General features: G+C 58.4%; 49 protein-coding genes and 1 tRNA gene (2 of these 50 running past the window's edge). 21 read left to right on the top strand and 29 right to left on the bottom strand.

Features of this window, described 5'->3' with window-relative positions:
- Together AZE99_RS15430 and AZE99_RS15435 are read left to right on the top strand one after the other, a co-directional pair.
- Positions 1-1,099 carry the 3' portion of a peptide chain release factor 3 gene (locus AZE99_RS15430; RefSeq protein WP_067202988.1) on the top strand. 464 nt of this gene lie to the left of the window's left edge, so the window shows 1,099 of its 1,563 coding nt (coding positions 465-1,563); its start codon lies beyond the left edge, outside the window; the stop codon is at positions 1,097-1,099.
- A 17-nt stretch (positions 1,100-1,116) separates the two neighbouring features.
- A complete protein-coding gene (locus AZE99_RS15435) occupies positions 1,117-2,418 on the top strand; it encodes an MFS transporter (RefSeq protein ID WP_067202990.1) in 1,302 nt (433 codons plus the stop codon).
- A 141-nt stretch (positions 2,419-2,559) separates the two neighbouring features.
- On the opposite strand, the gene AZE99_RS16025 is transcribed toward AZE99_RS15435, so the two are convergent.
- From AZE99_RS16025 to metX, 4 genes are all read right to left on the bottom strand, one after another.
- Entirely contained in the window at positions 2,560-2,826 is a 267-nt protein-coding gene (locus AZE99_RS16025; RefSeq protein ID WP_082788415.1) for a Txe/YoeB family addiction module toxin, read from the bottom strand.
- A complete protein-coding gene (locus AZE99_RS15445) occupies positions 2,823-3,077 on the bottom strand; it encodes a type II toxin-antitoxin system Phd/YefM family antitoxin (RefSeq protein WP_067202993.1) in 255 nt (84 codons plus the stop codon). The genes AZE99_RS16025 and AZE99_RS15445 overlap by 4 nt, the downstream gene beginning before the upstream one ends.
- Before the next feature lie 134 nt (positions 3,078-3,211).
- Positions 3,212-3,802, bottom strand: a complete 591-nt coding sequence (metW, locus tag AZE99_RS15450) for a methionine biosynthesis protein MetW (RefSeq protein ID WP_067202994.1) — start codon at positions 3,800-3,802, stop codon at positions 3,212-3,214.
- A 130-nt stretch (positions 3,803-3,932) separates the two neighbouring features.
- Entirely contained in the window at positions 3,933-5,057 is a 1,125-nt protein-coding gene (gene metX, locus AZE99_RS15455) for a homoserine O-acetyltransferase MetX (RefSeq protein WP_067202996.1), read from the bottom strand.
- A 115-nt stretch (positions 5,058-5,172) separates the two neighbouring features.
- Here metX and hisC point away from each other — a divergent pair, with 115 nt between their 5' ends.
- The gene (hisC, locus tag AZE99_RS15460) at positions 5,173-6,273 is read left to right on the top strand and encodes a histidinol-phosphate transaminase (RefSeq protein WP_067202998.1); all 1,101 of its coding nucleotides are present in this window, start codon (positions 5,173-5,175) and stop codon (positions 6,271-6,273) included.
- Positions 6,273-7,181, top strand: a complete 909-nt coding sequence (locus AZE99_RS15465) for a prephenate/arogenate dehydrogenase family protein (RefSeq protein WP_067202999.1) — start codon at positions 6,273-6,275, stop codon at positions 7,179-7,181. Before hisC ends, AZE99_RS15465 begins: the two co-directional genes overlap by 1 nt.
- 261 nt (positions 7,182-7,442) lie before the next feature.
- On the opposite strand, the gene AZE99_RS15470 is transcribed toward AZE99_RS15465, so the two are convergent.
- The 7 genes from AZE99_RS15470 to ftsE form a co-directional block, all read right to left on the bottom strand.
- A complete protein-coding gene (locus AZE99_RS15470; protein ID WP_067203001.1) occupies positions 7,443-7,838 on the bottom strand; it encodes a cupin domain-containing protein in 396 nt (131 codons plus the stop codon).
- A gap of 44 nt (positions 7,839-7,882) precedes the next feature.
- A complete protein-coding gene (locus tag AZE99_RS15475) occupies positions 7,883-8,488 on the bottom strand; it encodes a hypothetical protein (protein ID WP_067203003.1) in 606 nt (201 codons plus the stop codon).
- 136 nt (positions 8,489-8,624) lie between these two features.
- Positions 8,625-9,608 carry a hypothetical protein gene (locus tag AZE99_RS16325; protein ID WP_197460214.1) on the bottom strand — a complete coding sequence of 328 codons (984 nt, stop codon included), beginning with the start codon at positions 9,606-9,608 and terminating at the stop codon, positions 8,625-8,627.
- A 244-nt stretch (positions 9,609-9,852) separates the two neighbouring features.
- Positions 9,853-10,542: a lysophospholipid acyltransferase family protein gene (locus tag AZE99_RS15485; RefSeq protein WP_067203005.1), complete on the bottom strand. Its 690-nt coding sequence runs from the start codon at positions 10,540-10,542 to the stop codon at positions 9,853-9,855.
- Between the two features lies 1 nt (position 10,543).
- A complete protein-coding gene (locus tag AZE99_RS15490) occupies positions 10,544-11,077 on the bottom strand; it encodes a YdcF family protein (protein WP_067203006.1) in 534 nt (177 codons plus the stop codon).
- Between the two features lie 9 nt (positions 11,078-11,086).
- Complete coding sequence (locus AZE99_RS15495; protein WP_067203008.1) at positions 11,087-11,983, bottom strand: cell division protein FtsX; 897 nt, start codon at positions 11,981-11,983, stop codon at positions 11,087-11,089.
- A gap of 12 nt (positions 11,984-11,995) precedes the next feature.
- A complete protein-coding gene (gene ftsE / locus AZE99_RS15500) occupies positions 11,996-12,709 on the bottom strand; it encodes a cell division ATP-binding protein FtsE (protein WP_067203010.1) in 714 nt (237 codons plus the stop codon).
- A gap of 198 nt (positions 12,710-12,907) precedes the next feature.
- Between ftsE and AZE99_RS15505 the strand changes: the two genes are divergently transcribed.
- Positions 12,908-13,684, top strand: a complete 777-nt coding sequence (locus tag AZE99_RS15505; protein ID WP_067203012.1) for a zinc-ribbon domain-containing protein — start codon at positions 12,908-12,910, stop codon at positions 13,682-13,684.
- A 17-nt stretch (positions 13,685-13,701) separates the two neighbouring features.
- On the opposite strand, the gene AZE99_RS15510 is transcribed toward AZE99_RS15505, so the two are convergent.
- Positions 13,702-13,971 (bottom strand): hypothetical protein, encoded by a 270-nt coding sequence (locus AZE99_RS15510; RefSeq protein WP_067203014.1) that lies wholly within the window; start codon positions 13,969-13,971, stop codon positions 13,702-13,704.
- A 243-nt stretch (positions 13,972-14,214) separates the two neighbouring features.
- On the opposite strand from AZE99_RS15510, the gene AZE99_RS15515 reads away from it, so the two are divergent.
- Positions 14,215-14,303, top strand: a tRNA-Leu gene (locus AZE99_RS15515).
- Between the two features lie 170 nt (positions 14,304-14,473).
- Here AZE99_RS15515 and AZE99_RS15520 read toward each other — a convergent pair.
- The 11 genes from AZE99_RS15520 to AZE99_RS15570 all read right to left on the bottom strand — a co-directional run bounded on the left by AZE99_RS15520 (position 14,474) and on the right by AZE99_RS15570 (position 27,673).
- The gene (locus AZE99_RS15520; RefSeq protein WP_067203016.1) at positions 14,474-15,394 is read right to left on the bottom strand and encodes a M14 family metallopeptidase; all 921 of its coding nucleotides are present in this window, start codon (positions 15,392-15,394) and stop codon (positions 14,474-14,476) included.
- Between the two features lie 168 nt (positions 15,395-15,562).
- Positions 15,563-16,258, bottom strand: coding sequence for a hypothetical protein (locus tag AZE99_RS15525; RefSeq protein ID WP_197460215.1), 696 nt, complete (start codon positions 16,256-16,258; stop codon positions 15,563-15,565).
- 116 nt (positions 16,259-16,374) lie between these two features.
- Positions 16,375-17,367 (bottom strand): sterol desaturase family protein, encoded by a 993-nt coding sequence (locus AZE99_RS15530; RefSeq protein WP_067203018.1) that lies wholly within the window; start codon positions 17,365-17,367, stop codon positions 16,375-16,377.
- 206 nt (positions 17,368-17,573) lie between these two features.
- Complete coding sequence (gene atzF / locus AZE99_RS15535) at positions 17,574-19,340, bottom strand: allophanate hydrolase (protein ID WP_067203020.1); 1,767 nt, start codon at positions 19,338-19,340, stop codon at positions 17,574-17,576.
- Positions 19,337-22,939, bottom strand: a complete 3,603-nt coding sequence (gene uca / locus AZE99_RS15540) for an urea carboxylase (RefSeq protein ID WP_067203022.1) — start codon at positions 22,937-22,939, stop codon at positions 19,337-19,339. The genes atzF and uca overlap by 4 nt, the downstream gene beginning before the upstream one ends.
- Complete coding sequence (locus tag AZE99_RS15545) at positions 22,936-23,571, bottom strand: urea amidolyase associated protein UAAP2 (RefSeq protein ID WP_067203023.1); 636 nt, start codon at positions 23,569-23,571, stop codon at positions 22,936-22,938. Before AZE99_RS15545 ends, uca begins: the two co-directional genes overlap by 4 nt.
- Positions 23,572-23,591: 20 nt before the next feature.
- Positions 23,592-24,416, bottom strand: a complete 825-nt coding sequence (locus AZE99_RS15550; RefSeq protein ID WP_067203025.1) for an urea amidolyase associated protein UAAP1 — start codon at positions 24,414-24,416, stop codon at positions 23,592-23,594.
- A complete protein-coding gene (locus AZE99_RS15555; RefSeq protein WP_156472302.1) occupies positions 24,413-24,901 on the bottom strand; it encodes a CopG family ribbon-helix-helix protein in 489 nt (162 codons plus the stop codon). The genes AZE99_RS15550 and AZE99_RS15555 overlap by 4 nt, the downstream gene beginning before the upstream one ends.
- Positions 24,902-24,914: 13 nt before the next feature.
- Entirely contained in the window at positions 24,915-25,733 is an 819-nt protein-coding gene (locus AZE99_RS15560; protein WP_082788416.1) for an ABC transporter ATP-binding protein, read from the bottom strand.
- Positions 25,730-26,545: an ABC transporter permease gene (locus tag AZE99_RS15565; protein WP_067203026.1), complete on the bottom strand. Its 816-nt coding sequence runs from the start codon at positions 26,543-26,545 to the stop codon at positions 25,730-25,732. Before AZE99_RS15565 ends, AZE99_RS15560 begins: the two co-directional genes overlap by 4 nt.
- 42 nt (positions 26,546-26,587) lie before the next feature.
- Positions 26,588-27,673 carry a putative urea ABC transporter substrate-binding protein gene (locus AZE99_RS15570; protein WP_067203028.1) on the bottom strand — a complete coding sequence of 362 codons (1,086 nt, stop codon included), beginning with the start codon at positions 27,671-27,673 and terminating at the stop codon, positions 26,588-26,590.
- Positions 27,674-27,884: 211 nt separating this feature from the next.
- Between AZE99_RS15570 and AZE99_RS15575 the strand changes: the two genes are divergently transcribed.
- The 5 genes from AZE99_RS15575 to AZE99_RS15600 all read left to right on the top strand — a co-directional run bounded on the left by AZE99_RS15575 (position 27,885) and on the right by AZE99_RS15600 (position 34,831).
- Entirely contained in the window at positions 27,885-28,946 is a 1,062-nt protein-coding gene (locus AZE99_RS15575) for an MBL fold metallo-hydrolase (RefSeq protein ID WP_067203030.1), read from the top strand.
- A 17-nt stretch (positions 28,947-28,963) separates the two neighbouring features.
- Positions 28,964-29,965 carry an MBL fold metallo-hydrolase gene (locus AZE99_RS15580; protein WP_067203031.1) on the top strand — a complete coding sequence of 334 codons (1,002 nt, stop codon included), beginning with the start codon at positions 28,964-28,966 and terminating at the stop codon, positions 29,963-29,965.
- Positions 29,966-29,996: 31 nt separating this feature from the next.
- Positions 29,997-30,926, top strand: coding sequence for a Vgb family protein (locus AZE99_RS15585; protein ID WP_067203033.1), 930 nt, complete (start codon positions 29,997-29,999; stop codon positions 30,924-30,926).
- A 309-nt stretch (positions 30,927-31,235) separates the two neighbouring features.
- Positions 31,236-32,225: a sterol desaturase family protein gene (locus AZE99_RS15595; protein ID WP_082788417.1), complete on the top strand. Its 990-nt coding sequence runs from the start codon at positions 31,236-31,238 to the stop codon at positions 32,223-32,225.
- A gap of 191 nt (positions 32,226-32,416) precedes the next feature.
- Entirely contained in the window at positions 32,417-34,831 is a 2,415-nt protein-coding gene (locus tag AZE99_RS15600) for a TonB-dependent receptor (protein WP_067203037.1), read from the top strand.
- Between the two features lie 107 nt (positions 34,832-34,938).
- Here AZE99_RS15600 and AZE99_RS15605 read toward each other — a convergent pair whose 3' ends face one another.
- Positions 34,939-36,504 (bottom strand): tetratricopeptide repeat-containing sulfotransferase family protein, encoded by a 1,566-nt coding sequence (locus tag AZE99_RS15605; RefSeq protein ID WP_067203038.1) that lies wholly within the window; start codon positions 36,502-36,504, stop codon positions 34,939-34,941.
- Positions 36,505-36,825: 321 nt separating this feature from the next.
- Between AZE99_RS15605 and AZE99_RS15610 the strand changes: the two genes are divergently transcribed.
- From AZE99_RS15610 to AZE99_RS15635, 6 genes are all read left to right on the top strand, one after another.
- Complete coding sequence (locus AZE99_RS15610; protein WP_231862643.1) at positions 36,826-39,210, top strand: xanthine dehydrogenase family protein molybdopterin-binding subunit; 2,385 nt, start codon at positions 36,826-36,828, stop codon at positions 39,208-39,210.
- A gap of 14 nt (positions 39,211-39,224) precedes the next feature.
- Positions 39,225-39,680 carry a (2Fe-2S)-binding protein gene (locus AZE99_RS15615; protein ID WP_067203039.1) on the top strand — a complete coding sequence of 152 codons (456 nt, stop codon included), beginning with the start codon at positions 39,225-39,227 and terminating at the stop codon, positions 39,678-39,680.
- Positions 39,681-40,152: 472 nt separating this feature from the next.
- Positions 40,153-41,262: a glycosyltransferase family 4 protein gene (locus tag AZE99_RS15620; protein WP_067203040.1), complete on the top strand. Its 1,110-nt coding sequence runs from the start codon at positions 40,153-40,155 to the stop codon at positions 41,260-41,262.
- 326 nt (positions 41,263-41,588) lie between these two features.
- Entirely contained in the window at positions 41,589-44,693 is a 3,105-nt protein-coding gene (locus AZE99_RS15625) for an efflux RND transporter permease subunit (protein WP_067203042.1), read from the top strand.
- Positions 44,690-45,853 carry an efflux RND transporter periplasmic adaptor subunit gene (locus AZE99_RS15630; protein ID WP_067203043.1) on the top strand — a complete coding sequence of 388 codons (1,164 nt, stop codon included), beginning with the start codon at positions 44,690-44,692 and terminating at the stop codon, positions 45,851-45,853. Before AZE99_RS15625 ends, AZE99_RS15630 begins: the two co-directional genes overlap by 4 nt.
- A gap of 6 nt (positions 45,854-45,859) precedes the next feature.
- The gene (locus tag AZE99_RS15635) at positions 45,860-47,245 is read left to right on the top strand and encodes an efflux transporter outer membrane subunit (protein WP_067203045.1); all 1,386 of its coding nucleotides are present in this window, start codon (positions 45,860-45,862) and stop codon (positions 47,243-47,245) included.
- Between the two features lie 9 nt (positions 47,246-47,254).
- On the opposite strand, the gene AZE99_RS15640 is transcribed toward AZE99_RS15635, so the two are convergent.
- The 4 genes from AZE99_RS15640 to AZE99_RS15655 are packed head-to-tail and all read right to left on the bottom strand — an operon-like array spanning position 47,255 to position 51,409.
- Positions 47,255-49,780, bottom strand: coding sequence for a TonB-dependent receptor (locus AZE99_RS15640; protein WP_067203047.1), 2,526 nt, complete (start codon positions 49,778-49,780; stop codon positions 47,255-47,257).
- A 56-nt stretch (positions 49,781-49,836) separates the two neighbouring features.
- Positions 49,837-50,235: a nuclear transport factor 2 family protein gene (locus tag AZE99_RS15645; protein ID WP_067203049.1), complete on the bottom strand. Its 399-nt coding sequence runs from the start codon at positions 50,233-50,235 to the stop codon at positions 49,837-49,839.
- On the bottom strand, positions 50,235-50,666 hold the full coding sequence (locus tag AZE99_RS15650) for a nuclear transport factor 2 family protein (protein ID WP_067203050.1): 432 nt from the start codon (positions 50,664-50,666) through the stop codon (positions 50,235-50,237). The genes AZE99_RS15645 and AZE99_RS15650 overlap by 1 nt, the downstream gene beginning before the upstream one ends.
- Entirely contained in the window at positions 50,666-51,409 is a 744-nt protein-coding gene (locus AZE99_RS15655) for an aspartate/glutamate racemase family protein (protein ID WP_067203052.1), read from the bottom strand. The genes AZE99_RS15650 and AZE99_RS15655 overlap by 1 nt, the downstream gene beginning before the upstream one ends.
- 137 nt (positions 51,410-51,546) lie before the next feature.
- Between AZE99_RS15655 and AZE99_RS15660 the strand changes: the two genes are divergently transcribed.
- Positions 51,547-52,200 (top strand): GntR family transcriptional regulator, encoded by a 654-nt coding sequence (locus tag AZE99_RS15660; RefSeq protein WP_067203054.1) that lies wholly within the window; start codon positions 51,547-51,549, stop codon positions 52,198-52,200.
- A 3-nt stretch (positions 52,201-52,203) separates the two neighbouring features.
- On the opposite strand, the gene AZE99_RS15665 is transcribed toward AZE99_RS15660, so the two are convergent.
- Entirely contained in the window at positions 52,204-53,385 is a 1,182-nt protein-coding gene (locus tag AZE99_RS15665) for a CaiB/BaiF CoA transferase family protein (protein ID WP_067203056.1), read from the bottom strand.
- Between the two features lie 64 nt (positions 53,386-53,449).
- On the opposite strand from AZE99_RS15665, the gene AZE99_RS15670 reads away from it, so the two are divergent.
- The 3 genes in view from AZE99_RS15670 to AZE99_RS15680 are tightly spaced (at most 30 nt apart) and all read left to right on the top strand, a layout consistent with a single transcriptional unit that may run on beyond the window.
- A complete protein-coding gene (locus AZE99_RS15670; protein ID WP_067203057.1) occupies positions 53,450-54,370 on the top strand; it encodes a hydroxymethylglutaryl-CoA lyase in 921 nt (306 codons plus the stop codon).
- Positions 54,371-54,400: 30 nt separating this feature from the next.
- On the top strand, positions 54,401-56,455 hold the full coding sequence (locus AZE99_RS15675; protein ID WP_067203059.1) for a hydantoinase/oxoprolinase family protein: 2,055 nt from the start codon (positions 54,401-54,403) through the stop codon (positions 56,453-56,455).
- 1 nt (position 56,456) lies between these two features.
- Positions 56,457-57,671 carry the 5' portion of a hydantoinase B/oxoprolinase family protein gene (locus AZE99_RS15680; protein ID WP_067203061.1) on the top strand. Its footprint extends 651 nt past the window's final position, so only the first 1,215 of its 1,866 coding nucleotides appear in the window; the start codon lies at positions 56,457-56,459; the stop codon falls past the right edge of the window.

Consider the following 57,671-nt stretch of genomic DNA (forward strand, 5'->3'; position numbering starts at 1 on the left):
GCTGGACGTCTGTCCAATGAGCTGGCCGACCGGCATGGGCGGGCAATTCGAGGGCGTCTATGATCTGCAACGCAACCAGCTGCACCAGCCGACCGGCGACAGCAAAATATATGATGGCGTCACACAGCAATTTACCGGTCTCGACGATCCGAAACTGGCCGATGTGCTCAGCGAAGGCGCGCTCGAGCGACTGACCAGCGAAGGCGAACTGGCGCAGGGCGGTTATAGCAGCTTTGATCTCGAGGCCTATCAGAACGGCGATCTGACGCCGGTCTATTTCGGTTCGGCGCTCAAGCAATTTGGCGTCGAAGAGCTGATCGAGGCGATCGCTGACTATGCGCCATCGCCGCGCCCGCAACCCGCCGAACCGGCTCCGATCGATCCGGAAAGCGACGATGTCACCGGCTTCATTTTCAAGATTCAGGCCAATATGGACCCGCAGCACCGCGACCGGATTGCCTTCATGCGGCTCTGCTCCGGCGAGTTCAAGCGCGGTATGAAGCTGATCCCTTCGGGTCTCGGCAAGCCGATTGCGATCCACTCACCGATCCTGTTCTTCGCGCAGGACCGCGAAATTGCCGATACGGCGGAGCCCGGCGATATCATCGGCATCCCCAATCACGGCACGTTGCGGGTCGGTGACACTCTATCGGAAAAAAACCAGGTGCGGATCACCGGCCTGCCGAATTTTGCGCCCGAAATCCTGCGCCGGGTAATCCTGCGCGATCCGACCAAGACCAAGCAATTGCGCAAGGCGCTGGATGATCTCAGCGAAGAAGGCGTGGTCCAGGTCTTCTATCCCGAAATCGGCGCCAACTGGATTATCGGCGTGGTCGGGCAATTGCAGCTCGAGGTGCTGGTGTCGCGGCTGGAAGCGGAATATAAAGTCGATGCCTATCTTGAAATGGCGCCGTTCGAAACCGCCCGCTGGATCAGCGGCGACGAGGCGACCGTTGATGCCTTTGCCAATATCAACCAGTCAAGTCTCGCCAAGGATCGCGACGGCAATCTGGTATTCCTGGCAAAAAGCGCCTGGGATGTCGGCTATCAGGAAGAGCGTAATCCTGACCTAAAGTTCAGCGCGACACGCGAACGCTAATCCGGTAACTCCCGGTCATGGCCAGCAGAACCACGACCCAGAAAGCCTTTCAAGCGATCACCATCGATGACGAAGGCCGAGTCTGCGCCGATATTCCGGAAAGCGCCTGCCATCAGGAGCCAGGCAATTTCTTCAAACATGTCGGCTCTCTGGCGCTGACCAAAGGCGCCGACGGGCTGATCGACCCGAAGCTGGTGCTGAGCTGGCTGATGACATCGCTGGGGGCGCCGGTGGCGCTGATCGGGCTGCTGGTGCCGGTCAGGGAAGCAGGAGCTTTGCTGCCGCAGCTTCTGACTGCCGGATATTTACGGAAATTGCAGCGCCGCAAATGGGCATGGGCGGTCGGATCGCTGGTACAGGGGCTGGGAGCCGCTGCCATCGGGCTGGTCGCGATCACCATGACCGGTGCGGCCGCGGGCTGGGCAATTGTGATTGCGCTGGCGATATTGGCGCTGGCCCGCAGCATTTGTTCAGTCTGCTACAAAGACGTGCTCGGCAAGACCATCGACAAGTCCCGGCGCGGCACCGCAACAGGACTGGCCGGCTCCATCGCTTCGGTCAGCGTGATTGTCTATGCGCTGGCTCTATCCTCCGATCTGGTTGACCGGATGCTGTTGGTGACCGGCGGTCTGTTTCTGGCCGGCGGGGCTTGGATATTAAGCGCGCTGCTGTTTTCAACCTTGAAGGAAGAGGCCGGTGCCACGGAAGGCGGAAAAACGGCGCTGAAGGAGGCGTATAACAATTTCACCTATCTGCGGGATGATCCGCAACTCGTCCGCTTCATCCTGACCCGCGGACTATTGACCGCGACCGCATTGGCGCCGCCGTTCATGATCGCCGTCGGCAGCCAAGCCGGTGAAGGCTATGACAAGCTCGGCTTTCTGGTGCTCGCTTCGGCCCTCGCCAGCCTGTGCAGCAGCTTCGTCTGGGGTCGCCTGTCCGACCGCTCCAGCCGCAAGGTGCTGGTCTTCTCGGCAATGGTCGCCGCGATCATATTGGCCGTGACAAGCTGGCTCGCCTTCGCCGGAACGCTGAGCGGCGGCTATATATTGCCGGTGCTGCTGTTCGGCTTGATGATCGCCTATCAGGGCGTGCGCCTCGGCCGGTCAACGCATCTCGTCGACATGGCCGACAAGGACAGCCGCGCCGCTTATACCGCGCTGTCGAATACGATTATCGGCCTGCTGTTGCTGGCGGGCGGCGTTTTCAGTCTGGTCGCGAACTGGTTTGGCGGGGAAGTGGTGCTGGCGGTGATGGCCGGGATGAGTGGGTTGGCTATATGGGCGGCGTTTGGGTTGGACGAGGTCCAGCGGGGATGAGCGTGTCTCAGATCACGTAACTTATATAGCCGTCACCCCAGCGAAGGCTGGGGTCTAAAACCAAGTTCCGGAAACTCACTTCCATCGGGTTGGATCCCAGCCCTCGCCGGGATGACGGTGATTACTATGAACCCGCCCGAGTCAATAATGATATCGGCATTGCGCTATTTCCAGCACTTGCTCTGGTCCTTCACCACGGACGCGATAGACTAGGCGATGCTCGCGGTTTATGCGCCGCGACCACCAGCCTTTCAGCTGACCGCGCAATGGTTCTGGCTTGCCGGTACCCCGAAAAGGCGTTCGGCGACATTCCTCTATCAGCAAATATATCCGTTCGGAAAGTTTTGGATCATGTTCCTGGAAATATCGATATTCCGGCCAGCTTTTCGCGGAGAATAATACATTCACCGCTTGAAAAGCTCAGGCTCGAATCCCTCTCCGGCATCAAGTTGCCTAATCGACTCCAGCAGGCGCTCCGCATTTTTTGGTGAAGACAACAAATGAATAGTTTCTTCCATACCGGCCCACTCACTCTCGGAGATCATGACCACCGCCTCGCCATTCTGGCGAGTGATTTTCAGGGGAATCTTGTCGGCCACAACGCGGTCCATCAGCGCCTTGAGATTGGCGCGGGCCTTCGAGAAATTTTCCATCAGCATGATGAATCATTATTGTACCTAAAGTAGTACAATGTCAAGATGACTCCTGTCACCCAGCGTAGGCTGGGACTTAAACCAAGGTCGCGAACTTAACTGCCATTGGGTTGGATCCCAGCCTTGGCCGGGATGACTGGTCACCCCCGCAACAAGAACACCGCATGTTCCGCCAGCAGGTTCGCCAGGCCGCGTCCGGTCTGCTTGTCGCCGCTCAGGAACCACTGGCCTTCCTGCGCATATTTGCCGTCCTGCACCAGCGCGCGGAAATCGTCGATGGTGACATGGTGGATATTGGGCGTGTCATACCAGCTTTGCGGGATCAGGCGGGTGACCGGCATCCGGCCGCCGAACAGTAAGGAACTGCGTACCCGCCAGTGGGCGAAATTGGGGAAGCTGACAAAGGCCTGCTTGCCGATCCGCAGCAGCTGGTCGAGCATGACATCGGGCCGGTGGGTGGTCTGCAGCGTCTGGCTGAGCACGGCATAGTCGAAGCTGGCGTCGGGGTAAGCGGCGAGATCGGTGTCGGCATCGCCCTGCACCACCGACAGCCCCTTGGCGACCGCGCTGGCAACATTGGTGGGCTCAATCTCCAGCCCGCGGGCATCGCAGCCTTTCTCATCGCGCAGCGCCGCCATCAGCGCGCCGTCGCCGCAGCCGATGTCGAGCACCCGGCTGCCCGGCGCGATATTGTCGGCAATGATCTGCAGATCGGGACGGAGTTTGGTCATGCGCTACGCTCTCCGAAACGGGAGACAGAAGTTTTTTGCGCGCGAAGCCGCGGAGACACTAAGACTGGGTGCCGGTCACCCTTCGCGCCTTCGCGGCTTCGCGCGAGACAGAATATTACAGGACCTCCGGTCATTTTCCCTCTCCCGCTTTCAGAAAGCCGTCGACAATCCGGTTCATCTCGGGGTTTTCCAGCAGGAAGCTGTCATGGCCGAACGGACTCGACAATTCCATGAAGCTGACCTCTGCTCCGGCGGCGTTGAGCGCGTGGACGATCGCCCGGCTTTCGCTGGTCGGATAGAGCCAGTCGGTATCGAAGCTGATCAGACAAAAGCGGGTTTTGGAACCGGCAAAGGCGTTCGCCAGCACCCCGCCATGCGCCTCGGCGAGATCGAAATAGTCCATGGCTCTCGTGATATAGAGATAGCTGTTAGCATCGAAGCGGTCGACAAAGCTGATCCCCTGATGCCGGAGATAGCTTTCCACCTGGAAATCCGCATCAAAGCCAAACGTCTTGGCGTCACGGTCCTGCAAGCGCCGACCGAATTTCTCGGTCAGGCCGGCTTCCGAGAGATAGGTGATATGCGCCGCCATCCGGGCGACGGCGAGGCCGCTGCTCGGCGGATCATCGTCGGCATAATAATCCCCGCCGCGCCAGCGCGGGTCGGCCATGATCGCCTGCCGTCCGACTTCGTGAAAGGCGATATTCTGCGCGCTGTGGCGTGCGGCCGAGGCGATGATCACCGCCGAGCCGACGCGTTCCGGATAAAGCGCTGCCCAGCTTACTGCCTGCATGCCGCCCATCGAGCCGCCGACGACGGCGTGCAGCCTTTCTATGCCCAGATGATCGATCAGCAAGGCCTGCGCGCGCACCATGTCGGCGATGGTCAGCACCGGGAAATCCATGCCCCAGGGCTGGTCGGTTGCGGGATTGACCGTCGCCGGCCCGGAACTGCCGAGACAGCTGCCGATCACATTGGCGCAGATGACAAAATGGCGCTCGGTATCGATCGGCTTGCCCGGCCCGACCATCCTTACCCACCAGCCGTCCTTGCCGGTCAGCGGGTGTTTCGAGGCGACATATTGATCGCCGGTCAGCGCATGGCAGATCAGGATCGCGTTGCTGGCGTCCGCGTTGAGCGTGCCATAGGTTTCATAGGCGAGATCGACAGGCGCGAGCTCTGCTCCGCTGTCCAGCGGCAGCGGTCCGAGCAGGCGAACCTTTCTATCCAATCCAAAGCGGTCATCTTCAGTCATCAACAAGCGAGCTAAGCGGCGAAATCCCGAGCGTCAAACGATAATGCTGTTGACTGACAGGCCGCAAAGGTTAGTCCGGCGGCACAGAACATCTTCAGACAAGCGGACCAAGGCAATGAGCGGACCAAAACCTAAAGACTGGATCATGGGCATTGCAGCTTATGTGCCCGGCAAATCGACCGGCGCAGATGGCCGGAAGATCGTCAAGCTGTCGGCCAACGAGAACCCGCTCGGCTGCAGCCCGGCCGCGGCAGAATCGCTGAATGCCGCATCAGGCTCGGTCGATCGCTATCCCGATCCCGGCTCGACCAAGTTGCGCGAAGCCATTGCCGCAAAACATGGCCTGGACCCGGCCCGGATCATCTGCGGTACCGGTTCCGATGATGTGCTCCACCTGGCCGCCAATGCCTTCAGCGGGCCGGGCGACGAGATCATCTACGTGAAATATGGCTTTGCCGTCTATGATATCGCCGCGCGGCGCTATGGCGGCACCCCGGTGGTTGCCGATGACAAGGATTATGGCACCGATGTCGATGCGATTCTCGCCAAGCTGACCGACAAGACCCGGGTGATCTTCATCGCCAATCCCAATAATCCCACCGGCACATTCACGCCGCGCGCCGAGATCGCGCGTCTGCATGCCGCCCTGCCCGGCCACGTGCTGCTGGTGCTCGATGCCGCTTATGCCGAATATATGGACGAGGGTCAGGATGACGGCGCGCTGGTACTGGCCAGCAGCGAGGCCAACGTGCTGGTCACCCGTACTTTTTCCAAGATCCATGGTCTCGCCGCCGAACGGATCGGCTGGGGCTATGCCGATGCCGATATTATCGGCGCGATGAACCGGATCCGGCTGCCGTTCAATGTCACCACTGCGGGACAGGAAGCCGCTGTCGCCGCCCTTGCGGCCGACGATTTCGTCACCCGCAGCCGCGAGCATAATGCCAAATGGCGGCAATGGCTGAGCGACGAAATGAGCGCGCTCGGCAATCATGGCCTCAAGATCGTGCCGAGCCACACCAATTTCCTGCTGGTGCTGTTCGAAGGCAAGGTGACCGCCGAACAGGCCAATAGCGCGCTGATGGACAAGGGCTATGCGGTGCGCTGGCTGCCCGGACAGGGGCTGGTCAACGGCCTGCGTATCACCATCGGCACCGAAGAAGAAACCCGCGGCGTCGCCCAGGCCTTGCGCGAGATACTGGAAGCCGCCGACTGATGCTGCCTTTTGCCAATATCGCGCTCATCGGCATTGGGCTGATCGGCTCCTCGATTGCCCACGCCGTGCGCGAGACCATGCCCACTGCCCGGATCACCGGCTATGACGGCGATCCGTCGGTGCGGGCACGAGCCATTGAACTGGGCTTTTGCCACGACGTCAGCGATAGCGCCGGCGCAGCGGTAACCGACGCCGACCTGGTGATCCTCTGCGTGCCGGTCGGCGTGATGGCAGAGGTTGCCGCCGAGATCGCCGCGGACCTGCCCGGCGATGCTATCATCAGCGATGTCGGATCGTCCAAGGAAAGCGTGCTGGCCGCGCTGGCCAAGGCGCTTCCCGGCGCCCGGATCATTCCCGCCCATCCTGTCGCCGGGACCGAGAATAGCGGCCCGGACGCCGGATTTGCAACGCTTTTTCATGACCGCTGGTGCATCCTCACCCCGCCAGAAGAAGCCGCAGAAGGCGACGTCCAGCGAGTCACTGCCTTCTGGGAAAAGCTCGGCGCCAATGTCGAGATCATGGATGCCAAACATCATGATCTGGTTCTCGCCGTGACCAGCCATTTGCCGCATCTGATTGCCTATACGATCGTCGGCACCGCCTCCGATCTGGAAGACGTGACCCGCGGCGAAGTGATCAAATATTCGGCCGGCGGCTTCCGCGATTTCACGCGCATCGCGGCCTCCGATCCGACCATGTGGCGCGATGTCTTCCTGTCCAACAAGGACGCCGTGCTGGAAATGCTGCAGCGCTTCTCCGAGGATCTCTCGGCGCTGCAGCGCGCGATCCGCTGGGACAAGGGCGACGAACTGTTCGACCTGTTCACCAAGACCCGCGCGATTCGCCGCCGGATCATCGAGGAAGGCCAGGACGACGCCGCCCCCGATTTCGGCCGTACGCACGACTGAAGGCGTGTTCGTCGCCGAAATTCCCCGTCAAAATAAACAACGGGTCACACGGGTCACACCCCCTAAAGCGGAAAACACTCTTTTGCCGTAATGCGCTATTTTCGGGTCACAGGCTCGCTAGGCACGATATGATGCGGCTTGGTCATGGAATCGGTTTACCAGAAGGCGAGTGCTGTAGGAAAGGGAGGCCTCATCTGCCGATTCCCGGAACCGGGGACGGCCGTTCTATATCCCAGGCGCGCGCCTGAAATGCGGCGCGAACTATTCGGTCGTCTTGCCGTCAAAATGCTCATGTTCTTTTTGAGCATCAGCCGCGGTGGCATGGACGGTACCGTCGATATGTTCGGGCGGACCATAGATAGTGTAGAGCCGAAGCGGTTCCTTGCCGGTGTTGACGACATTATGGCTGGCGCCCTGCGGCACGATAATGCCGTCATCCGATTTGACCTTGTTCGCCTTGCCGTCGATCCACACTTCGCCACGTCCTTCTTCGATCCGGAAAAACTGGTCGCGATCGTCATGCACTTCCTCGCCAATCTCGTCACCGGGCTGGAGCGTCATCAGCACCAGCTGCAGATTATGCCCGGTGTAGAGCACGCGGCGGAAGTCATCATTCTGTTCGGTCAAAGCTTCGATATCGTCGACAAATCCTTGCATCTGCATTTCCTCTTGTTGGTGCGCTGCTTCGCTTGGTCAGACTTTTACTCGTCTTCGCCGCCTTCGTGCATTTCCTTTTCCCAGCTTTCCTTTGCCGCAACCTGAGCGGCCTTGCTGGCATCGGCGGTCGCGGTAGCGGCCTTGATCACGGCTTTCTGTGCCGCGTCTGCTGCCTGCTTAGCAGCAGAAGCGTCGGATTCCAGGCCCGCCTTGAGCGATGCGCCGGTTTCGCGAACGGCTTCACCGGTTGCGGCCACGGCCTCCTTCACCAGATTTTGGGCCTTGCGGGCATTTTCATCCACCGCCAGATCGACCTTGGCATTGGCGTCGACGATCTTGACCTGCGCCTTCTTGGCCGCGGCTTCTGCCGTGATTGCCATTTGTGCTGCGGCCTCCTTGTCTTTTTGGGCTTCGGAACAAACGGCCAGCTTGGCCGCTATTACCGACATTCTCGCTGCATTATGCGCTTCCACCGCGGCTTTGCTGGCTGCATGTTTTGCATCATCCAGGCTTTGTTCCGCTTCGTCCATCGCGTCATCTTCGGATGTGCTGCATTCTGCCGCATCATCGCTTTCTGTTTTCTGGGTGCAACCCTGAATCGCGAGAGAAAGGGCCAGTGTGGCAGCAACGGTGGATATCGTTTTCTTCATGACTTGGACTCCGAAATGACATTGGCGAATCGATGAAACATGGCACTGTCCATCGTTCCGGGGGTATGTCCAAAAACAACATGGGCAGTGATTTGTAACTACGTAATTGTCACAAGTCTCAGCCCGCAAGATATTATCAGCCAGCCTGCAGTTGCTCCTGCGCCAGAACAACTTCCCGAAGATGATCGCCGTTCCCGACCGGTCTCATGCCATCATCCGACGCGATTTGGCGTTGCTTTTCGCCATAGGCCCAGCGTTTGAGAATATCGGCTTTGATCGTATCGGGCAGGTCGGTTGCCAGCAATTTTGCAGGGGTTTGAAATATACCGGCGGGATTGCCCAGCAAGGCTTCGATCTCCCATCCCTGTGCTTTCGCTTCGGACTGCAATGTTTCAAGATAGATGTCCCGGTCAATCCTCGCCTTGACGTCCCGTTCCGTGGGCAGGACCTCTCCGGAAATATAATATTCTCCATTAGGGAGATAAGAATAAGGCACGCCGCGATATGCTTGCAGTTCGCCAGCGAAATTCTCGCCGCCGTAACGATTTTCGAGAATATCATGGGTCGCGGGAAGCTCGTGCACATGAACATCGGATCCGGAATGATCGACCAGAATTTCTACGGCGTGCTTTTCGTCCGCAGCATTCCAAGTCCGTATCCACAATAGCAGGCCGCCGCGCTCCAGCTGGTCCGCGACATAATCGGCGTGATGCTGTCCGATAATCCTTGCCAGAATCGCGCCGATCGCACCGCCGCCAATACCTCCGGCAGCGGCTGCGATTATGGCCGCACCGATTGCGCCGCCCGACGCGACCACAGCGGTGAGCGTGGCCAGCGCGCCTACATAAATGAATCCGCCAAAAACGCCGCCTTCTGCATCTCCAATCACATCTGTCGAAACATAAGCGGTGGTGGGAACCGCGGCGTCATCTTCCAGTTCCTTTACCGAGGCGAAACTGTGGCCAAGTTCCTTTTCAACAGATGAAACCGGAGCGAGCAGACTGAGCTCAGCGCGATCAAATCCGTGCGACAACAAGTCATCGACCGCCGTCTGAAGGGCCCGCTCGGATTGAAAGACGCCAACCGCTTCGCGGACCGTGGGGGTTTCTTGTTCAGCCATAAACATCTTCTCCGGAGGTGGTGCGCGGGGAAAAGTGAGATAATATCTGGCGCCCGTCCATTCCCCGATCCTGTCTGACAACCCTAGCCTGCACGTGACAGCGGATAACCACGTAATCTCCCTTAGACGTGGCGTTGCAACGGCTGAATGGAGTGATGCAAAAAAGCTGGCCAGCCCCGTTATGGTCGAGAATGCGGGCCGCAAGCTCGCAGTTGGCACCGAAGCCCGGACAGACCAGCTGTGCCTAGTCGTTCAGCATATTGATCGCAGCATGCACTCGATCCCGAATGTCATCGCGGTCGAGGCCCGGCTCAATCTCCGGCTGCACTTCATAGGTGATCACACCGCTTTTCTGGACGAAAGTATCGCGTGGCGAAACGATACCGCTGTTGAGCGCTACCGGCACCAGCGGAATGCCCATCAGCTTGTAGATACCGGCAAAACCGGTCTGCAGCTCGGGGCGTTCGCCATGATGGGCGCGGCTGCCTTCGGCGAAAATCACGATCGGGCGGCCTTCGGCAACTGCTTTCTTGGCCTGCTTAATGATTTGCCGCATCGCTGCGCCACCACCATCTCGGTCGATGCCAAGTAGGCCATGTTTGGTCGCGGCCCATCCCCATAGAGGAATGACCAGAAGCTCTTTCTTGGCAATGACTACGGGTCTGTCGAAAATCCTCAGCAGATCGATGGTTTCGAACATGCTTTCATGCTTGAAGACATAGAGCAAAGGCTCATTGCGGATCTCACCCTTGATCTCGACGCGGATGCCGAGAATCAGGCGGGCACATAGATAGTGATAGCGGCTCCAATATTGCGCCATGTAATAGATGCTCTTTGGCCAGAAAAACGCACCAATGAATGTGGCAATGATGATCGGTACCGAGCCGATATAAAAGACGGCCATGAAGATCAGCGAACGGAGGAAAGCCAGCATCTCAGACCCCCGCCAAAGCGGCCAGACGGCGCATCAGATATTTATTATACTCGACGAACAATGTGCCCAGCGAAGGTTGTGTCTGCACCGCGTCGGACAAAATCTGGATATCCTGCGGCATGGCCCGTTCCAGTTCCAGGCGAGCGCGCCGCATATGCCAGTCTGAGGTGACCAGACGCACCGACTTGTCGCCCCGCCTGACAGTCCAGCGGGCTATTTCCAGGGCGTTGGAGCGCGTGTCCACCGCCTGAAACCCGAGATCAATACAACAATCGAACAAATCACTGGCTCGTTCATATTCGGCAGCAAGTTCCGCTGGCTTTACATCCCGGTCGACCCCAGAGATCAGCAGTCGGCCAGCGGTTTTTGCCGCGACAATGTCGAGCGCGCGGTCAATGCGGCCAGCGCCTCCGGTCAGTACGACGACCGAACCGGTATGCGCGTCATCGACCGCCGGACGCGGCAAATCGATGGCGAACCAGGCAAAGCCGATGATCCACAGCAGGATCATGAAAGAGAAGAAACGTAAAATCATCCAGCGGGGCTATAATATCTTTTTCAGGGCGCCGATAACCGTCAGCTTGGCGGTTATCATGGCAAGGCACATTCCCAATATCGGAATGACGGCAATTATCAACCAGCTCCACCAGTCGAGACCGATTGATTGCACCAGTCCGGAACCCAGAGCGGTCAATTGTATGCTGATCAACCAGATGATCGCTGCCCCGCCGGCCAGACCGATCAATCCGCCGAGCAGCGCGTCCAGAGCAATGCGCCGCTGGAACAATCGGCTGATTTGCTGATCGGTGCCGCCGAGCAAATGCACGACCGCGATGGTTTCACTATGGGTGTTGAGCGCCGATCGCGCCGAAATGATCACCGCGGCTCCGGTCGCCAGGGCAAGCAGGCCGACCAGGCCAAAGGCAATCCACTGAAAGGACCGCACTAGGGAAATGACCGGTGCGATATAGCCGCTGCTCGGCTCTACGCGGGCTCCCGGTGCGATCGGCTGCAGCGCGCTGCGCAGCGACTGATATTCTGCACTGGTGCCCGCCCGGGTCAGTTTCAGATCAATCAGCGCCGGAAGCGGTATATCGTCGGCCAGATCCTGGGCACCAAGCCATGGTTCGATCAGCGCCTCGATCTCCTCGGGCGGCAGCACCCGGACCTCTTCGATGAGCGGCAGCGCGCGCAAGCGCTCGGCAGCGGCTGTGGCCTGACGGTTGCGGCTGTCCGGATTGGCTTCAATAATCTGTACCGTCGCCCGGCTGGACAGTTCATCCGACACATCGCCCATCGCGCGCGTCATCGCGAGCCCGGCTGCTGCCGCCAGAACGGTAAGGAAAATCATGATCGCTATGACCCACGGCATCGGTCCGGACAAGCGGCCTTCCGGTATCAGGCGCCGGTCATGACCGGGAATGGCAAAAAATTTGAACATGCCCCTTGCGACCTATTGCAACTGGGCTTTGGGGAGCGGCGGATGGCGCAGCGACCCGGTCGGATCGGCAAGCATGCCTTTTTCCAGCCGCATCATCTGCGCGCCCGGGATCTTGCTGAGCAAATGGATGTCATGGGTCGCTACGACGATGGTCGTGCCAAGTGTGTTGAGCGCCTCGAACAGCTGCAGCAGCCGGATCGCCATGTCGGGGTCGACATTGCCGGTCGGTTCGTCGGCCACCAATATTTCCGGCCTGCCAATCACCGCCCGAGCAATAGCCACGCGCTGTTGTTCGCCACCCGAGAGCGTCGCTGGCCGGGCGGAAGCCCGATCCCCGAGACCAACCCAATCGAGCATCTCCGTAACCGGTATCTCGAGATCCTTTTCGCGGACCCCGGCAACCCTCAGCGGCAGCGCGATATTGTCGAATGCCGACAGATGCGGGACGAGACGGAAATCCTGAAAAACCACACCGATACGGCGACGAAAACCGGGCAGACGCTCGCGCGGCATGGTTACTGCATCTTCGCCAAACAGGCGGATGACGCCTCGGCTGGGGCGTTGTGACAGATAGAGCAGCTTGAGCAGCGATGTTTTCCCTGCGCCCGATGCACCGGTGAGAAAATAGAAGCTGCCCGGAAATAGGGTGAAGTTGAGATCGGCCAGTGTTTCTGCGCCTGCACCGTAGCGCAAACCGACATTTTCAAATCGAACAATTTCGTCCATTATGCTCTACATTCCAATATCGCGGCGAAATATTGCCCGGTCGCGCAACCAATAGGCCGGGAAGACCCTTCAAATCAACTCCGCTGTCAGGCAGCAACAATCAATTTGGCAGGAAAACGCGCAAAAACCGTCTTCGGTCTCAAATCGGTTAAGCAGCCACTTGCAGTTTGCGGTCATGGCGTGTTTAGAGGGGGCGTCATGATTTTGAATTGTCCGGCTTGTAAAACACGTTATCTCGTACCCGACAGTGCCATTGGACCCAATGGCCGTTCGGTGCGCTGCGCTTCCTGTCGGCATAGCTGGTTCCAGGAAGCCGCCATTCCGGAAATGGAACCGGCCGTTCCGGAAAGGGAATTGGTCGAGGCCAGTCCTGTGGGACAGGCGCCGGCAGTTCCCGAACCGGCAACTGTCGCTGATCGGAATTGGGTACCAACCCCGCCTGCCTCGCCAGTCACCCGTTCAGCCCCGCCGCCGCCGATTTCCGTCACACCCGGCTATTCCGCCGGCGAAAGCAGCTTTGCGCACGAGCCGCCGTTCAAGCCCCGCCGGAATCCAGCGAAACTCTGGACAATGGCTGCCATCGCCTTTGCCGCGCTGGTACTGGCTTCGGGCGCCGCACTCTATGTCTTCGGACCGCCACAATGGATTTCCGACTATGAGTTCGCCTCGACCGAAGCGACTCCTCTGCTCATCGAACTGAGCCAGAAACAGGACCGCCGGACCCTGCCAGACGGCACCGAATATTTTGCCGCCAGCGGAACGATCATCAATCCCACCACCGTAGACCAGTCGGTCCCGCCCATGCTGGTGATCCTGCGCGATGCCGGAGGCCGGATTGTCTACAGCTGGAAAATGAAAGCCCCGGCGCAATCGCTCGCCCCCGGAGCAAAGATCAATTTCAACGAAGCCAAGCTGGACGTGCCCCGCGGCGCCAGCCAGCTGGAAGTAGGTTGGGCTGATAACAGCAGGGACTGACTGCGCCATCCGGCCGGTCAGTAAAATTCCTGCAGCCGAATCATGCCACCGTCCGCGCTTTTGACCTCGGTCGTCGAGCGGGCCGTGGCAATCTGGAATATCTGGCCCCCATCCGCGATGGCCTGCCCGCCGCGCCGGGTGGTCTGCATGTTGAAATCAATCGCTTCTCCACGCAGGATTCGGGCACTCGCCATCGCCTGCACCCGCGCATGACCGCTGGGCGCGTCGATCGAAGGCCGGTCTGGCGCTCCAGCGAGAAAAAGCATGAAGAGCAGCAGACTGTCCATTTCGCCAGAGTAAAGCCGGGCCTTTCGGAGCGGACAAGACCGATTATGGGTTAACAGCCTCATCTGGCGATATTTTTATCGATATGATGGCCGTGACGGCTGATCCTGTGCTTTTGCGGGACAAATCCGTCCTGCCGGTTAACGGAACAGCCGGGTGGTGACGAATATCAGTTGCGGCTGGGATACCCCTTTGCTAAGGGCACGCGCCTACCCGGGACTTAGCTGTCCCAAGCTAGAGACAGTGCGGTCGTGGCGGAATTGGTAGACGCGCAGCGTTGAGGTCGCTGTGGGGTTAATACCCCGTGGAAGTTCGAGTCTTCTCGACCGCACCATTTCGGATTTTTTATCAAGACAACCGCCCTTGCGGCGCAGGCCGAATCGCCAAGCCAGAAGCGATCATCGCGATGGCTTAACCCGTGGCATTGGCGAGGCACCGGCATAAACGGGGGATTGCGCCGGAAAGCACGTTCACAGGCCTGCTGCAGCAGCTATTCCGTCCGGCTCACCTGTGAGCGAGCGCGAAATCCAGTGCCGCGCATATGGCAGTCACTTGCGCGTTGTTACATTCCCTGGGCGTCACGCGGGCGCTGTCCGGATAGACTTCGGTTGTTGTCCTGAACCGGGCATCGGTAATGGCACCGCACATGGCATTTTTGGCTTGCGGATATTCGATCACGCCATCAGCGACGACGGGCGAGCCTATGATCATGTTATTTTCATCTGGCGGCGCGATGTGCGTTACATTTTCGACCGCCGAAATAATGGCCTGCTGGAAGGCAGGTTGCGGGTTTTCCTTGTCGTCAACCAGATAGAATCCATCGGGCACAGCCCCGGGCGTATAGCTATTGCCGTCTCGCGCAGCCAAGGCGGGCCGAAATTCGGTCTCGTCGCTGTCGGTTGTTTCATGCAGATCGATATGCAAAAGATACGGTCCGGTCTGCGAGGCAATCAACCCCATCAGCGCGGAGCACTCAATCGCTTCGCTATTTGCTTTGAAGTTGCGATTGGGATCCAATGCGTCATAATTCCAGCGATTGACGCGCTCGTAAGCCCAAGGGCTCACGCAGGCTGCTACCAGAAGATTGGCTTTTCCTGCATAGTCGGCGGCCCGCGTTTCGAGAAATTCAAGAGCGCCCATTATGCCACTCGTTTCATATCCGTGGACTCCGCCAGTCACGAGAGCCGTGGGCAGAGCGGGGTCTCGGGGACCGTTGCGGAGAGCGAACAGTGGGTATGTTTCGTCAGCGTAATCAAGTTGGCCATAAGGGAGGATTTCGAACCGGTCGGCCAGTGCCTCGATCCGCGGCACCACGTCCTCGGCATATCGACGCTCAACAGATTGACTGGCCCGCCATTGCTTCCGCTCATCCTCGTCCCATGGCTGGCCCGGAATACCGATCGGATAAAAGGGGGAGCTATTCATTCTGGTCTCACTGGCTAAATTGGCAAATCACAGTTCGGCAGTTGCGCTATCAATGCCGAACCAATTTCAACTTAGTGCCAGTGGAGGAGAAATGACAGGGGTTGATGGCTTCCTGACAGCCGATGTGATGGCCAATGAGTACACCGGGTTGCCAAAGAGGCTTTGTGATCAACCGGAGTGCTGCGTCTTGGTCTGGCCGCCAGGGCTTGTGTCGCCCGCTGGCGGCATGGCGGACAATTTCTTGCGAAAGATGGACTTGATCAGCCATGGCTCGAGTATTCGCCCAACGACATAGAGCGTCGCAAAAATCGCTGCCAGAATATAGGCGGTCTTGGGCGAGTGCTTTTTTTCCTTTTCCTCTTCTTTTTCTTTCTCTTTTTTCTTTTTGTCGGGCTTGTCCGGCGCGGGGGCGCCCATGGCTGCGTCGAACCAGTGCAACTTCACGTCTTTGTCCACCTCGTCATCCTCTTTCGATTTGTCGGTGTCCTTTCCGGACTTTTCTGCGGCTTCCGCTTTCGCTTTTTCATATTCGCCAATGGCGACATTAGCCTGTCCCAGGGCCAGAAACAGCAGCGGGGCCAGAAAGCAGGCCAGCAAGGCGGGGCTGGTCAGGTCATATGCGAGCACCGAGCGCCCTTCTCGCTCAACAATCGTCAGCGTGCCGCGTGTGAACGTGGCCAGCTTGTCCTGCGCGGCAGGATTGGTTTTGTTGAATGTCAGCGAATCGCCTTCGATCTCGCAGTCCGTTCCGTTCGCCTGGAACAACGGATCAAGCTTGTCGAAAGCTTGTGCCGGGGACAGAGACATATCGAGGGGCAGTGAGCCCTTCACGCGCCAGATCCGGTCGATGAAAGGCAATTTCACTTACAATTCCTCCAGCATGTTCCGGGAAGCACAAAAGCCCGCCGCTTCGCGCCGCTCAGTGGCAAATATGACCCATGCCGAGAGAAAATCATTCCGGGCAGGAGCAAAATGATAAACTATTCGGCCGGTATGGCAGTTGGTGGCTGCCGACGGTCGCGGATCCGGGCCTTCACGGACTTATAGCCTTCGGTGAACGGGAAGGTCATGGTCTCGTTGATCGGCATCCGGCGCCCGCCTTCCATTCCGAGCAATTCCGCCTCGCCATCGACACAGGTGCCGAAGAGACGATCGAAAATGATCCAGCTGGCGCCATAATTGCTGCGGGTGGCTTCATAGTCCTGGGAGTGATGTACGCTGTGATGCTCGGTAGTGTTGAACAGAAACCGCCACCATCGCGGCGAATTGAAGCGAACATTGATGTGCTGGTAAACGCCGACCGTCAGCCCGATCGCGCCTGCGAGCAGAAAGGCGCGCGGGATGAAATCGAAGAAACCGCCGATCCCCAGGCCGATCAGGAACAGCTCAATAGGATTGCCGACAGCACCCTTGTTGATGTTCAACTGGGTGATGTAGTGATGCGGAGCATGGGTCAGCCAAAGCGGATACCAGTTATGCATGCCGCGATGCATCCAATATTGACCAAATTCGAATATCAGCGAGATCAGGAGGGCCTGCACGAGCAGCGGCAATTCGGTAAACCATGAGAATTTATCCCAGTCAAACGAGCTCTGGATGGCTTCGATCATGACCCCGTCACCGATATAATTGTCGACCATGCGGAGCAGCGTATAGCCTAACCCGACATAGAAAAGGTCCGTGGCACATTCCTTCCAGGTAAGACGCCAGCTATCGTAACGCGGGTTGACCCATTCAAGTCCCAGCAGGAATAGCTTGAAACTGATCCCGAGCCATATGGCCGTCGATGCTACAGCAATGGAATTGGGTGCATAATACCAGAAGGCGAGAACGGCGAAGAGCACAGTGGGCTGGAAATATGTGAAGATGAATTGCTTGGTGGGGCCGCCTTCCACCCTGCCGATATTTTCCCATCCGACAGTGACCGGCGCGTCCGCCCCAATAATCCTGTTTCCTACCCGAACTCCGTTCATACCACCTACCTCATTTGCCTGAGGGCCAAGGCCCAAGAATAGCTACTGCCCGAGCCCGAAACCGGCCCGGCATTGCAGTGTCTCTCCTGTGAACAATTTTTTTTGCCGTGCGTCTCATGGTATTGATATTATCAAATACGTCAAGCGTAATATTTGGACGATTTTTGGTGGATCAATTTTCCTTCGATTGGCGGCTAAAAAAAATGCTATTTCGCATCGATAAAGGCGCGCCAGCCGCCGAGAACGGTAATATCCTGCGCGCCTGTTGTTGCCCGGGATTCGGCAACAAAGCCCTTGACGCTGCTGCCGTCAGCCAAAGTAACTGTGCCGATTGCGAGTGGGGCTGGAACTTCCGCCACGAAGCTGCCGAAGGCAGTGACGTCGAGCTCGTAGACTTCTACCTTGATGGCTACACCATCCTCACTATGCACCAGCGCCGGTTTGGGCGGGACGCTGTCGGCGATCGCGTAAAGGCGATAGGTGGGAGCGGTTTCGAAGGCACCGACGAACACGGCGTCGCGCGAGGTCAGCTGCCAATGCAGTGGCATATCTTTCAAATGAGCGCCGACGACGGCAAGTTTCACGCTTTCCATTTTTCCCTCCAGGTCAAGTGCAGGCGGAGCGGGCAGTTCTGCTACCGCGAGATAATTTTCGGCTGCGTCAAGCAGGGCCTGATCGCTATCGGCAGGACCGATCAAAGTGATACCGAAGCCGGTCCCGTTCGAACGGATGCCAGCGGGCACAGCGACTGCTGCCATGTCGAGCAGATTTACGAAATTGGTGTAGAAACCGAGATTGCTGTTCAAGGCGATCGGCGCCGCCAGCAGTTCCGCAACGCGATAAGTCGTGCCTGTGGTGGGAAAGGCGAGCAGGTCGACCTCGTCCCACAGTCCGTCCGCCTGGCGTTTGAGTTCAGCCAGCCGGTACATGCCGTTGAACACATCAACGGCGCTCTTGCTCAAACCGGGCTCCACAATCTGACGCACGGTCTCGTGAATCGCATCGGGATTGCTGGCCAGCAGATCCTGGATGGCGGCCGTTCGTTCCGCAACCCATGGACCATTGTAAAGGAGACTCGCCGCTTCGTTGAGGAGTGATATGTCCAGCTCGATGATTTCAACATCTGTCGCCAACCGGGCGACCGCTTCATCATATAGATATTCGGACTGGCTGTCACCGAACCAGGCCCGCTGATCGCGGCGGGGGACGCCGATGCGCTTTGGCTTGATCGAACGGTCAGCCAATGGTTTCGAATAGGGATCCGCCGAGTCGAAGCCCGCGAGCACGTCATCCACCAGCCGTGCATCCGGCAGAGTATCGGTGAACACCGTGATGCAGTCGATGGTACGGCATGCGGGCACGAGCCCCTCTGTGCTCCAGCGGCCCTTGGTCGGTTTGAGACCGACGAGATGGTTGAAAGCCGCCGGCACCCGTCCGGAACCCGCGGTATCGGTGCCAAGCGCAAAGCCGACGAGACCCGCCGCAACCGCGACCGCCGAGCCCGAGCTCGATCCGCCGCTGACATAGGCGAGATTATAAGCGTTCCAGGGGATACCATAGGGGCTGCGTGTGCCGACAAGGCCGGTGGCGAATTGATCAAGATTGGTTTTACCGACGCAAATGGCTCCCGCCTCGAGCAGCTTAGCAGCCACGGTCGCAGAGCCGGCGGGTGAATAGGCGTAGGCCGGACAGCCGGCCGTCGTCTCAAATCCCGCTACGTCAATATTGTCCTTTACCGCAAAGGGCACGCCGGCCAGCGGAAGCTGCTCGCCCGCTCCAATACGGGCATCAACGTCGCGGGCTGCGGCAAGCATGTCGGCGGGCGCAGCGCGGCTGATCCATATTTGCGGCTGAATCGCGTCATAAGCGTCAAGCCGGACAAGCGTTTCCTGCGCCACTGCCAGCGCGCTTGTTTTCCCGCTATTTACCGCCGATGCTATCACCGTGGGATTTTGGCGGTCAAGCTTGGTCATTGGTGTCTCCTCAAAGCCAGCATCGGCGCGCCGGGTTCCAGCGACTGGCGCTCGCGAATATAAAGCGCCGCGATCGTGCCATTATCCGGACTTTCCAGCGGGCTTTCCATTTTCATTGCCTCGATCACCGCGATAACGTCCCCGGCCTTTACCTCGTCACCTTCCGCTACCATGAGCTTCCATACGCTTCCGCCGAAGGGGGCCTCGATCAGGTCGGTGCCCTCGGGCACTTCGATCGCGGGAGCAACGGGAGCGCCAAGTGCGGGGTCCTCAGCCAATTGGGTGACACGGTCAAATTCGCCGTTTTTCTGCCATTGGGCACGTTCTGCCTCGAAGGCGGACTGACGTGTGGCCTCAAAAGCCTCGATCGAGTCCGCATTTTCAGCCAGAAAGGCCCGATGGTTGGCGAGCCGGAATTCCGAATTCTCGACCTGGATGGAGCGGCGACCATTGGGAAAATCTCTTCTCCATTCGACCAGTTCTTCCGGGCTTACGCTGAAAAAACGAATCTGATCGAAGAAGCGCAACAGCCAGGGCTTGCCATCGACAAAAGCATCGGTTTGCCGATAGGTATTCCAGACCTGAATAGTGCGGCCGAACAACTGGTAGCCGCCCGGGCCTTCCATACCGTAGATGCACATATAGGCGCCGCCGATTCCCACGACATTGGGCGGAGTCCATGTCCGGGCCGGGTTATATTTGGTGGTTACCAGCCGGTGCCGGGGATCGACCGGTGTGGCGACGGGCGCACCGAGATAGACGTCGCCCAGCCCCATTACGAGATAGCTTGCGTCAAAAATAATGTCCTCGACGGCATCCGCGTCGGGCTGGCCGTTGATGCGCCGGATGAACTCGATATTGTCCGGACACCACGGTGCATCATCGCGGACGGCAGCCATATATTTTTCGATTGTTTCCAGCGTGGCCGGGTCACGCCAGCTGAGCGGCAGATGCACGATCCGCGAAGGGACTGTGAAGTCCTCCAGATCGCCGAGCTGATCATCGGCTTCCATGAGAGCGGCAAGCGCGCCGCGCTGGTCGAGAAGATCGTCATCGAAGTGCAGCTGCAGGGAGCGGATGCCGGGCACGATATCTATCACGCCGGGCAAGGCCTGTTTCTCGAGCTCGATCATCAGCGCATGAACCCGGATGCGAAGCTCGATGTCGAGGACGATCGGTCCATATTCGACCAATATGTTGCGGTCGCCCTGCTGCCGGTAAACCGTGCGCGGACGCAGTCCCTGGGCTGGCGTGTCAGCGAGGATCGGCGAAAGATTGGCGATCTCGCGCTTCGGCTCGCCGGCACCGGACGGATTTGCCGTCAGGTTCAGAGGAGCGCGATCGGCGGCTTTGGCATCGTCGAGAGTGACAGGCACAAAGCGGAGACGATCGCCGGGAGCGAGCTGCCCGATCTTCCACTGATCCGCCGCGATCACCACGAACGGACAGACGAAACCGCCAAGCGAGGGTCCATCGGGGCCCAGAATGATCGGCATGTCACCGGTAAAGTCAACCGCTCCGATGGCATAGGGATTGTCGTGGATATTGGAAGGGTGCAGACCCGCCTCGCCGCCATCGGCCCGGGCCCATTGCGGCTTGGGTCCGACCAGACGAACACCGGTACGGTTGCTGTTGTAATGTACGCGCCAGTCGGCATCGAGAGTCGCGCGGATGTCGTCGTCGGTGAAGAAGTCCGGCGCGCCGTGAGGGCCATATAGGACACGCAGGGTCCATTGGTTCCCGAAATCCGTCATCTCGGTCAGGGGTGCAGGCATGCCGACATCCGCTTCCGCCAGATGGAGCGTGTCGCCTGCCACCAGTTTTCGCGCCGCATGACCGCCAAACTGCCCCAGTTCGAACGTGCTGCGGCTATTGAGATAGGGCGGAATGTCGAGCCCACCGGCAATCAGGATGTAACCGCGCATGCCGCCGCCGGTAACACGGCCGAGTGAGAGCGTCTGGCCAGCGGCAATGTCCAGCGGGATTCCCCGTTCAACCGGCGCATCGTCCAGCCGGGCACCAAAATCGGCGCCGGTAATGCAGATGCGTGCGGGCGCGGTAAAATAGAGAGTCGGGCCGGTAAAGGTAATTTCGAGTCCCGCCGTCCCTTCCGGATTGCCGAGCCGCTGGTTGCCGAGGCGAAAGGAATGGTCGTCCATCGGGCCTGAGGGCGGCACGCCAACCGACCAGAGACCAACGCGACCCGGCCAGTCCTGCACCGTGGTCGCTGTACCACCGGAAACCACCCGAATGCTGTGCGGTATATAGGCGATTGTATCCAGCAATCTCGTTGCGACCTGACCTGCCGCGAACCGCTCGTCCCGCACAACGGCGCGCAGCCAGCGCAGGTTGGACTCCAGTCCGTCCACGCGGCTTTCGTCGAGCGCATTTTGCATGGCCGCAATTGCGGCCTCTCGCGTATCGGCGTGAACGATAAGCTTGGCGATCATCGGGTCATACCAGGCGCTGATCGTGCTGCCCGCCGTGCACCATGTCTCGGCACGCATGGACTCGGGAAAGTCGATAGCGGTAATTGTCCCGGTGGTCGGGCGATAATCCAGCGCGGGGTCCTCGGCATAAAGGCGGACCTGCACCGAATGGCCCCTTGATACCGGTGGCTCGCGATCCAGAAAGGAAAAGTCGCCGGCTGCGCCGCGGATCATCCATTCGACCAGATCAATGTCCATCACCTCTTCGGTAACGCCATGTTCGACCTGTAGCCGGGTGTTCATTTCCAGGAAGAAAAATTCCTGCCGCTCGGCGTCGAACAGAAATTCTACTGTGCCGGCGGAGAGATATCGAGCGGCAGAGCCGAGGCGAACCGCTGCCTCGATCAACTTGCGCCGCACATCCTCGTGCAGATCCGGCGCAGGCGATTCCTCGACGACCTTCTGGTTCCGTCGCTGTAACGAGCAATCCCGTTCGCCGAGCGGCATGATCCGACCGGTCCCGTCGCCGAATATCTGCACCTCGATATGGCGCGCGCGGGCGATATAGCGCTCCAGGAACACACCGGCGTCACCGAAATTCCCGGCACCGAGACGAGCGACGCTGTCCCAGTGCTTGTGCACGGCCGCCTCATCCTCGCAAATATGCATGCCAATGCCGCCGCCGCCAGCCGTGGCTTTCAGGATGACCGGATAGCCGATTTCATTTGCAGCGCTTGCGGCATCGTCTTCGTCATTCAGAAGGCCGGTACCGGGCGCAAGTGGCAGGCCATGTTCGGTTGCCAATGCCCGGGCGCTGTGTTTCAGGCCGAAGGTTCGCATGTTTTCCGGCGTCGGTCCGATGAAAACAATGTCCGCCGCGGCGCATGCCTCGGCAAATTCGGCATTCTCCGCAAGAAAGCCATATCCGGGGTGGATATAGCTGGCACCGGTCTCTCGTGCGGCCTTGAGGATAGCGGCAATGTCGAGATAGCTCTCTGTCGCAGCGGCAGGGCCGATGCAGACGGACATATCCGCCTGGGATACATGCAGGGAGTCGGCATCCGCTTCGGAATAGACCGCAACTGACCGCATCCCCATGCGGCGTATTGTTCGAATGATTCTGGTGGCTATAGCGCCGCGGTTGGCAATCAGAACCGTATCAACACTCATGCGGTAACGATCATTCGCACCGGGGATGGATTGAAACCGTTGCACGGGTTATTGATCTGCGGACAGTTGGACACCACCACGGTAATGTCCATTTCCGCGCGCAGGTCGACCGTGAGTCCGGGAGCCGAGATACCATCGACAATCCCAAGCGCCCCGTCTGCCTCAACCGGCACGTTCATGAAGAAGTTGATATTGGGAACGATGTCGCGCTTGCCGCGGCCCCCGGTCAGATTGGCCTCGAGGAAATTCTCGACACAGGCATGCTGGCTCTTGGTGTGATGACCGTAGCGCAACGTATTGGACTCGCAGGAACAGGCACCACCGATCGTATCATGGTAATCAACCGAAGTGGCGAGGATGGTCATCATCGCCCGCCCTTCGTTCGACAGCAGAACGGTGCCGGTGCGGAGGAAGAGATTGGCTTGCGCTGCGACAGTATCTTGCGCGCTATAGCGCTCGGCATCGTCTGCCGTGGAATAGAGCAGGAAATCAACCGCCTGATTGCCTTCCAGATCGACGATATGAAGCGTCTGTCCCGCAGCGAGATGATGTAGCCATGGCGCGCGAGCGGGCACGATTTCATCGTGAAGGATCGTGCCGGAAATATCTTGTAATCCTTGGGGGGCTGTCATTGCTGGACCAATATTCCTTCCTAGCGACGGAAATAATCTTCGACATTTTGAAAGGCGCGCAAGCCCTCCGGCGTTGCGTTGCGGATATGGTCGTCTTCCGGTGTCACGGCTCCGCGCCACGCTGAAACACGCAGTGGGGTAACGGTCCAGCTCTCGCGTGGATCAAGAATATGCGGGCAATTGGCGATAACGACAATCACGTCCATCTCGGCGCGCAGGACCAGTTCACGCGCTGCATCAAAAGGACCGACCAGCGGAGTGATGGTGCCGTCCGCTTCGATCCGCGTACCTTTGAAAAAATTGATGCACGGGTGCACATCACGCCTTTGCAACCCGTGTTTGGCCGACCCCAGCAAAAGCCGGTCACGGCCGTTGGGAAAGGCACTGCTATTGCGGCCGTCTCCATATTTGGCGCTGTTGGTTGCCGCGTTTGACGTGCCGCAAAATGCGTCATGGGTAGCCGCCTCATCTGCCAAGATGCTCATCATTACGCGGCCCATATCGGAGAGCAGCAACTTGCCGGCATCGAGATAGGCGTTCCACTGCACCTTCACCGTGTCTGCGACATTGAGTCGTTCGGAGGGCATTTCCGCGTTGAAAATCAGGACGGAGGCGCAGGCGTCACCTGCAAGATCTATGAGACGCAAACGCGATCCCCGCGCCAGCTTGCGGGAGGCATAGCCGCCCGCAGCTATAGTCTCTTCCCACAGCAAGTCTTGGGCGTCGACATCGTCTGGCAAATCGTCGGCGACCGGCGGCAGCACCGGCATGCTGTCCACGATCGTACCCGCCATCGCGCGGGCATGGTCGCGGGCCGCCAAGGGATCCGCGAGCGCCGTGGTCATGCCGCGACGCCTCTGGTCTTTCTGTTCTTCTCCGTTGCCTCTTCCTGTTCGTGAAGCGGTGGCAGCAAGGCGGTTGTGGTAACAAGCCGCAGCTGATGTACCCCGCGAATGCGCCGCAAAGAATCGCAAAGTCCCTCCAGTCGCACCGCAGGACCCTGTACCAGCAGCACTTCAAGTGACTGGTCGTCCTCAAGGAACACATGCTGTGAAGAGATCACCTCTTTCAAATAATGCAGCTGGGTCGTCGCGAGCTGTTGTCGCACGCCTGCGTGGTCGCCGCGATAAACCAGCGTAATGGTCCCCGCGAGCATTTCTTCAGGCCGGGTCAGCGCCTCATGCTCTGCAAGCGCATGCCGGATCAGTTCTGACATCAGCTGGGACCGAGACGGCAGGCCGCGCTCTTCGACCATATTGTCAAGATGGTGCAATAATTCTGCGGGAAGGCTCATGCTGAGCCGGGCTAGCTTGGTGGGTTCCGAGATCATGATGTTGTTCCTCTCAGTTATTATTAGTTGTGTCAACAGTAATACTGCCTCCAGTTTCGGCACTGATATCACTGAGCGCGCCGATGCCCACATCGCCCGGTAGTACATTCTTTTTCTCGATTGGAATATCGTAGGCCACAGATGCGCCATAGCGGTGCGGGGCGTGCGGATCCTGGCGCAATTTATCCAGGGCCAGAACTCTGGTTCCAAGCGAGAACGCTTCGCGGATGTCGTGGGTAACCATGATTATAGTCAGAGAATATTCATTCCACAACCGCGTAATCAAAGCATGCATGTCCGACCGGATGCCCGGATCAAGCGCTCCGAAAGGTTCATCGAGCAACAGAATACGGGGTCGCTTGATCAGCGCCTGCGCGATCGCCAGACGCTGTTGCATACCACCGGACATCTGCGCCGGGTAGAGGTGCAGGCTGTCGCTCAGACCAACCGCCTCCAGCATCTCTTCCGCTTGCGCAACCGCTGTACGCCGCCGCGCCCCGAATAGCCGCGCGGTAAACGGTGCCTGGGCACATTCAAGGCCGAACAATATATTGCCGAGGACCGTCAGGTGAGAAAATACCGAGTAGCGTTGGAATACGACGCCGCGGTCCGGCCCGCATTCGGGATTCAGCGGTACATCGTCGAGCAGAATGGATCCGGTGGTCGGGGCTTCCTGTCCCAAAATTACCCGGAGCAGGCTGCTCTTGCCAGCCCCGGAAGGTCCGATGATCGAAACAAAAGAGCCTTCCTCAATCTCGAGGTTGATGCGCTCCAGAACCACCTTGTCGCCATATTCCACCCACAGGTTTCGCAAGCTGAGCACCGTGTTCAATGGCTTGTCCCGTGCGCCCAGGGAAACAGGCTGCGGCTGGAGCGGGCGAGGAGAAAGTCCATCGTCACTGCGATCAATGCGATCCATGCTACATAAGGGAGAATCACGTCCATCGCGAGATAGCGACGGACGAGAAATATGCGATATCCGAGACCAATATCGGATGCGATCGCCTCGGCAGAGATTAGGAATACCCAGGCCGGTCCCAGCGACAGGCGCACCGCCTGGATCAGCCGCGGCATCGCCTGGGGCAGCGCGACCCGAAGGATCAGTTGCCAGGTGCTTGCACCAAGCGTCTGCGCCTTGACGATCTGCTCTCTTGGCAAGCTTCCGATATGGGCAGCAATATCACGAATCATGAACGGCGCGATACCGATGACGATCAGCGCCACTTTGGAGGCCTCCCCCAAACCGAAGACGATGAACAATATGGGCAGCAAGGCAATCGGCGGGATGACCGCGATGCCTGTTACCAACATGCCGAAGGTCGCGCGGACCGGCGGGAGGATGCCGAGCAGCAGCCCTACCAGTAGTGCCGACAGGGTGGAAATTCCAAGCCCGAGTCCGAGACGCTGGAGACTGGCGAGCGTGTCCGCCCAGAAGAGTAACCGTCCTGTAAGCTGGTCGGGCTCGAATATCAGCCCCCACATAGCCTGAACCATGGCACCGGGCAGAGGGAGCAGTTTGTCGCTGGGATTGATCGCGTGCCGCTCGGCGGCCGCCAGCAGGTAGATCAATATCAGCAACAGGATCGGAACAGAGCCCAGAAGAAGATTATTGCTCCGGCTTATGCGGCGATTCACCCAGCGCATGATTCTCCTATCCCGATCATTCTGTTGCCATCTATCGACAGACTAAAGCGCCCCATCAACGGCCATTTGCATATATTGCTCGTCGAAACGCAAGGTGATGTTGTTTGCATCGCCCAGCGTTTTTCCACCCGGAAATGCCATGCCGATAGCGTCCGCCGACTGCGCGCCCTGTCCAAACAGCCCCTGCGAGAAGCTGAAGTCACGCACCCGCGTCATCGTCTCGATCAGCGCCTTGTCCGATGTGGCCGCGACTGCCGATTTGGGATCAGCATAAAGGAAAGTGGTTGCAAGCTGTTCCTCGAATAATTCCGGCGTCGTGCCGGCGAGTGCGGCCATCGCCGCTCGTGCCGCTTTGCCTTCTTCGTCCTGCTGTTGCATCAGCGCGGTCGTTTCGTACCAGATTCCGGCGAGCGCCTTGCCGAGCTTTGGATTGGCCTTGAGCGTTGCAGTGTCGACAACCAAGAGGTCGAGAATCTCGCCTGGAATATTGGCCGAACTAAACACCAGCTTCGCGCCTGGCGCCTGCTTCATAGTGGTCAGCTGTGGGTTCCACGCGACCGCAGCAGTCACATCCTTGGACAGGAATGCGCCAGCTATATCCGCATCCGAGGTATTGACGGTGCTGACATCGGTCATCGACAGGCCAACCGCATCCAGAGCGCGCGCCAGCAGGTAATGAGAAACCGAAAGCTCAACGAGATTGATTTTCCTGCCCTTGATCGCGTGAAGACTGTCGGCGTCTTTCAAAAGCACGCCGTCATTACCGTTCGAATAGTCGCCAACGATAATGGCACTGGTGTCCTTGCCACCTGCAGCAGGGATGGTGAGCGCATCCATATTGGCAACGGTGACACCGTCAAGCTGGCCAGCAGTATACTGGTTCACGGATTCGACATAGTCGTTGACCTGAACGATATTGATCTTGATTCCGTATTTATCTTCCCATTTCTTAACGATGCCGGCCTGTTCCGCATATGGCCAAGGCATCCAGCCGGCGTAGATAGACCAGCCGATATTGAATTCAGTGCGTGGCGCCTCCGTTTCCTTGGCCGTTGGCGAGCACGACGTTACAATCAGTGCACATGCCAGCATTGCCAATGCCCCCGCGCGACGTATCCCGTTGATCATGATTCGATTCCTTTCGCAGATGCAGCATTGCCGTAAAATGAGTCCGTGTCTATCTAAATTTATTACTATTGATATGTTTGGTAATATTCGTATGTTTGCCACATGCGGAGGCCGAATCATCATGTGATCCGGGCCATAAGCAGGACGTGGGAGGGTGTGCATCGAAAGCAGTCGGCAATCGCCGTACTGGAGCCTTTGTCAGGAGTATTCGATGCCGCAAGCGCGAACACACACGATCAATCCCACCTTGTCCGGCAACGGCAATCCCGATTTGGACTATAATCCCGCCGGGGTTCGCAATACCGATTCTGCTGTGCCGCTGAACCGCACCGAGCCGGTTTTGCACAATTATCACTGTGATGGTCCGGCTCCGGGCAAACTGGCCTTTCGCTGGACATATGGCTCCAACGTCGCGGTCAAGAACCGTGATCCACGGGTACAGGTCGTGCAATATAACGAGGACACGTTCGTTCTGCGGCAGAATGTCTGCGTCCACTGGGAAGCGCCCTTCACCTATCTGTTGTTCGGCAACAAGGGCGCCCTGCTGATCGACAGCGGTGCGACCGCCAATGCGCGACATTATCCCCTGCGGGACACGGTGGACAAGATCATTACTCGCTGGGGCCAGGCGCGCGGGCGTAGCAAGGTGCCGCTGACCATAGCCCTGACCTCGGGTGAAGATATCGCACAGAATCAGGGACTGGTTCAATTTTCGGATCGGCCGGACTCGACCATCGTACCGACAGCGCTTGATGTGATGAAGCAACATTACGGCTTTCGGGCAAGCTGGCCGTCGGGCACTGGTGCAATCGATCTTGGCGACCGGATAATCGAGGTAATTGCGACCCCCGGGACACATAAGGACGGGCTGACCTTCTATGATCCCTATTGCCGAATCCTGTTCACCGGCGATCTGCTTTTTCCCGGCAAGATCAATATCGGCAATGATCGTGATTATGTGTTTTCTTTGCAGCGGCTGAAAAAATTCGCGTCCGACCGCTCGCCCCAGTGGATTCTTGGCGGTCATGTCGAGATGATGTTTGTGCCGGGCAAATTCTATCCGCGTTTCGCGACCTACAAGCCTTATGAGCGCGTTCTGCAAATGGAGCCTGCCCATATCGATGAAGCGCTGCAATATGCGCGCGAGGTGCAGGGCAAGAAAACATTGCTCCTCCGGCCTGATTTTGCGCTGTTCAATGGAGTCAGCCCTGATCAGCGGACAAAAGTTTGGCCCGATGGCGTGCCCAACATCGACCCTCCCCGGCCATTCTAGAACAAAAGAGACAATTTATGGATCGTCGCACATTTCTTTCATATAACGCAGCGGTTGTCGCTGGCGCTACGCTTACGACCTTCAGTGAGGCAGCACTGGCTGCCCCGCGCCCTGGGCCGATCGATTTCAACAGTAACCTGCCCGCTCCCGGCAGCTTTCCGAAACGCTGGATATGCGGTTCACCATCCTGCATGGACAACAGCGATCCGCCGGTTCAGGTTCACTGGTACAACGCGCACACCGCGATATTGCGGCAGAACAAGGCGTACAGCTTTGAAGCCCCGTTCACCCCACTCTATTTCGGCAATGACCGGGTCCTGCTGCTCGACGAAGGCTTTACCCAGTTGCGCAATGACTGGGACCTGCGGGCGGTTGTCGACGAATGTATCGAGACATGGTGCGAGCAGAACGGCCGCGACCCCGCAAGCCTCGAGTTGCTGGTTGCCTTCAGCCATCTTCATGCAGATCACTATGCCGCGGTCAATCAGTTCGCCGACCGGCCGAACACACGCTATATGGGATTGACCCACGAGGAGATGGTCGGCTTCTGGGGCATGACCAACTATCCGGAGGAGCGCGTGACGCTTGATCTGGGGGGTCGTGAAATTCTGATCTGGGGTTCGCCCGGTCACGTGGTTTCGGAATTCGCTTATTATGACAGCTATACCCGGATTCTCTACACGGGCGACATGTTCTATCGCGGGCGCTGTTATATCACCTATTGGCAGCCCTGGTTCGACAGCATGAAGCGGCTGATCGAATTTGTTGATACGCATCCCGTCTCCCATGTGATGGGTTGCCACGTCGAGATCAGCAAGGACGACGAAGACTATCCCTACGGGCTCACCTATCAACCGAATGAGGCTCCGGTGGAGATGACTGTGCAGCAGCTGCGCGAGGCCTATGCCCACGCGCTGACAATCACCGAGCCCGGAATATATTTCACCGGCACCGTGTTTCTTTGCAACCAGACGCGCAGCACCACCACGATCGACACCAACCCCTATCGTTACACCTGAGCCAATATCGGCTTTTTGCAGGAGCATTTCCATGAACCGTTCAATTGCCTTGATGCTATTATTAACTGCGGCCTGTTCTCCTGAAGCGCCGCAACCTGCGGGCTTTACCGAAAAGGCATTGGACGTGCCCGGATTTGCCGATTTTCTGGTGGTTGACGGAGAGACGGTGTGGACAACCAATGATGGCCGGGTCGAGCAATGGTCAACGGCAGAAAAGCTCGCTTCAGTGACAATTCCCCGCCCGTGCGGAACGATGGCGGTAGCCTCCGGGTCGCTCTGGGTGGCAAATTGCGAAGATGCAAATCTCTACCGGATCAACATGGAGACCGCGGAAATCGAAACGATCATTCCAACCGGTATTGCCAACCCCAAGGGTGAAACCAACGTGGTCGCAGGCGCCGGATCAATCTGGGTCCCGAGCGACGCTGAAGGAAAAATCACCCGCATCGATCCGGAAACAAACACCGTGATCGCAACCGTCGAAGTTGTTGAAGGCACGTTTTTTCTTGCATTCGGATATGATGCATTATGGGCTGTCAGCAGCGACAAGCAATTGCTGCAGCGGATTGATCCGGAAACAAATTTGGTGACCGGTACGGTCGAACTTGGCAAACAGCCCGGTTTTCTGGCTGCTGGAGAAGGAGGAGTCTGGGTACAGGAGCAAGGAGACGGCACGGTTGCACGGGTAGACCCGGAAACTGTTACGCTTGCCGGCCGCACGAAAGTAGGCGACAGCTTGCTATATGGTGACATTGATGTGGGCGACGGCAAGGTCTGGCTGCGCACGACCGAGGATCAGACTTTTGTCGCAATCGACGCGAAGTCGATGGAAATCCTGTCACGCTCCGGTGCAGCCGCAGGTAGCGGCGCTCTTCGCTATACGCCAGACGGCATCTGGACCTCTGCACATGACGTGCAAACGCTTTCCTGGTGGACCGCCGGCGAGAGTGCACCGGAATAGCGACTCACGCTCGCCAACATCAGCCAGCCAGAATTCGATTCCCTTTTTTCCAGAGCTTTGGAAAAAGCGGAATCGAACGTTCCGGCGAGCCATGGAACAGTGTGAAAGAGCCCCGAGAAACGCTGGAAATACCGCGCTTTTCCGGCGTTTTACATTTTTATTGTGCACATGCGAACAAACCATGGTTATTACTCTTGACGCATTAGGTAATATCTATATCGTATGTGGTGTCGCCATTGAGAACGACGCCATATGGGGGAAGAAAACCTGAGGCATTAAGCCGATTTCCGGCTTGATAGGAGGTTTTCTATGGGTCGACCGTCAGATCGCGACACAATATCAGAAAATGCACCGGCCAGCGCCGCAGCCTCTTATTCAAGCACAATATCCGAACGCAATCCGAACGAGAGCCCGGTCAAGCGAACGGTGATCAACCTTATACCTCCCGCGACTCTGGTAGCCGTCGTCATGTTCTGGTGGTTTGCGCCGGCATCGGTGACCGAGAGTCCCTGGTCCATTGTAGTGGCCGGCCTTGCAATCAGCTTTTTTGTGTTGGGTCTGGAACAAGTGTTGGAACGCCACGAAGGCTGGCGTCTGACGCGCAAGGAATTCGCCACAGATCTTTTCTACCTGACCCTCCAATATACCGCGATCGGGTGGGCGACGGAGACGCTTGCGGACAAGCCGCTGGCCTCGTTCAAGGAATCGATCGGCATCAGCACCGAATGGGCGATGCAGATGCCGTTCCTGTTGCAGGTCGCCCTGGTGATCTTCCTGTATGAATTCGGCCAGTACTGGATGCACAGGCTGATGCACGACTGGTACCCGGCCTGGCTTACCCACGCGCCGCATCACCACATTACCCAGCTCAATGCCATGAAAGGGTCTGTCGGAAATCCGATCGAGCTGTTCCTGATCAGCCTCAGCGTCATTGCGATCTTCGATCTGGACACGGCTGCGCTGTTCTGCGGCTTCAATGTGCTCACCGTGGTGTCCACTTTTGCCCATGCCAATGTGCGCTCGGACCCGCCCTTGTTCTATTCCTATGTCTTCACCACCATCCGGCATCACAGCCTCCACCACACGGCGCTGAGCTACGAGGATACGCGGTGCAATTACGGCAATTCCCTGATCTTGCTCGACCGGATTTTCGGCACGTTTCGCGAAGGGGAATCCAAAGAGGTGGGTCAGGATGATCGCAAACGGCTGTCGATCTACGAACAGTTCATCTTCCCGTTCCAACCACTGATCAACAGATTCAAGGCCAGGCGCGGCAAACCATCGTCGGCCGATATTTAAGGAGGAGAAAGCGTAGAAAAGTAAGTTCGGGATCGCAAAAATCGGGCGGAATCATAACCGCAATTTCAGAATTGCCAGCTTGAAAGCCGAATAACGGTAAGCAGGCAACCTGGAAGATCCTCAAGACAAAGTCGCAGGATGAACGACGTACGTCTGGCCCGCGGGGGCATTTAAAATGAGGGATAAGAATAATGATAAAGGACGCAAGACTCAAGCTGGGCCTGCTTTCAGCAACAATGTTGACCAGCACTATCGTTGCCACACCTGTTTTCGCACAGGAAATGTCGGAGAATATGGCGGCAGACGATGCCGGTGCCGACAATATGATTATCGTTACCGCGACGCGGCGAGCGACAACACTCATGGAAACGCCCGTCAATATTTCGGTTGTCAGTGCCGAAGACCTTGAACGCAATCGGATCGACGACGTGCGCGATCTCGCAGATTTCACGCCCGGTTTGACGATTTCGGACACGGGCCCGGGCTCGACTGGTTCGATCGTCCTGCGTGGCCTCAATGCATCGGGCGTAGGCGATGCCGGTAACACCTATGATGACGCATTGGGCATCTATCTGGGCGAAGTGCCACTCTATTATGACTTCAAGCTAATCGATATCGAGCGCGTCGAGACGCTGCTCGGGCCGCAAGGGACGCTCTATGGGCTCGGTACATTGGCCGGCGCGATCCGTTACATTCCAAACCGCCCCAATGCAGCCGAGATCGAAGGAGAAGCGCACGGCCGCGTCTACGCCAAGTCTCACAGCGACTCCTTCGGTGTCCAGGTTGACGGTATGATCAACATTCCGATCGTGGAGGATCACGTCGCATTCCGTTCGGCCACGGGCTATTATTTCGATCCCGGCTTCATCGATTATACCACCTTGGTCAAAGAGCCGGGTGTATCGCTTCCGCAACCGGACGGTCCCGACAGCATCTCTGCCGACGGCTATGCAGCAAATCTCACCAGGGAGAAGGATCTCAATTACGAACGGACATTCACTACGCGCAACCAGTTGCTGCTACAGACCAGCGAAGACCTGAAGCTGATTCTTACCTACGCATATCAGCAGACAAAGACTGGGGGCGGGCAATCAAACAGTGCTGGCGTGCTCGGGACCGGGCGCTACGAGAATGCGAGCCGTTTCACTGAACCGGTCAAGCGCGATGCTCATCTGGTCAGTGCCGAAGTCAACGCCAATGTCGCGGATATCTTCGATATCGTCGCCACAGGCGCCTATACCGAAGTCAAATATCGGGGCGAAGGTGACGTAACCGACCTGCTGCTCGACCTTGATTACGATTATGAACTCTTCCCCGCTTTCGCAGCCTGGAATGAGTCAGATACCACACGCAAGCAGAAGAACGCGGAAATCCGCCTCGTGTCCAGACATGGTGGACCATTCAGCTGGGTGCTCGGCGGCTTTTACAACGAGAATGAATATCAGAGCGATTATGCCGAACATATACCAAACCACCCGTGGGTGGACGCGGTAAACAATCCGGAAGCGCTAGAATATGTCAGCTATGTTACCTCGAAAGTGACCGAGAAGGCGATCTTCGGAGAAGGCACGTTCGAGGTTACGCCTGAATGGCAGGTCACTGCCGGAGCGCGCTACTTCAAATATAGCTCCACGATCGCCGGCGCGGCCGCCCTGCCGGTGCTGGGAGACCCGCTCAGTCCATATGATCTGCCTGTCAACGGCGGAGATGCTGGGGAAGACGGCTGGGTGTGGAAACTCAACACTTCCTATAATTTCACCCCGGACCTGATGGCCTATTTCACCTACAGCAAGGGCTATCGTATTGGCGGTCCGAACCGTGTCGCACCTTGCCCGGCTAATATTACGCCCGGTCAGCAGATCATCTGTGCCCTGCCCGAAGAACTGCAATATGGACCGGATACGACCAAGAATATCGAACTTGGCATGCGGGCGCAATTGTTTGACGACATGTTGTCGTTCAACTTCAATGTCTTCCAGGTCAAATGGCAAGGGATTCAGGTGAATTCGTCTACGCTCTATGGCGCGACCGGTATCACCGTGAACGGCGGTTCAGCAGAGTCGAAAGGTTTCGAGACGTCGTTCCGGTTCAAGCCCACTCCTGAGCTGTCGATCCAGGGAACATATTCCTATACCGACGCCAAATTGACAGAGGACGTGCCCGGTATCATCACCATTCGCGAGACACCGGGTGACTATTCCAACCGGTTTGTTCAACTCGACGCTCTGGCAGGCGATCGCCTGCCCGGCTCGGCCAAGAACACAGCCAGCCTCGGTGTAACCTATGTCACGCCGGTTATGGATGGCGATCTGATCGCGAACTGGACTGCAACCTATCGCGGGAATGTCGTGTCCCGGATTGGTTGGGATCGCGCCTATGGAGACAAGATACCGAGCTATATCCTGAACCGCGCTTCGATCTCATATGACACCGAACGCTTCACTCTCGGCCTGTTTGTCGACAATGTTTTCGACAAATATGCAGTTGTCTCGGTCGCCAATGATCGCTCACGAATTGGCGTCAATGACGGTGTCGCCGTGCGCTTCTATCGTCAGGCCATCGTCAATCCGCGCACCGTCGGCCTCGAGGGACGGATCAAGTTCTGACCGTCTGCGTTCACGCATGAAGGGGAGAGGGCACCTGTCGGACACGACAGGTGCCCTTGCCATATTGGCGACAGGTTTCGCTTCGGGCCCACCGGCGCAGCGTCACTCTAGTCTATCGGGATGGAATGCTGCTCGAAAAAGATGCGTGCCGGCTGCAATGCCGCTTCGTGCGTGCGCCATTTGCCGACTCCGTCCGCATTGATGGGACGCCGAACCTGTGCGGCGCTGGGCGTCGCCACGGCCGCACTATTTTCGTGGAACGTCAGGCAGGATTCATTCCATTCGAGGTCACAATGTTCCAGCAGCAGCCGGGTCTGTCCTTCCTGATCCGCGACCAGCGCTTCGTAGGATAGCTGCAGCACCAGACCAGGAAACAACCTGTCCCACATCGCCATCAGCCGATCAAAGCGCTCATAATAGCGTGCCGTGTCGAGCAGATCGTATGAATAGGCGTAATATGCGGACTGGCTGGCGAAAAGATTCTTGTAGTTGCTCCAGACCGTATCCATCGGATTGCGGCGCAGACAGACGATTTTCGCATGCGGCAGCGCGCGTGCAATATGACCGATATAGAGAAAATTGGCCGGCAGCTTGTCTGTAAACCGTGCGGTACCTTCATGCCGATGGTGACCGGCCTGGGCGAGATAGAGGTCACCAATCTTGGCCGGATCAATGTCGCAACTTGCCATGACCGTCGCCGGATCAATGACGGTACGCGATGATGTGGCCGCCAGCCGCTTGACCGCAAGCGGCATGGCTTGCATTTCTCCCGCCGATTCCACATCGGGATGGGAAGAGAGAATTCGATCGACGAGCGTCGTTCCGGTGCGGGGCATTCCGACTATGAAGATCGGTGCTTTCTCGGGATTTCCTGCGCCGGGCAAGGCTTTACACCTGGGCTCAGTGAACAGGGTTTCGATCGCGTCGAAAATCGCGTCGTCCTGAGCGAAATCATATCGTAGCGAACGCTTGTGCTCGTCATTGGCAGCGGCAAGATAGGTGAATGCCTCAGGGTCGCCGATGTCTTCCAGTTCCTTTGCCAGCGCATAACGAATGCGCAGACCGTCACCCGGTTTTTGAGACTCGGAGAGAGCGGTTTTCAATCTGGATATATGGTTGACATCTGCAGTCTGGCGGGACGCGATAGCGAGGGCATAATGGGCCCGCGCATTGCCGGGATCTGCAGCGAGAATGGCCTCGTAATGAGTCAGGGCATCCTGAATCCGCCCGGTGAAGCTGCTCGCCGCCGCAAGATTGTAACGATAGTCGAGATTGTCCGGGTCGGCCGCAACCGCAGATCTGAAAGGCTCAACCGAACCCTCATGGTCTCCGAGCCGGGTGAAAACGCAGCCGATCGTATCGCATGTCCGCGCGTCGCCAGGCTTCATGGCCATCGCTTTTCGTGCGGCAGCAGCGGCTTCGCCGTCACGCCGCAGCAGGATCAGCAGCTTCGCCAGCTGTGCCAGATGTTCCGCCTCGGGTCCGCGCTCTACCGCAGCCTCGACAAGCGGTATGGCTTTGCCGATCTGACCGGCTTCGGCGGCAGCAATCCCCAGCAGGAAATAACCTGCAGGCTCATCCTCGTCCGCCGATATCATGGCTTTGGCAGCGGCCGCAGCAGCCGGTATATCGCCGCGCTTCAAGGCTTCCCTCGCTTGCGCTTCCGGCGTCAAGACGGGATCGCAATCCAGGGATTGTTGTTGACCATGGCTGGCTCCGGATGCGTCGATCGGGATTGCACTGCTAGATATTCCATTGGCTTTTCTTATTAGTCGCTAAACGGGCACTGTCAAAGCAAACTGGCTGCTCCGAACAGCCACCGCCGTCAGGATTTGCCCCGGCCGATCACAAGCAAGCAGGGCGAAGAAACATGCAATCGATCACCTGGCCGTAATAAATAACCTTCTTTTCGTAATAAATTATGATAGGTTGAGTCAACATAGCGCGCGGATCGATAATATCCTGTTTTACGGCCATATTTGAAGAGGTTTGAAATGTTCCTGGAAGAGATTGGAATCAATCCCTGGCAGGAGAAAAATCCGATGGGGGCCGAACAGTCCCCTGCCATTGTCAATCTTACGCGCCGCGGATTCGTTGCTGGAGCCGGCCTGTTGGTTGTCGCTGTGACGTTGGCGGGATGTTCCGGCAGCACGGAACCCGTCATCGATGCGAATGCTATGGATATTCCCGAAGCAGGTCCCAGCCCGCTTACCGATGTGGAAGGGGGCGATGCGACGCCCGCATTATGGATTGCGATTGAAAAAGATGGCACGGTCAGGATTACCTGCCATCGCTCGGAAATGGGGCAGCAAATCTGGACCGCCATGGCGCAGATAATTGCCGATGAACTGGAGGCGGACTGGGAAAATGTCACAATCGTTCAGGCCGAAGGTCATGAACGCTATGGCGACCAGAATACGGACGGATCGCGTTCGGTTCGCTATAATTTTCACCGGCTGCGGCTGGCTGGCGCGGCGATGAGACAAATGCTGGTCGCTGCTGCGGCCCTATATTGGAAACTGGACCCTGCTCGGTGTAGCGCCGCTGCAGGCAAAGTCTCGAACAGCGAAAATGGCGATATCCTGTCCTACGGCAATCTGGCCGGGCTTGCCGCCAAGCTGCAGGTTCCGGCAGAATCCGATATTGTCATGAAGGAGCCGAAGGACTGGCGCTTCATAAACCAGGACATATCTTCGCTGACTGTCCCGAAGATCACCAGAGGGGAAGGGACATTTGGCATTGATGTCAATGTGCCGGACATGGTCCACGCCGTCATAGCCAGGCCACCCCAGGTCTTTGGCCGAACCGGCACGGTCGAAGACGTCAGGGCGCTGGCCATTCCCGGTGTTCTGAAAATAGTGAAGCTGCCGGATGCGAAGCCGCCCGCAATGTTTCAGCCGCTCGGCGGTGTAGCGGTAATCGGGGTCGATACATGGGCGGCGATCCAGGGACGAAATGCGCTGGAGGTCGAATGGCTTGACGGACCCAATGCCGATTATGACTCAGCCAAATTTCGCCGGGCAATGGAAACAAAGGCGAGGCAGCCCGGCACCATTCGCCGCAGCCGGGGCAATGTCGGGACAGCGCTGGCTGCTGCCGACAAAATCATCGCCGCCGAATATTATACCCCCCATCTCTCGCAATCGCCGATGGAACCTCCTGCAGCTACCGCGCGCTGGACCGGTGAGAAGCTCGAATGCTGGGCCTGTGTGCAGGATCCGCAGGCGACCCGGCAGACATTGGCCGATTTGCTGGACATCGATAAGGAAAATATAACCGTCAACGCCACCTGGCTGGGTGGCGCGTTCGGGCGCAAATCCAAACCGGATTTTGTAGTCGAGGCGGCTCTGTTGGCGCGGCAAGTGGGCAAGCCGGTCAAGGTGACATGGACCAGGGAGGATGAGATCCGCCATGGCTTCTATCATACCGCGAGCGCGCAAAGGCTTGAAGCCGGGCTGGATGGTGAAGGCAAATGTATCACCTATCGTCATCGCTCTGTATTCCCGCCCATTGGTTCGACATTCAACGCCGGCATGGACGCGCCATCCGATGGTGAAATGGGCATGGGCGCGACCGATGTTCCGTTCGCGATCCCGAATTTGCAAGTCGAATCCGGCACTGCCAAGGGCCATTTGCGTATCGGCTGGTTGCGGTCTGTTGCCAATATCTACCACGCCTTCGCGGTCCAGAGCTTTGCCGCGGAAATCGCGCATGCCGCGGGGCGCGACCAGAAGGACTATCTGCTCGAACTGATCGGCGAACCCAGGCTGGTCGATCCCAATGCAGAGCAGGCAAGCTTCAAGAATTATGGTGGGGCGAGTGCAGACTATCCCATCGACACCGGCCGTCTGGCCAAGGTCGCCAGGCAAGCCGCCAAAATGGCCAAATGGGGACGGCAACTTCCCGATGGGCACGGTCTGGGCATCGCGGTCCACCGGTCATTTCTCACCTATGTCGCGACCGTGATCGAGGTGAAGGTGACAGCGGACGGAACGCTGACCATTCCCGGCATATGGCTGGCGGTTGATGCCGGAACAGTCATCAATCCCCGTCACACAAGAGCGCAAATGGAAGGCGGAACAATCTTTGGCCTGTCGAACGCTCTGTACGGGGAGATCACCGCCAAAAATGGTGCTGTGGTGCAGGATAATTTCCCGACTTGGCGAGTCATGCGGATGAGCGAGGCGCCGAGAATTTTCGAAGTCGAAATCATCGCATCCAGCAGCCCGCCTGCGGGCGTAGGCGAGCCGCCGACGCCGCCTGCGGCACCGGCGCTGGCCAATGCGATTTTCAATGCAACCGGACAGCGTTTCAGGACCCTGCCGCTGATCGGGCCAAATCGCGACAAACTGGACCTTTCGGCAATCACCAAAAGCTGATTGAGGAGCATATCATGGCGACCATATTGAACATAAACGGCAAGAAGGAGACGGTTGATGCGGCCGCAGGCACACCCTTGCTCTGGGTATTGCGCGATCATCTCGAAATGACCGGCACCAAATTCGGCTGCGGCATAGCGCAATGTGGCGCTTGCACGGTTCATGTCGACGGTGCGCCCACCCGGGCCTGCATCACGCCGCATGACAGTCTCGACAATGCCAAGATCACAACGATCGAGGGCTTGGCAGGAGCCGCTGCGGACGTGATCCGCGAGACATGGGTCGAGAATGATGTACCCCAATGCGGCTATTGCCAATCCGGTCAGATATTGGCGGCAACCGCTTTGCTTGCCGAAAACCCCAGTCCGACGGATGCCGATATTGACGCCGCAATGAGTGGCAATCTCTGTCGATGCGCGACCTATATGAGCATCAGGCGTGCGATCAAACAGGCGGCAGGGAAACTCTAGCCCTTTGAAGAGAGTGAACAGAGCGCGGCAAATGGCCCCTGTCAGGAACGAGGCAAGATCTTTGGAAAGACCACTTCGGATCGTAAAGCGGCTCGCTTAGGCAAATCGACCAAAAGTCGAACATGAGGGGATGATCAATCTTCGACTCGTCCCGCCAGCGCTTCCGACCTAATATTCCTGTTGCGGCCATTGGCTGACCGGAGTCTCGCAACAAGATGCGGCCCTTCACTCTCGCGATACGGATAGCAGCAACAGCTATAGCCATATCATGGTTCAAACAGTGTCCTTATTGCTGTTTTTATAATCCAATCAAAGCCTTGCCGCAAAAGAACTGGTAAAATTCTATAGTAAAATGCCGATATTCGATGTGAATATTTGTCTTAAACGGCCAACTAACCTGATCACACTTGAATTTGTTAACCACCCTGGTGCGATATGAGCCCAAATTCTGGCTCCAGCAGGAAAACAGATAGTGAAAACAATATTGGTGATCGGCGCTCGTGGCATTCCGGATGTCGAGGGCGGCGTGGAAAAAAATGCGGAACGGCTCTTTCCGCTCCTTGCCAGCCGCGGCTGGAAAGTGTGCATCGCTGGCGTGAAACCCTATATCGAGACCGGCCAGTATCGCGGCGTTTCCCTCTGGCGCGCTCCGTCTTTGGGTTTCCTGAAAATCGACCGACTGCTTTATATTTTGGCAACGTTGGTCAAGGCACTCCGGATGCGACCGGACATCGTCCATTTTACCTGCCTGGAAGCTGCAGTGCTGCTTTGGGCTTACAAGCTGATCGGTTGCAAAATCGTGGTGCGCTACGGGGCTGACTGCCATGCCCATCCGTGGAGCGGGCCGAGAAAATGGACCATGCGATGCGCTCAATATCAATTGCGCTGGGCCGACAAGATTATCGCCGTCACGCCCGCACTAGCCAAAAAATTGGCCGCATCCGGCAAGATCCAGAATATCCATGTCATTGGCAACGCGCTGGACCGGGCCGAGAATTTCCCGGACGACTCGCGCGCGCCCATCGAAGGCGATTATATGCTTTTTGTCGGCCAGATATCGCAAAAGAAGAATATCCACCGCCTGATTTCTGCCTTTCGCGTCTTTGCCAAAAGCCATCCGCAGATGCAGCTGGTGATCGTCGGCGAATGGGACAAAAACGCGGATCGCAAGAAAATCGTGGCACTGGGTGATCCAAGGATAGTGATGCTCGGCAGTCTGCCGCGATCAGGACTGGCTCCGCTCTATCGCGGTGCGCGAATCTTCGTGAACCCGTCGATCCGAGAAGGCCATTCCAATACTTTGCTCGAAGCAATTAGTTTTGGCTGTCCGCTATTGTTGAGCGATCTGCCGGAAAACCGGGACCTCCGTCTCAATGCCAAACATTATTTCAGTCCGGGCAATATCCGGAGCATGGTGAGCGCGCTCAACCGCGCCCACGCCAATCCCGATGCATTCCGGGTCGCCAAAGATCGCTTTCCGCAGTGGGAGGAAATTGCGGAACAGACGATTCATGTCTACGAGAAACTGTTCGCCGATGACGCCGCCCATCAGGCTGCGCAAGGCGAACCATCACGAATCTAGTTTAGTCGACCGACTGCCGTCATCCCGACCCCGGGACCAGAGCTGATCCGGCACGCCGACAGTTCGGACAACCGCTTGTTCCTAGCAAAAATCGACTCAGAAGGGAGGCGCCGTCCGGTCTCCGGTTCACCGAAATCATGGCATTTGCGCCATTGACGTTCATCGAACGCCGCTCCGATTTGGTCGAAAGGCGCTCATCAGGTTACTTTTGTTACCTTAGGCCTTCTCCCTGAAAGCGATTTTACCGCTATTGGGACGGGAGAGGCTTGGATGAGGGATAGCCAAGAGCGACATATTGCCGGCATTTTTGCCGGGGCGGCCAGATCATGACGCTGACCAATCTCGCGCTGCGCTATCCCGCAGCCATTGCCGCCGGATTGGCCCTGATCGCGCTGATCGGAATCGTCTCCGCCTTCACCACACCGATCCAACTCTTCCCGAATATCGAGCGGCCGCAAATTTCCATGCAGGCCAACTGGCGCGCCGCCAGCCCCAAGGAAATGGAATCGGAAATCACGATCCCTATCGAAGAACAGCTACGCGGCATACCGGGGCTGGAAACGATCAACAGCTGGTCCAACAATGGCAATGTCTGGTTCAATCTGGAATTTGCGCTCGGCACCAATATGGACAAGGCCTTTGCCGAAGTGTCGAGCCGGGCGCAGCAGGTGCGCAACTGGCCACTGGATGCCGATCGGCCGATCGTCGGCGGCGGTGGCGGTCAGCAGGGGGAATCCCTGATCTATCTGTTTCTGCAGGCGCTGCCGGACAGCAATATGGACAGCGAGGCGCTCGCCAGATTAGCCCGCGACACGATCATTCCCAAGCTGGAAACCATAGAGGGCGTGCAAGGCGTCGATTTGGAGGCACCGACCGGTGAACGGATATTGCGCATCCGCTTCGATCCCTGGCGGCTCGCCCAGCTCAATCTCACGATCGAGGAACTATCCCGCGCGGTGGGTCGCTTTCAGGATGTCGGCGGCGGCACGGTGGATGTCGGTCGCCGCGGCTATGCCTTGCGTTTCCAGGGCAATTTCACCGCCGAACAGATCGGCGACCTGACCGTTGCCCAGCGCGGAACGACGGTCATCCGGATGCGCGATGTCGCCGATATCAATGTCGGACCGGACAAGGCCTTTGGAGCGACCTATCAGAACGGCAATCCGGCAATCGGCATGCGGGTCCTGCGCGAGCCGGGCAGCAATACGCTGGACGCGATCGACGCGGTGCTCGGCGAAGTCGAGACTTTCAACCAGAACGAGCTGCGGACAATCGGGGCAAGGATCGAAAAAAGCTTCGACCCGTCGGTGTTCATCAAGCGGGCCCTGTCCTTTCTCGGTGGCAATCTGCTCCTCGGAACCTTGCTCGCGGTCGGCTTGCTCTGGCTATTCGTCCGGCGCGCCAGAGCAACGGTGATCATTGCCGCCACCGTACCGATCTGCCTGCTTACCACGCTTGCCGTATTGGGCATGGCGGGGCGGTCAATCAACGTCATTTCGCTTGCCGGTCTCGCCTTTGCAACCGGCATGGTGCTCGATGCCGCGATCGTGGTGATGGAAAATTTCGTGCGGATCAGAAAGCAGGGAACGGCGCCGGGCCCGGCAGCACTGGAAGCCGTGTCGCAGGTCTGGCCAGCGCTATTCGCCTCCACGGCCACGACAGTGGCAATCTTCATCCCGATCATGTTCATCCAGGATGTCGAGGGACAGCTGTTCGCTGATCTGGCATTGACCATCGCCATATCGGTGATCGCCAGTCTGATTGTTGCGGTGACCGTATTGCCAGCCGCCGCGCGCCATTTCGGGGGCGATCTCGACATGGATGACAATGAACGCCGCTGGGACGGCTATGCTGACAGGCTGTTCAGCCTGATCGACACGGACCGGAAACGCAGAATCTGGATTCCCGGCCTCATTCTCGCTCCCTTGCTGATCTCCTATTTTCTCTGGCCGCAGACCGACTATCTGCCGGACGTCAAACGCGATGCGGTGGATGCCTGGGTCGGCCTGCCTTCGGGGCAGACGCTGGAAGCGGCGCGCTCGGAAATCGCCGAAGAGGTCGTGCAGCGACTGGACCCCTATCTCACGGGTGAGAAGCAGCCCGAGCTGCTCAACTATTATCTGTTCGTCAATCCATGGGGTCTGAACACCGGCATCAGGATCAAGGACCAGTCCCGGATCGAAGAGATGACCGACATCGTCAACAACGAGATTCTAGCCGGTTTCCCCGACGTCCAGGCCTTTGCCCAGCAAGGCAGCCTGTTCGGCAATTTTGGCGGCAACGGCAGTATTGAACTCTATCTCCAGGCCGAAGACGACGAAGCACTGCGACAGGCCGCTCTGGTGGCCACGGACTCGATCAACGCCGCCATTCCCGGCGCGATGGTCCGGCCGAATCCCGATCCGAATGTCGTTGTGCCCGAATTGCGGCTGACGCCCAATGACCGGCGGATCGCCGAACTGGGCATGACCCGCGATCAGGTTGGCCGCGCGGTGCGGGCGATGGGAGACGGACTCTATCTCGGCGAATATGTATCGGATGGCGAGCGGATGCGCGTGATCATGCGGGGCCTGGAAGCCGCCGATCCGGAAGCAATCGAAAGCGCTCCGATCGTTACCCCCAATGGCGGGGCCGTGCCGCTGGGCGAGGTCGCCACCCTGTTGCGCGGTGTCGGACCGACCCAGATCGCCCATGTCGACGGCCGGAAAACCCTGACCATCAATGTCGCCCCGCCACCGGGAATGGCGCTGGGCGATGCGCTGGAAAAAATAGAAACTTCAGCCGAAGGACCTATCCGCAACGCGCTGACCGCCGGCGGTACCCTGCGCTATGGTGGCGATGCCGATGCCTTGCTGCAGGCCATATCCTCGCTGAGCAGCAATTTCATTCTGGCCGCAGCCCTGCTGTTTGTTATTATGGCATCGGTTTTCCGGTCTGCTTGGGATTCAGCTCTGGTGATCATTGCCCTGCCGCTGGCAACCGTTGGCGGCGTGATCGGAATCCAGATCCTGAATCTGTTCAAGCCGACACCGCTCGATCTGCTCGGCATGATCGGCTTTGTGATCCTGCTCGGGATCGTGGTCAATAATGCAATCCTGCTGATGGCCCAGGCCCGCGACTGCGAGGCCGACGGCATGACCCGCTCGGAAGCGGCCCGGACAGCGCTCAGGCTAAGGCTGCGCCCGATACTGATGACCACTGGCACCTCTGTCATTGGCATGTTGCCGCTGGCGCTGGTGCCCGGCCCGGGCAGCGCCATTTATCGCGGGCTGGCCGTCATCATCGTCGGTGGCGTCCTTGTTTCCACCATCTTCACTTTGGTCTTGCTGCCAGCGCTGATCCAGCTGGGCGGCGCCAGAAAATCCCGTCCTGACGAGCGCGAACCGCAGAAGAAAATGTCCGGCGGACCTGTTTTGGAGCCTGCAGAATGACCCTTGCCCTACCCGATCTTGTCAAAGAAAATGCTCGCTGGATTGCGGTCGGCGGAGCCGCTCTGCTCGCCGCATTGGCCTATTTTCTATTCTTTATATCCAGCCCGGCGGACGGCCAGCAGGACGGTCCGGGTCAGGGCGGGCCGCCGCCGGCGATTGTGACGCTGGCCAAGATCGAGCAGACTGCACTGACTCCCAATTTCACCGCACCCGGCGATATCGTCGCTGATCGCGATTCGATCGTGGCCTCGGAAGTTGCCGGTCGAATCCAGTCCACTCTCAACATCGGCGCTCGCGTCGGCAAGGGCACGGTCATCGCGGTGATCGACAGCCGCAGCGCCAGGCTCGCTCGCGATCAGGCAGCAGCGGAAGTCCGGCGATTGCAGACCGAACTGACCTATCAGAACCGGCTGGTGGGACGGCTGCAACAATTGCTCAAGGAAGAGGCCGAGTCCGAAGCATCACTGGATGAAGCCGCTTCCTCCCGCGACCAGACCCGGGCGCGATTGGCGGCTGCAAAAGTCGCGCTGGAGACAGCAAATTTTGATTTGTCCCGCACCCGTATCCGCAGCCCCTTTGCCGGACAGCTGGTTGAACGCAAGATCGAGGTCGGCGAATATGCAACGCCAGGCCGGGAAATTGCCCGTATCATCGGCCGGACCGGATCGGAAGCCCGCGTGCGCATACCGATAGCCAGTGCCGGGTCACTCGCTGCGGGTCAGGAGATCAATATTCTCGCCAATGGCGAATCACGGACCTCGCGCATCCGCTCGGTCATCGAAACCGGCGACGAGGTCAGCCGGACGCTGGAAGTGCGCGCGCCGATGGGCAGCCACAATCTGAAAATGGGCAGCGCGATCTCGATCACCGTGCCGACCGGGATTGAACGCCAGGTGCTCACGGCACCGCGCGATGCGCTGGTGCTGCGCGACAGCGGCATATTTGTCTATGTCGTCAACCCCAAGGACAAGACTGCCAAGCGGATCGACGTGCAGGTCGGGGAGCCGGACGGTGACCGTGTCGCCATCTCCGGAAAAATTGCCGCCGGTAATCTGATCGTGGTGCGCGGAGGCGAACGGCTGCGCGACGGCCAGCCGGTGACATGGGATGACAAAGACAAAGAAAATGCTGCAGCCATCGCCAAAAAGTCGGCGGGATAGGATCGCATGAACCGAAATCTTGTTTCCATTAGCCTGCTGTTGCTGCTGTCGGCCTGCGCCATTCGCGGAGGCCCGGACCTCGACCGGACCGTTGTTCCCGATGCGCCGGACAATTGGTCATCGCGTCCCGAATTGGCGACGATCAGTGACAATGATGGCGACATCGCACCGCTTTACCCGGACGGCTGGATCCGCTCCTTCTCTGATGAGACACTGGAACAGGCGGTGCGAGAGTCCTTTGCCCATAACCGCAATCTGCAGTCGGTACTGGCGCAATTGCGGGCAGCGCGGGCGGCGATGCGGGTGTCGCGCGCCGGTCTGTTTCCGCAAGTCGATCTGTCAGGCTCGGTGACCGATGCCGAGAATGCCGCAACCGTCTATGACGGGTCTCTGGCAGCGAGCTGGGAAATTGACATCTGGGGCCGCAATCTGGCGCTGGCCGGGGCGGGCAATGCCGATGCGCGCGCCGCCGCCGCAGATTTTGCCGCGGCCAGACAGGCGCTCGCCGCTGGTGTCGCCCGTGCCTGGTATGATCGCAGCGCCGCGGCACTCACCTATGATCTCGGCATTCGCGATCTGGAACGACGCAAGGATACGCTGCGCATCACCAATGCACGGTTCCGCGCCGGGCTCGCCTCCCGCCTCGACGTCCGGCTGGCGCAAGTCGCCGTGTCGAACAGCGAAGACCGGCTGGAAGCGGCGGTGCGCGCTTCGGCCAATAGCGCGCGAGCACTGGAGGTGCTGACCGGCCGCTACCCGGCGGGTGAAGCGAGGGGCGCATCTGCCCTGATCACCCCGGCCTCGTTTCCCGCCGTGACCGCGCCCGTATCGGTGCTAGCAAATCGTCCCGATCTGATTGCAGCCGAAGCGCGGGTGGCTGCTGCGGGCCTCCGGGCAAGGGAGGCCCGCCACGCCATGTTTCCGCAATTGAACCTGCGCTTCGACGCCAATAGCTCTGCCGGTAATTTCGGCGACCTTTTCGATCCGGGCACCTATATCAATGCAATCACCGGCGGGCTGCTGCAGCCGCTGTTCCGGGGCGGCGCGCTGCTCGCCGAAGCGGACCGGCAAGGAGAGCAAGCGCGCTCGGCATTGTTCGATTATGCCCAGGCGACGCTCACCGCATATCAGGAAGTCGAAAACCGGCTCGATGCCGAAGCCACGCTTGCCCGGCAAGTCGATGCCACGGCGACCGCCGCCGAAGAGGCAGGCGCAGCGGTGGTCCTGACCCGCAGCCGCTATATCAACGGGCGTTCAACGATATTCGACCTGATCAATTCGCAGACCACGGCGATCGCCGCCGAGACCCGTGCAATCGAGGCCCGGCGCGCGCGCATCGAAAACCGTATCAACCTGCATCTGGCGCTGGGCAACGAACCGCTCAGCGCCTAGGCGTCGCCGTCAGAATTTATATCCGACTTCGACACCGAAGCGGCGCAAACCACCGGGTGAAATGAACGAACCGCCAAATTCAACCGCGGTGATCACCTCGTTGAGATAGCGCTTGTCGAGCAGATTGTCGGCAAAGGCGGTTACATTCCAATTGTCCCCTTCCAGTCCGAAACGCAGATCCAGCACGCCAAAGGCATCACGCTGGGTAACAGACGTGTCGTTATCCCCGACAAAGGCTGGTAGAGCCAGAGCGGAGCCGGGCAACAGACCACTGAACAGGGTCGGACCGGTATCTTCCTGCACCGTATGGAACCAGGTCGGACCGGTAATCCGATAGTCGGCGCGCATCACCAGGTCAAAACTGGTCGCGATCGGGGCGACGATCTGTGTGCCCAGATTGATCGTATAATCTGCGGTATGGGGTGACTTGTTGCCGACCGTATAGGGACGGGAGGCATTGGCCTTGATCTCGCTTTCGGTGACATTGACCGAGCCAAAAATATCCCAGCCCTCGACAATTTCTGCATTGGCGTTGAATTCGATGCCATAAATATCGACCTTGTCGATATTCGAGACCACCCGCAGCAGACCAAAGGCACCAACGAAAAATTCGAAGAACTGCATGTCGTCGACTTTGGTATAATAGCCGGCCAGATCGAAGGTGATCGCGTCATTGGCCGCAGATCCCTTGAAACCGGCCTCGAAAGCGCTCGATGTTTCCTTGCGGTAAATATCGTTGATCAGCACATTGGTACCAAGGAACTGGTTGAAATTCTGGTCGACGATCGCGGCCGATCCCTGATTGTTGAACCCGCCCGATTTGAAACCGATACCCCAGTTGGCGTAAAAGTTCAGATTGTCGGTCAGACCATAGCGCAGCGAGAGTTTTGGCTGCAGCTCCTTGAACGTCTGCTTCTGATCGGGGATGGCGCCGAAAGCCTGGCCCGGGTTGATCGGGCCGCCGGTGATCGGATCGGTGACCAGTGGCACCCGGCTGGAAACTTCCCGCTGCTCGATATCATAGCGCAGCGCCAGGCTGACATCGAAATTGTCGGCAACTTCATAATCAATCGAACCAAAGGCGGCATAGACATTGGTGTTGAAATTGTCGGCAAACAGCTGCGAAGTCGGGTTGCTGCTGTTCGCGTCATTATATAATTGTCTGGTGACTCCCTGCCCGAGATCTGCACCGAGGCTGACTCCGACATCGCGGTCGATGTTCAGATAATAGGCACCAATCTGCCAGGCCAGCGGCCCGTCGCCATTGGAGGCGAGCCGGATTTCGGCGCTGATATCGGTCTGTTCGCGAATTTGATATTGGGTACCGTCACAAGTCGTTGGGCTGTAAGCGCCGAGAGTTGAACCATTGACCGGATCAAAAATGAACGGAATCGGGTTGTTGCCGACAAAGGTCGGTGCATTGAGCGGAAAGCCGGTCAATTGCGCCGTGGTCGCGAAACAGCTGTTCGACGCCGCTACCGACGCCGGCGTTGCCCCGGGGAAGGTATAGCGCGCGAAATCCGCCGATGTGCCGTCTGCGGTCAACGCCTGGTCGACATCGCTGTAAAGCGCCCAGGCGGTAAGCGTCATCGCCTCAAATTCATGCGTCAGCTTGACCGATGTTTCGAAGGTGGTCTGGTCATTGGTCGGACGGATGTTCGAATAATAGCCGAATTCGTGCGTGTTCACGTCTTCAAAAAAGGCCGGATCGACACCGGCGAAATTTGGCAGATGGAAAGCGGTGTTGAAATTGATGGAGGCGCCGGAAAGATCGGCATAGCGCGCTTTCACGTCGATTTCGGTCGCATCGCCCAGTTCGGCGACAAAACGCCCGTCGACCGACCAGGTTTCCTGATCATCGACCACTTTTCTGTTGTTCAGAAAGCTGTTGCGATAAAAACCGTCGCTGGTGTTATAGGATGCCGACAGCACCAGACCGGCGCTGTCGCCAATCGGTGTGGAAATATAACCGGACGCCTTATATGTATTGTCCTCCGCCGCGCTGAGCTTGACGCCGCCTTCCAATATGTCCCCGGGCTTGAGCGTCTGGATGACAATCGCCCCCGCCGCAGCATTGCGGCCATAGAGAGCGCCCTGCGGGCCTTTCAGGATTTCGATCTGGCGCAATGTACCCTGATCCTGGTTGAGCTGGGCGGTATTGGTCTTGAGAATGCCGTCAACCACCAGCGCAACCGAGCTTTCGGCATCACGCGCGCCGTTGATGCCGCGAATGTTGATCTGGGTGTCGCCCGCTTCTGCGGTGCCGCTGACAATCGTCACGCCGGCAGTCAACTGGACAAATTCATCCGCCTGCTGGACGCCGGTACGGTCGAGCATTTCTTCGGTAAACACCGTGACCGATGCCGGCACTTCGGCGAGCAATTCATCCTGACGGCGCGCAGTGACGATGATGACATTGCTGTCCTGGCCTTCGCTGGCATCCTGTTCGCCGCCGGTTTGGGCGAGAGCCGGATTGAAACTTACCAGCGCGGCTAAGCCGGCTGAAAGTGAAAGAGCTGTTTTGATGCGACGCATTTTTCTTCCTTCCCTGGATGGAATGATTTGCAGGTCTTTTGACCCGTCAAACAAATTTAAACGAGCACATTGGCTCCGCTCATATAGACATAGACTTCCTGAAATTTACCGTCCCGGACTCTCCAAAAATTGGTGTTGTTGAGCAATGTTACCCCGCCATCGGCGTCGGTCAGTTCCGCAACAAAGCTGGCTGTGATCCGGCCATTGGCTTCATCGACGGTACAGGTAAAATCGCGGTGGACGATGATTTTATAACTATCGAAAAAATCTTCGAACATCCGCCGGATTTCCGCCTTGCCGCTATGGCGGGTAAAGGCAGTCTGGACACAGAAGAGCGCGCCGTCGTGGAAACAGTCGAGTGCCGCCTGCATATTCTTCGCATCGACATTGCCGAAATAGGTCCTGGTCGCCAGTTCGATGAGCGCGTCGCGGGAGAGGCCGGGTTCATATTGCATCAGGCGTCTCCCTCCTTCAGCAGATTGTCGCCGCTCATATAGACGGTGACGTCCTGGAACAGCCGGTCCTTGCAATAGAAGCGATTGCAATTTTCATAGCGCAGCTGCTCGCCGCCATTGGGGGTGATCAGCACCGTGAACTGCGAGCAGATCGCATTTGTTGCCGGGTCCGCCGTGTGGACAAAATTGCCATGCCAGATCTGCTCGAAATCGGCGAACAGCTTTTCGAACATCGCCCTGATCGCATCGCGACCATTATGGGTGGTGTCCGAGGTAGCCTCATGCAGCACCGCGTCGGGCGCGAAACAGTTGAGTATCTGTGTCATATTCTTGTTATCGAAGCCGTCAAAATAGCGCTTGGTCACGATGTCGATATAGAAAGGATAGGGCAGCGGCTCCTGGCCTGCCATGCCGGGGGTCCAGTCAGCCATTAATAGCATCCCTTTCTGATATCATCGTCCTTCGGTACTTCGGGAGCGGGAAACGCCTTCTTGCTGTGACTCAGGCCAAGCTCGATCAGCGTTTCGAGAAATTTATAGGCGACTTGTCCCGGGTTGAGCACCGGGATCGGCAGGTTCTCATCCAGATATTGGGCAGACTGGTGCATGGTGGTCGAACCGAGCACGATGACATCCGCACCATCCTCTTCCATTGCCAGTATCGCTTCTTCCCTGAGCTTGTCGAAAATCACCTCTTCCTTGCCGGCGAGCAATTCGGTGACATCGGGCCGGGTCTCGATCGAGCGCAGCGAGGCGACCCGTTCCCACCAGCCATATTCGGTGATCGTCTTTTCGTAGAGCGGGAACCATTCCGGCCACATCGTCAGCACGGTGAATTTCTTGCCCAGCATCATCGCCGCGGCAAAGGCCGCTTCGCCGGGACCGACCACCGGGATATCGAGGCGCGAACGGAGTGCGCGCAGGCCGCTGTCACTGACCGTGTCGATCAGGACGCCCGCATAGCCTTCTTCCTCGGCCTTGATGCCAGCCTGAAAGACGGTCCAGTCCATTAACAAAGTGTCATGATAGCTATCACCCAGGGCAGCGCCCCAGGGGACAGCGACAAATTCGGGCTGAAAGCCATCTCTGATGAAATCAGCGGGCAATTGCTCTGCGCGGGCGGCCACTCCGGCCTCATCCATCGGGATGGGGACAATGACCTTTATCCGCTTCATAGCAATTTCGGTTCTGGCATAGTGAAGCAAAACCTCCCTGCTGATGTTCTATTGTATACAATTGCTGTCCGTCAAGTGGAAACTGCCCCTCGGTGTAAGACTTGCTCAACGCTGTTTATTCCGCCAATAGCCAGTCCATGAGCCGCGCTTCCGACACCGCCTATGAAAAAATCCGCAGTTTCATTCTATACGGTGAGGCGCATCCGGGTATGCAATTGACCGAGGAACGTCTCTCCGAGATTTCCGGCGTGTCGCGAACCCCGGTGCGCGATGCGGTCCAGCGGCTGGAAAATGAAATGCTGCTGGTGCGCAGCCCTTCCAAGCGGCTTTCCGTCGCCGACTGGTCGGATGATGAAATCGACGAGATGTTCACCTTGCGGGCGATGCTCGAATCCCATGCCGCCGAACGGGCAGCACAACGGATGGATGCCGACAGTCTGAGCCGGTTGCGTGCGATCAACGATATACTGACGAAGGCGGTGAATCAGCCAGCGCCCGACATCACGACGTTCCTCGATGCCAACCGCCAGTTTCACGATCTGATACTGGCATGCGCACAATCACCAAGATTGAGCAAATTGCTCCCGGCTCTGGTCGAACAGCCAGTGGTCCGCCGCACCGCCAATCAATATTCGCTGGATGACCTGATACAATCGGGCACAGATCATGATGAACTGATCGCCGCGTTCGCCGCGAAGGATCAAAAATGGGCCCGTGCGGTGATGACCAGCCATATCCGCCGGGCGTTCCACAGCTTCAGCGGAGCGACGAGAAGACCTGCGAAAGATTGACCGTCAGATAATGCCGCGTTCCTGCAGATCGGCCATGGTCGCGCTGTCCATGCCGAGCATTTCGCCATAAATCATTTCATTATGCGCGCCGAGTTCCGGGCCGACGCTGTCGATATGGCCCGGCGTTTTGGAAAGCTTGGGTGCGACATTCTGCATCACGAAATTTTCATGCTGCGGATGGTCCACCTTGACCAGCGCTTCCCGCGCCTTGAAATGGGGATCCTCGAGCATTTCCGGCGCGCGATAGACATTGCCAGCAGGCACGCCATGTTGCTCGCACATATCCAGCAGCTCCTTGCTGGATATCGTCCTGGTCCATTCCATGATCAGATCGTCCAGTTCGGTCTGGTTTTCGCCGCGGGCGATATGAGTCGCATATCGCGGATCCTCGCCAAGCTCAGGCCGGCCCATCATCGCCGCCATCCGCTTCCACACACTGTCCTGATTGCCGCCGATCAATATGCTGCCGTCGCTGGTCGGATAGACGTTGGAGGGGGCGATTTTCGGCAGAATCGAGCCGGTGCGCTCGCGGATATGCCCGGCGACCGTATACTCCGCCACCGTCGATTCCATATTGGCCAGCACCGCTTCGTAGATCGCCGAATCGACCACCTGGCCCTCGCCGGTCTTGTGCCGATGCTGCAGCGCCATCAGCGCGCCGAGACAGGCATAGGTCGCCGCCAGAGAATCACCGATCGACAGGCCGGCCCGGCTCGGCGGGCGGTCGGGCTCGCCCATGATGTAGCGCATGCCGCCCATTGCCTCGCCAATGCCACCATAGCCGGCGCGGTGCGAATAGGGCCCGGTCTGGCCATAGCCGGACACGCGGATCATGATCAGCCCCTTGTTGATCGCGCTGAGTGTCTCGTAATCCAGACCCCATTTTTCCATGGTTCCGGCGCGAAAATTCTCCAGCAGAAAGTCTGATTTCTCGGCCAGCTTCTTGACAATCGCCTGACCTTCTTTTTCGCGCAAATTGAGGGTTATGGACTTTTTGTTGCGCCCGACAACGGAAAACCAGAGCGGGATCCCCTGCCCCCAGCTCCGCATCGCATCACCCACTTTGGGCGGTTCGATTTTGATCACTTCGGCGCCATGATCACCCATCAACTGGCCGCAAAACGGCCCCGCAATCAACTGGCCCATTTCGATCAGCCGCAAACCTGTCAACGCCCCTTGCGTCATAAAAAACACTCCCGCATCATCCTTTCTCCTATACAAAGCCCTGTCAGGATTGTATACAATTTATATGAGCACTATCAGTCGCACAGCGGTTACAATATTGGAAGTTGGTCCACGGGACGGGCTGCAGAATGAAGCCGAGATCATTTCAACGGCGGACAAGCTGGGTCTGATCAATCGTATGCTGGACGCAGGGGCAAAGCGGATGGAAGTGGCCAGCTTTGTCCATCCCGAACGCGTTCCGCAAATGGCCGATGCAGAAGCGGTTATCGCCGGCCTGCCCGACCGCGACGATGTTTCCTATATCGGCCTGTGCCTGAACAAGCGCGGCGTCTTGCGCGGCCTCGCCACGCGGGAAGGCAACAAGCGCGGGATCGACGAAGCCGGCTGTGTGATCGTGGCGAGCGATACGTTCGGCCAGAAGAATCAGGGCCAGACCATAAAGCAGGGCATAAAGGAAAATCGCGAGATGATCCGTTTTGCCAAGGCCGAGGGACTGAAAGCACAGCTCACCATTTCTGCGGCTTTTGGCTGCCCGTTCGAAGGCGCGGTCAAGCCGGAGACCGTACTCCATATTGCCGAGGAAATTGCGGCAGAAGAGCCGATGGAAATCACCCTCGCCGACACGATCGGTATCGGCGTGCCAGCTCAGGTGACCGACCTGTTCGGACGGCTCAGGGAATTGCTCCCCGACCATATCGGCATGCGCGCCCATTTCCATGACACCCGCAACACCGGCATCGCCAACGCCTGGGCCGCGATTCAGGCTGGCGTGCAGACGCTGGATTCCAGCCTCGGCGGTCTGGGTGGCTGCCCGTTTGCGCCCAATGCCACGGGCAATATTGCAACAGAAGACCTGATCAACCTGCTCGACCGCTCCGGCATCGAACATGGTCTGGATCTGCGGAAAGCCATAGCCACCAACCAGTGGTTCGAAACCAAAATCGGTCGGCCGTTGCCGTCTCTGGTCGCGAGAGCCGAAGCCTGAATGACAGATATATAAGAGAGAGATTGAAATATGGGGTATCGATTAGGTGTCGACGTCGGCGGAACTTTTACCGATCTGCTGCTGATTGACGAAACCACCGGACAGACATTCCGGGACAAAGTGCCATCGACCCCGGCAGATCCTTCGCAAGCGGTTATCAATGGTGCTCGCGGCCTGTGCGAGCGCCAGAATATTGCCCCCGGCGAGATTGACCTGTTCCTGCACGGCACCACGGTCGCCACCAACGCCGTGCTGGAAAAGAAAATCGCCAAGGTCGGCCTGGTCGTCACCGAAGGCTATCGTCATGTCATGCAGATTGCCCGCAGTCTGGTGCCGGGGGGCCTCGCCGCCTGGATCATCTGGCCCAAGCCGGAGCCGATGGCGGCGCTTGAGCGGACAATCGAAGCGCCGGAACGGATGGATGCCAAGGGTCAGACCGTCCGCGAGCTGGATGAACCGGAAATGCGCGCCCGGCTGGAACGATTGAAAGCGACCGAGGAAATCGAAGCGCTGACCATCTGCCTGATGAACAGCTATGTCGACGGCAGCCATGAAAAGGCAGTCTCCGCGATCTGCGCCGAAGTCTTCCCCGATATCCCCATTTCCATCTCGTCCGACATTTTGCCCGAGATGCAGGAATATGAACGCGCTCTCACCACCGTTGCCAATAGCGCGGTCCGCCCGGCGGTGGCGCGCTATGTCGGCAATCTGGAAAAGGAACTGAAGACCTGGGGCACCAAGGCGAAGCTCAATCTGCTGCGCTCCGATGGCGGACTGATGTCGGCCGAAAAAAGCGCCGAGGCTCCGGTCAATCTGCTGATGTCGGGACCGGCCGGCGGTGTCGCCGGCGCGGTCTGGGTGGCAAAAAGCGCGGGCGTGAAGAATATTCTCACTCTCGACATGGGCGGCACGTCGACCGATGTGGCGCTGATCGAAAATGGCGCGGCCCGGCTGCAACGAGAAACCTCGGTCGGTGACCTGAATGTCCGCGCCTCGTCGATCGACGTCAAGACCGTCGGCGCAGGCGGCGGATCAATCGCCTTTGTTCCCGAACTGACCAAGGCGCTCCGCGTCGGACCGGAAAGCGCAGGCGCTCAGCCCGGACCCGTTGCCTATGGCAAGGGCGGCGAGCAGCCGACCGTGACCGACGCCAATGTCGTGCTCGGCTATCTGCCCGAATCCCTGCTCGGCGGCAGCTTCAAGCTCGACCGCGATGGCGCGACCAAAGCGGTCCAGACGATTGCCGATGCGCTTGGCATCGACCTGATGGACGCAGCGGCGGGCATCATCGACATTGTGAACGAAAATATGTTTGGCGCGCTGCGGCTGGTTTCCGTCCAGCAAGGCTATGATCCGCGCGACTTTGCCCTGATGGGCTTTGGCGGTGCCGGACCGCTGCACGCCAATGCGATGGGCAAGCTGATGAACAGCTGGCCGGTGATCATCCCGCCTTCACCCGGTGTGCTCTGCGCCTATGGCGATGCGACCACCCGGCAGCGCGTCGAAACCCAGCGCAGTTTCAACGAGATGGTGCAAAACACCAATGACGATGAACTGACCGTCTATCTCGACAGCCTTGGCGCGCAAGTACAACAGGAGCTCGAGGCCGAGGGTGTCGCGCCCGAAGATATTGAGCTGCTCTACGAGATTGATATCCGCTACGCCGGTCAGGCCTTTGAAATTCCGCTGTCGGTGGAACCGGCAGGCCTTTCCATCAAAAATCTGGTCGTGCGATTTGATACCGAGCACGAACGATTGTTCACCTTCAATCTCGACGAGACGCCGCACGAGATCGTCAATGTCCGCGCGGTTGCGCTCGGCAAGTCCGCCGATGTCGCGCCACCGGTAATCGAAACGGGGGCCACCGATCCATCGGCTGCGAAAACCCGCGATCACCAGCTCTATATGGATGGCAAGACGCAGAACGCCGTGATCTATGACCGGGCGCTGCTCAAGGCCGGCAATCGCATCCCGGGTCCTGCCATCGTCACCGAAATGGATAGCACCACGCTCGTCCACAGCGGCTGCGAGGCGCTGGTCGACGACCATGGCAATCTGATCATCAACCCGGTGGAAGGAGCCTGATATGCCCGCACAGATTATCGAAACCAACAAGGCTCCGTTCAACAAGGTCGAGGTCGACCCGGTCACCCTCGACATCATGGAAAATGCCCTGCGCAACGCCCGGATCGAGATGGATGCCACCCTGGTCCGCACCGCCATGTCGCCCGGCATCCGGGAACAGGGCGACGCCTTTCCGCTGATCGCCGATCGCGCCGGCAAGATGGTTGTCGGCCAGTTCGGCAGCTTCATCGACGGCTTCCTGCGCTCCTATCCCGGCACGATCGAGGAAGGCGACATGATCTTCCTCAGCGATCCGTACAGCTGCGACGGCGCGGTCAGCCACAATAATGACTGGCTGGTTTTGCTGCCGGTCTATCGTGGCGGCAGGCTGGTCGCCTGGACCGCCATGTTTGGCCACCAGTCCGACATTGGCGGCAAGGTCGCCGGCTCGATCCCGATCGACAGCAAGAGCGTGTTCGAGGAAGGCGTCCGCATTCCGCCGGTGAAAATCTACCAGAAGGGCGTCTATAACGAGGAGATGGTCAAGGTCGTCCTGCACCAGAGCCGCAAGCCGGACTGGTGCGCTGCCGATCTCAACGCGCTGATCGCTTCCTGCCGGGTTGCCGCCCGCCGGGTCGATGAAATGTGCGGCCGCTTTGGCGAGGATGAATTTGCCAGCGCCACCGATCTGCTGCTGGCGCGCAACCATCGCGCGATGAAACATCTGATCGAGACCAGCATCGGCGAGGAACCGGTGAGTTTCTCCGACTATATCTGCGACGACGGCGTCGGCTTCGGGCCGTACAAGATCAGCTGCAAGATGTGGCGCGAGGACGGCAAGGTGATCCTCGATTTCGAAGGCACCGACCCGCAGGCACCGAGCTCGATCAATTTCTTCCTCAACGAGAATATGTTCAAGATGTTCTTCGGCATCTACATGATCATGGTCTTCGACCCGCAGATATTGTTCAACGACGGCTTTTATGATCTGGTCGATGTCCGGATTCCGGAAGGCTCGCTGCTCAAGCCGAAATATCCGGCAGCGCTCGCCGGACGGACCCATGCGCTGGGCCGGATTTTCGATATCTTGGGCGGCCTGCTCGGCCAGCGTCAGCCGGAATTCCTCAATGGTGCCGGTTTCTCGTCCAGCCCGCATCTGATGTATTCCGGTTTCGACAAGTCCGGCGAATGGTTCCAATTGTTCCAGATCGGCTTTGGCGGGATTCCTGGCCGGCCC

The sequence above is a fragment of the Sphingorhabdus sp. M41 genome, from assembly GCF_001586275.1.
Classification (GTDB): Bacteria; Pseudomonadota; Alphaproteobacteria; order Sphingomonadales; family Sphingomonadaceae; genus Parasphingorhabdus.

Coding starts and splice junctions, on each gene's coding strand:
- AZE99_RS15435 (WP_067202990.1), top strand. CDS start 1,117: ATGGCCAGCAGAACCACGACCCAGAAAGCCTTTCAAGCGATCACCATC.
- AZE99_RS15445 (WP_067202993.1), bottom strand. CDS start 3,077: ATGCTGATGGAAAATTTCTCGAAGGCCCGCGCCAATCTCAAGGCGCTG.
- metW (WP_067202994.1), bottom strand. CDS start 3,802: ATGACCAAACTCCGTCCCGATCTGCAGATCATTGCCGACAATATCGCG.
- metX (WP_067202996.1), bottom strand. CDS start 5,057: ATGACTGAAGATGACCGCTTTGGATTGGATAGAAAGGTTCGCCTGCTC.
- hisC (WP_067202998.1), top strand. CDS start 5,173: ATGAGCGGACCAAAACCTAAAGACTGGATCATGGGCATTGCAGCTTAT.
- AZE99_RS15465 (WP_067202999.1), top strand. CDS start 6,273: ATGCTGCCTTTTGCCAATATCGCGCTCATCGGCATTGGGCTGATCGGC.
- AZE99_RS15470 (WP_067203001.1), bottom strand. CDS start 7,838: ATGCAAGGATTTGTCGACGATATCGAAGCTTTGACCGAACAGAATGAT.
- AZE99_RS15475 (WP_067203003.1), bottom strand. CDS start 8,488: ATGAAGAAAACGATATCCACCGTTGCTGCCACACTGGCCCTTTCTCTC.
- AZE99_RS16325 (WP_197460214.1), bottom strand. CDS start 9,608: ATGGCTGAACAAGAAACCCCCACGGTCCGCGAAGCGGTTGGCGTCTTT.
- AZE99_RS15485 (WP_067203005.1), bottom strand. CDS start 10,542: ATGCTGGCTTTCCTCCGTTCGCTGATCTTCATGGCCGTCTTTTATATC.
- AZE99_RS15490 (WP_067203006.1), bottom strand. CDS start 11,077: ATGATTTTACGTTTCTTCTCTTTCATGATCCTGCTGTGGATCATCGGC.
- AZE99_RS15495 (WP_067203008.1), bottom strand. CDS start 11,983: ATGTTCAAATTTTTTGCCATTCCCGGTCATGACCGGCGCCTGATACCG.
- ftsE (WP_067203010.1), bottom strand. CDS start 12,709: ATGGACGAAATTGTTCGATTTGAAAATGTCGGTTTGCGCTACGGTGCA.
- AZE99_RS15505 (WP_067203012.1), top strand. CDS start 12,908: ATGATTTTGAATTGTCCGGCTTGTAAAACACGTTATCTCGTACCCGAC.
- AZE99_RS15510 (WP_067203014.1), bottom strand. CDS start 13,971: ATGGACAGTCTGCTGCTCTTCATGCTTTTTCTCGCTGGAGCGCCAGAC.
- AZE99_RS15520 (WP_067203016.1), bottom strand. CDS start 15,394: ATGAATAGCTCCCCCTTTTATCCGATCGGTATTCCGGGCCAGCCATGG.
- AZE99_RS15530 (WP_067203018.1), bottom strand. CDS start 17,367: ATGAACGGAGTTCGGGTAGGAAACAGGATTATTGGGGCGGACGCGCCG.
- atzF (WP_067203020.1), bottom strand. CDS start 19,340: ATGACCAAGCTTGACCGCCAAAATCCCACGGTGATAGCATCGGCGGTA.
- uca (WP_067203022.1), bottom strand. CDS start 22,939: ATGAGTGTTGATACGGTTCTGATTGCCAACCGCGGCGCTATAGCCACC.
- AZE99_RS15545 (WP_067203023.1), bottom strand. CDS start 23,571: ATGACAGCCCCCCAAGGATTACAAGATATTTCCGGCACGATCCTTCAC.
- AZE99_RS15550 (WP_067203025.1), bottom strand. CDS start 24,416: ATGACCACGGCGCTCGCGGATCCCTTGGCGGCCCGCGACCATGCCCGC.
- AZE99_RS15555 (WP_156472302.1), bottom strand. CDS start 24,901: ATGATCTCGGAACCCACCAAGCTAGCCCGGCTCAGCATGAGCCTTCCC.
- AZE99_RS15565 (WP_067203026.1), bottom strand. CDS start 26,545: ATGCGCTGGGTGAATCGCCGCATAAGCCGGAGCAATAATCTTCTTCTG.
- AZE99_RS15570 (WP_067203028.1), bottom strand. CDS start 27,673: ATGATCAACGGGATACGTCGCGCGGGGGCATTGGCAATGCTGGCATGT.
- AZE99_RS15575 (WP_067203030.1), top strand. CDS start 27,885: ATGCCGCAAGCGCGAACACACACGATCAATCCCACCTTGTCCGGCAAC.
- AZE99_RS15580 (WP_067203031.1), top strand. CDS start 28,964: ATGGATCGTCGCACATTTCTTTCATATAACGCAGCGGTTGTCGCTGGC.
- AZE99_RS15585 (WP_067203033.1), top strand. CDS start 29,997: ATGAACCGTTCAATTGCCTTGATGCTATTATTAACTGCGGCCTGTTCT.
- AZE99_RS15595 (WP_082788417.1), top strand. CDS start 31,236: ATGGGTCGACCGTCAGATCGCGACACAATATCAGAAAATGCACCGGCC.
- AZE99_RS15600 (WP_067203037.1), top strand. CDS start 32,417: ATGATAAAGGACGCAAGACTCAAGCTGGGCCTGCTTTCAGCAACAATG.
- AZE99_RS15610 (WP_231862643.1), top strand. CDS start 36,826: ATGTTCCTGGAAGAGATTGGAATCAATCCCTGGCAGGAGAAAAATCCG.
- AZE99_RS15615 (WP_067203039.1), top strand. CDS start 39,225: ATGGCGACCATATTGAACATAAACGGCAAGAAGGAGACGGTTGATGCG.
- AZE99_RS15625 (WP_067203042.1), top strand. CDS start 41,589: ATGACGCTGACCAATCTCGCGCTGCGCTATCCCGCAGCCATTGCCGCC.
- AZE99_RS15630 (WP_067203043.1), top strand. CDS start 44,690: ATGACCCTTGCCCTACCCGATCTTGTCAAAGAAAATGCTCGCTGGATT.
- AZE99_RS15635 (WP_067203045.1), top strand. CDS start 45,860: ATGAACCGAAATCTTGTTTCCATTAGCCTGCTGTTGCTGCTGTCGGCC.
- AZE99_RS15640 (WP_067203047.1), bottom strand. CDS start 49,780: ATGCGTCGCATCAAAACAGCTCTTTCACTTTCAGCCGGCTTAGCCGCG.
- AZE99_RS15645 (WP_067203049.1), bottom strand. CDS start 50,235: ATGCAATATGAACCCGGCCTCTCCCGCGACGCGCTCATCGAACTGGCG.
- AZE99_RS15650 (WP_067203050.1), bottom strand. CDS start 50,666: ATGGCTGACTGGACCCCCGGCATGGCAGGCCAGGAGCCGCTGCCCTAT.
- AZE99_RS15655 (WP_067203052.1), bottom strand. CDS start 51,409: ATGAAGCGGATAAAGGTCATTGTCCCCATCCCGATGGATGAGGCCGGA.
- AZE99_RS15660 (WP_067203054.1), top strand. CDS start 51,547: ATGAGCCGCGCTTCCGACACCGCCTATGAAAAAATCCGCAGTTTCATT.
- AZE99_RS15665 (WP_067203056.1), bottom strand. CDS start 53,385: ATGACGCAAGGGGCGTTGACAGGTTTGCGGCTGATCGAAATGGGCCAG.
- AZE99_RS15670 (WP_067203057.1), top strand. CDS start 53,450: ATGAGCACTATCAGTCGCACAGCGGTTACAATATTGGAAGTTGGTCCA.
- AZE99_RS15675 (WP_067203059.1), top strand. CDS start 54,401: ATGGGGTATCGATTAGGTGTCGACGTCGGCGGAACTTTTACCGATCTG.